This window comes from Lysobacter sp. GCM10012299 (assembly GCF_042649405.1).
Taxonomy (GTDB): domain Bacteria; phylum Pseudomonadota; class Gammaproteobacteria; order Xanthomonadales; family Xanthomonadaceae; genus Lysobacter_J.
Genome location: NZ_JBHRZC010000011.1, coordinates 1 through 45,376, shown reverse-complemented (window position 1 = coordinate 45,376; position 45,376 = coordinate 1). Strand labels below are relative to the sequence as shown.

The following is a 45,376-nucleotide window of genomic DNA, read 5'->3' as shown; positions in this document are numbered from 1 at the left end:
AGCAGCGGGACATGGATGTCCCGCGTCCCGCGTAAAGACAGGATGTCGTCCGCGGGACGGAGCACTCCCCGCCCCTGCGGACGACGCCGTGCCGAAGCAACGTCAACGTCAAAATGGGTCCCGGCGTTCGCCGGGATGACGGCGACGGGATCAGCGCGTGAGCGCGGCCAGTGCGATCGCCGCGACCATTTGCGCCGCGATCACCAACACCATCCCATTACGAAAGCTCCGCTTGGCCGTCTTGTGGCGGAACAGCCACATCGCCAGCAGGGCGCCCGGCGTGCCGCCGCACAGGGCCAGGCCGAGCAGGGTGCGCTCGGGAACGCGCCGGCGGCGGCCGCCGGCGATGGCCTTGTCGTAGCCGTAAACGAGCACCGTCACCGCGTTGAACGCCAGCAACCACGCTGCCCAGGCCGGCACCGCGCGACCTCAGTCGATCGCGGTGGCGTGCGCGTGTTCGCGCGTGGCCAGGAACTTAACGTCCGGCGCGCGCTCCTGCGCGAGCTGCAGGTTGACCCGCGTCGGTGCCAAATAGACCAGCTGCCCGGCGGCATCGATGGCAAGGTTCATCGCGTTCTTGTCGCGGAACTCTTCCAGCTTCTTGTCGTTGTCGCAGCGGATCCAGCGCGCCGTGGACACGGCGACCTGTTCGAAGCTGGCATCCACGCCGTACTCGTCCTTGAGGCGATAGGCGACCACGTCGAACTGCAGCACGCCGACCGCGCCGAGGATGAGGTCATTGCTCATCAACGGACGGAAGAACTGCGTGGCGCCTTCCTCCGACAACTGCGCCAGGCCCTTCTGCAGCTGCTTGAGCTTGAGCGGATCGCGCAGGCGCGCGCGACGGAACAGTTCCGGCGCGAAGTTGGGGATACCGGTGAAGTTCAGCGCCTCGCCTTCGGTGAAGCTGTCGCCGATCGAGATGGTGCCGTGGTTGTGGATGCCGATCACGTCGCCCGGGAAGGCGCTCTCGGCGATCTCGCGGTCGGAGGCCATGAAGGTCAGCGCGTTGGCGAGCTTGACCTCCTTGCCGGCGCGCACGTGGAAAGCCTTCATGCCGGCATGGAACGCGCCCGAGCAGATGCGCATGAACGCAACCCGGTCACGGTGCTGAGGGTCCATGTTGGCCTGGATCTTGAAGACGAAGCCGGTGAGCTTGGGTTCGTAGGCGCCGACCTCGCGGCCGGTGGTTTCGCGCGGCTTGGGCGAGGGCGCGTGCTCGACGAAGAAGTCCAGCAGCAGCTGCACGCCGAAGTTGTTGACCGCCGAACCGAAGAACACCGGGGTCTGCTCGCCCGACAGGTACTTGGCCGGGTCGAACGGATGCGAGGCACCTTCGACCAGCTCGAGCTCGTCGCGCAGCTCCTTGAGCATGTTCTCGCCGATGCGCGCGGCCAGCGCCGGGTCGTCGATCGAAGAGAAGATGGTGGAGTCCTGGCGGGTGAAGTTGCGTCCCTGTTCGTACAGGTGCACCTCACCGGTGACCAGATGGACCACGCCCTTCAGGCGCTGGCCCATGCCGATCGGCCAGGTGATCGGCGCGCACTGGATGCCCAGCACCGACTCGACTTCATCGAGCAGGTCGATCGGGTTCTTGCCCTCGCGGTCGAGCTTGTTGATGAAGGTCATGATCGGCGTGTCGCGCAGGCGGCACACTTCCATCAGCTTGATCGTGCGCTCTTCGACGCCCTTGGCGACGTCGATGACCATCAGTGCCGAGTCGACCGCGGTCAGCACGCGGTAGGTGTCCTCGCCGAAGTCGGCGTGGCCGGGGGTGTCGAGCAGGTTGACGATGCGGCCCTCGTAGGGGAACTGCATCACCGAGCTGGTCACCGAGATGCCGCGCTCCTTTTCCAGCGCCATCCAGTCCGAGGTGGCATGGCGCGCGGCCTTGCGGCCCTTGACCGAGCCGGCCATCTGGATGGCGCCGCCGAACAACAGCAGCTTTTCGGTCAGCGTGGTCTTGCCCGCGTCGGGATGCGAAATGATCGCGAACGTGCGGCGGCGGGCGGCTTCTAGGGAAACGTCGGACATGGCTTAAGCGGGCGGGTCGGGCGACCGGTCCGCGAGTCGGGAAGCGGGTGAGGGGGGCAATTATACGCGGCTGCGGCCTACAAGCCGGCGCGGCCCCCGGCGATCCTCAGCGGCCCGGCCGGGCCGCGCATCCTGAACGGAATCGACTCCAGCCGCATGCCGCGGTTCACCTGCACGGCGAAATGCAGGTGCGGGCCGGTGGTGAAGCCGGTATTGCCGGACAGGCCGATCTGCTGGCCGGCACGGACGCGCTGGCCGACCCGCACCAGCACGCCGTCGTCGGCCTTGAGGTGGCCGTACAGGGTCATGCTGCCGTCGTCGTGCAGGATGCGGACGAAGTTGGCGCGGCCGCCGTACCTTTCGCGGTTGAGGCCGGCCTTGTCGAAATCCGATTCGACCTGCATCACCACGCCGTCGCGCGCCGCCAGCACCGGTGTGCCGATGTCGGCGGCGAAGTCGACCGCGTAGCGGCTCTGCTCGTCGTTGTGGCTGAAGTGCCCGCCGTAGCCCTGGTCGATGCGGAACACGTCCTGCTGCAGCGGCAACACATAGTCGACGTTCTGCGGCCGGGCGCTGGGATCACCGGGCAGGCTTTCCATCTGCAGCTCGAAGCCGAAGCCGCGCTCCGGGTCGGCCGATTGCAGCACCGCCACCAGGGCGCTGCCGCGCGCGGCGACCGTGGCCCGCGCCGGCAGCAACGGCCGGCCGATCACGTTGTCGCTGCGACTGAAATCGAGTTGCACCTCGATCGGCCCGGACAGGCGGTTGTCGGCGAATGCCAGATAACGGTCGCCGTCGTTCTCGATGCGCAGGCGCGCGATCGCGCTGGGTTCTGTCTGCACGGGGATCGCGCGGACCTGCGCGGCGGGCGCATCGGGCACGTGGTCGCCGTAGTGGGTGATGCCGTCGCTGTCGGTCCAGCGGTAGACCTTGGCCGCGCCCGCGGCGAACGCGAGCAGCAGCGCGGTGCTGCCGATGATTGCTGCTGCCAGGTGGCGCCTGGTGGCCATGGCGCTAGCGGGTGCAATCCGCCGACAGGCCCAGCACGCGCACGACCTCGGACAAGTCGAACGCCGTCACCGACTTGTCGTCGTGCACGGCGAACAGTGCGCCATCGGGGAATGCGGCAGTGGAGGCGGCATGCAGGGCGACGCCGTCGGTGTGCGCGGTGACCTCGCCCTCGAAGCTGCCGACCGGTGCCAGCGTCGTCCGGTCGAACAGATGGAACACCGTGAGCGGTGCCAGCTGGTCGACGGCGATCCAGTAACCGCCGCCGTTGGCGCAGGTCCACAGGGCCACGCCTTCGGCTTCGGCGGCGAAGCTGTCCTGGGGCAGGCTGCGACCGGTGTACTTGCCGCTGAAGCTGTACTCGCGCAGCGTCGATTCGTGGCGACGGTCTTCATCGGCGACGAGGAGGCGGTCGTTGCCCGGGTCGCCGGCAATGGACTCGACCATGCGCAGGCCGGCGGCCTCGCTGGTGTCGCCGAACGAACCGCCATAGCTGCTGCGCAGGCGGCCGGCCTGGTCGAACTGCACGCGATAGCGGCGCACGCGCTGGTCGAGTTCGGCCAGCGGCGGCACTTCATCGAACTTCTTGCCGTACATGAAGCTGTCGGTGACATACACCTCGAGCTCGCCCGGCTCGGTTTCGGTCAACCAGATGCCGTAGGGGCTGCGCAGTTCCTTGTCACCGAAGCTGCCCAGCGGCTTGAAGTCGGGCAGGGTGAAGACCTGCACGCGGTGGTTGTCGCGCTCGACCACGAACAGGTAGTCGCCGTAGACAGCGATGCCGTTGGGGCGGTTGAACTCGCCCGTGGCCTGGCCTTCGCCGCCGACCTCGCGCAGGCGCTTGCCGGAGTCCGCATCGAACACCACCAGGCGATGGGTCGACTTGGCCGTGGCGATCAACAGCGTGCGGCCGTCCTCGCTGGTCCAGGTGGCGAGCGAGTCGAGTTCGTCCTGCGGGCTTTCCGCGGAGACGTAGCGCTCGAACACGGTCTTCACCGCGGGCGCCGCGGTCGGGGCGGCAACAGGCTCCTGCGGCGGCGCAATGGCCGGGCGGGTGGTGGAGCAGGCGGAGATCAGGCCCACCAGCATGACTGCGGTGGCGAGGGGGGGAAGAAGGCGTGGCGTCATGGACGAAGTGTATTCGCGTGGCCTTAACAATGTGGCGCCAAGACGTGACCGAAATAATAAATCGCTATATGCGGATGGAGCGATTGACACCCGTCGGTCGACGCTGGCAGACTGCGGCCATCCATCGAGACCGGCAGAGGGACAGGCCCTTTGAAGCCGGGGCAACCCAACCCACCAACCCGCCACAGGCAGGGGACGTGAGGTGAAGGTGCCAATTCCTGCGACAGGCGTCCGCGCCGGTCGGAAGATGGTTGTGAGTGCGCCCCGCCGAACGATGGCCGGGGCGCTTCGCGACTCGCAGGCTCGATGGCCCCGTCACTTCGGATGCCCGCCATGAGTCTCGCCAACGCCCCCACCACCACCCACGAACACGACACCGCGGCGACGCTGGATGCCATCGCCCATGCCGCTGCCTGGGTCAGAGGCGCGATTGCCCCATCCGTCCCGGCCGAGCGTGGCGAGTGCACGATCGAGCTGCCGTTGCTGCACGCCGGACGCCAGCGCGTGACGCTGCGTTACGAGATCCTCGGTGACCGCACGCTGCCGGCGGTGTTCGTCGCCGGTGGCATTTCCGCGCATCGCCATGTCACTGCCAGCCAAGACTTCCGCGAAGGCGGCTGGTGGCAGGCCCAGGTGGGCGAAGGGCGCACGATCGATCCGCGCGCGCATTGCGTGGTCGCCTTCGACTGGCTCGGTGCCGATGGCAGCCTCGATGCGCCGATCGACCCGGCCGACCAGGCCGACGCCATCGCCGCGCTGCTCGACGTGCTCGGCATCGATCGCCTGCAGGCATTCGTCGGCTGCTCGTATGGTGCGATGGTCGGCCTGCAGTTCGCCGCGCGCCATGGCGGTCGCCTGCAGCAGCTCGTCGCCATCAGCGGTGTCCATCGCGCGCATCCGTATGCCAGTGCCTGGCGCGCATTGCAGCGCCGCGCGGTCGCGCTCGGCGCGCTGCAGTGCGACGAAACCCATGGCCTCGCGCTGGCCCGCCAGCTGGCCATCCTCAGCTATCGCACCCCTGAAGAGTTTGCTGCCCGCTTCGAGGCCGCCCAGGTCACTGATGGCCGCGTTCGAGTCGGTGCCGAGGATTACCTCGACCATTGCGGCGCAACCTACGTCGAGCGCACGTCGCCGACGGCCTACCTGCGCCTGTCGGAGTCGATCGATCTGCAAGCCGTCGACCCGGGAGCGATCCGCCTGCCGGTGACGGTGATCGCGGTGGCCGAGGATCGCCTCGTGCCGCTGTCGGACGCCTACGACCTGGTCGAGCGCCTGCGCGGCGAAACCCGCCTGCGCGTGCTGCGCTCGCTGTACGGCCACGACGCCTTCCTCAAGGAAGAGGGCGAGGTGGCAGCGGTCCTGCGCGAGGCCCTCGAAGACTGTGTTGCCGATGCACGCGTGGAGGTGCTGGCATGAGCACCCGCAGCCGCTGTACCGCCGCCGTCCGCGCCGGCATCGATCGTGACCCGGCCTTCGGTGCGGTCACGCCCCCGATCGTGCTGTCGTCGAACTTCAGCTTCGCCGGCTTCAACGAGAAGCGTCAGTACGACTACACCCGCAGCGGCAACCCGACCCGTGACCTGCTGGCCGACGCGCTGAGCGAACTGGAAGGCGGCGCCGGCGGCGTCGTCACCGCCACCGGCATGGGCGCGATCACGCTGCTGCTGCACGCGCTGCTCAAGCCCGGCGACCGCCTGGTGGTGCCGCACGACGGCTACGGTGGCAGCTGGCGCCTGTTCAATGCGCTGGCGGCGAAGGGTGCGTTCGAACTGGTCACCGCCGACCTGACCGATCCGCGCTCGCTGACCGATGCGCTGGCCACCGATCCGACCGTGGTCTGGATCGAAACGCCGTCCAACCCGTTGCTACGCATCACCGACCTGCGCTTCGTCATCGAGGCCGCCAAGGCCAAGGGCGCGTTGACCGTGGTCGACAACACCTTCCTGTCGCCGGCGCTGCAGCAGCCGCTGCAGTACGGCGCCGATTTCGTCCTGCACTCCACCACCAAGTACATCAACGGCCACAGCGACGTGGTCGGCGGTGCGGTGGTCGCGCGCGACGCGGAGCAGCACCAGCAGCTGGTCTGGTGGGCGAACGCGCTGGGCCTGACCGGCTCGCCGTTCGACAGCTTCCTGACGCTGCGCGGCCTGCGCACGCTGGATGCGCGCCTGCGCGTGCACCAGGAGAACACCGAGGCCGTGGTGGCGCTGCTCGACGGGCACCCGGCGGTGCGCACCGTGCATTACCCGGGCCTGGAATCGCATCCGGGCCATGCGCTCGCAGCGCGCCAGCAGCTGGGCTTCGGCGCGATGCTCAGTGTCGAGCTGGAAGGGGGCGAAGAAGCCGTGCGCGCGTTCGTCGATGGCCTTGAGTGCTTCACCCTCGCCGAATCGCTTGGTGGCGTCGAAAGCCTGATCGCGCATCCTGCAACCATGACGCACGCGGCGATGTCGGCCGAGGCGCGCGCTGCCGCCGGCATCGGCGATGGCTTGTTGCGACTGTCGGTCGGCATCGAGCATGCCGATGACCTGGTGGCCGACCTCGAGGCTGCGCTCGGACGTGCCGAGCTCGCGGTGGCGACCGCCGAGCGTGCCAAACGATGAGTGCGGCCGCGCTGGACGTCGCCCATCCGGTCGTCGCCCGCGCCGTCGTCGCGCAGCCGCGCAGCGCCCAGGCACGCGTGGCGCTGCTCGGCACCGGCACCGTCGGCAGCGCGGTGCTGCAGCGACTGGCGGCGTGGCAGGGCAGCCATCTCGGCCAGCGCCTGCAACTCGTGCATGTCGCCAACTCGCGGCAGTCGGCCAGTGACCGCTCCGGACTTGCGCCGGCCGAGGCCGCGCATCGGCTTGCGCTGGCGCCGCAGCGCAGCTCGCTGGAGACGATCGAAGCGGCGCTCAAGGGCGACGGCGCGCGTATCGTCATCGATGCCACCGCCAGTGAAGTGGTCGCCGAACGGCACGCGCACTGGTTGCAGCAGGGCATCCACGTCGTCACTGCATGCAAGATTGGCCAGGGCACGTCGCTGTCGCGCTGGCGTTCGATCCGTACTGCCGCGGCGATCGGCAATGCCGGCTACGGCGACAGCGCCACGGTGGGCGCGGGCTTGCCACTGCTGCGCTCACTGCGCGAGTTGCAGGCCGGTGGCGATCGCATCCATTCGGTCGCTGGCGTGCTGTCCGGTTCGCTGGCATGGCTGTTCAACCATTACGACGGCATGCGGCCGTTCTCGGCGCTGGTGCGGCAGGCGCGCGATGCCGGCTATACCGAGCCCGATCCGCGCGACGACCTCTCCGGCGAGGACGTGCGCCGCAAGCTGCTGATCCTTGCGCGCAGTGCCGGCGTAGAACTGGACGCTGGCGATGTCGAGGTCACGTCACTGGTGCCGCCGGAGCTGGCACTCCTGTCGCGCGAGGCACTCGATGCCGCCTTGCCCGCGCTCGATGCGCCGCTGCGCGACCGTTACGCCAGCGCCTACAAGCGGCACGAGAAGCTGTGCTTCATCGCCCGCCTGCAGGACGGCGTCGCCCGCGTCGGCCTGGAGTCGCTGCCCGCTGACCATCCGCTCGCGGGCGGTGCCGGCACCGACAATCGCGTGGCGATCTGGTCGGACCGTTACTGCAACCAGCCGCTGGTGATCCAGGGGCCGGGCGCCGGTGCCGAAGTCACCGCGGCAGGTCTGCTGGACGACGCGTTGCGCCTGTCCCACCGCTGAGGAAAAGGCTCAAGTCCCGACCCGATCGCATCCGCTAGACTTGCCGCCGGGTCAACTCCGTGGGGACGGAGCGCCCGCAAAACGGAAGCCATCAGGGGGATAGGGATGAAGGCGATTCAGGCTTTGGCATTGGCGTGTGCGGTGCTGGCGGTTGGGGGTTGCGGGGGCAAGGGCGGGGGCAAGCCGAGAACGTCGGCACCTGCACCAGCGGCCGTCGTGTCGCTGTCCATCTCGACGCCGGCCATTTCGGGCGACGCCATTCTCGGCGATGCCTTCAACGCTTCGGTCGGCGGCAACTGGACCGGCAGCAATCTCGGCGCGGGCCAGGTCTACCTGCAGATCAGCGACAGCGCCGGTACGTTCACGACGCCCGCGGCCCAGGTCGCAGGCGGCACCGGTTTCACCTACTCGCTGCCGCTCTCCAGTGGCGTGACGCCCGGAACCCGCAGCGGCACCTTCACCGTCAGGGCGTGCAAGGACGCGCAGTGCGCGCAGCCGTACAGCAACGCCTCGGCGACGGTCGGCTACCAGGTGCAGGTTTTCGAGCCGTCGATCGGCGTGGCCATCACGTCTCCGGCCCTGGTCGAATCCGTGGACCTGGGCGACAACTTCCGCACCGCGGTCAGCGGCACCTGGACCGCGACACACCTGGGCACGAACAAGGTCTACCTGCAGGTCAGCGACAACGCCGGCACGTTCGTCACGCCGCAGCCGCAACTGGTGGCGGGTGGCAATACGTTCGATTTCCCGCTGGGCCTGGTAGCCGGACTGCCGACTGCGCCACGCAGTGGCCTGTTCACCGTTCGCGCCTGCCGCGACGCACTGTGCACACAGCCGTACAAGGACGCCATCGCGTCGGTCGGCTACCAGTTGCAGTTCATGCGCATCGACGAGTGGGAGACGCACCAGCGCAATGCCGCGCATGACGGCTATGTGCCGATCACCCTGGACCCGTCGAAGTTCGCCAAGGCCTGGGAGTGGAAGTACGTTCCGGCCTCGGGGTCGTTCAACAACATCAATGCGGTAGCCACCAGCAACGGTTCGGTCTATGTCAGCACCGGCGCCTATCACTCCGAAGGCAGGATGTTCGCGCTGGACGAAGCCACCGGACAGCTGCGCTGGAACCTGTCGTTCGGCGTGCAGCCGGGACTGAACCCGCCCGCCTACCATGACGGGCGCATCTACATCGCCACGACCGGGCACCAGGACACGTACCTGTGGTCGTTCGATGCGACCGACGGAACGTTCAAGTTCAAGTCGGCGTTCGACGGCCAATGGCCGGCCGTGCTGGCGCCGACCGCCTACGACGGGCAGGTCTACGTCAGCGGCGGCTACTACGGCGGATCCGTCTATGCCTACGACCGGATGGACGGCACCCCCCTGTGGACCGGCAACAACGGCGGCGACGACGACATGTCGACACCGGCCGTCGACGCAGAAAACCTGTACTACCACACGGGCGCGAAGCTGGTGATCTGGAACCGGATGACGGGCCAGACCGTCGCCAACATCGTCGATCCGTTCGCAACGCCCAGCGGCTACTCCTATCACGGCTCGCCGATGCTGGGCGGGCGCAACAACGTGATCGCATTCGCCGGCTCGGCGTTCAGTGGAACGGGCTTCGCGAGTGGAGAGCACTACGATCAACGGGTGCTGTCCAGCCTCAACATCGGCACCAAGGCATGGGAGTGGGCCACCCGGGATGCGTACCTGACCCACCCCGCCGTCGCCAAGGGCGTCATCTATGCCGCGCGCAACCGGCCCAACTATCTCGATGCGATTGACGAAGCCACCGGCCGGGTCCTGTGGAGCTGGTCGCCGATGCCCGACCAGGGCGACACCGAGTTCCACCGCAACATCATCGTGACCCGCAACCTGCTGTTCGTCAGCACCGATGCGGCGGTCTATGCGATCGACCTGGCCACGCACAAGCCGGTCTGGCGCTATCCGGTTCCGGGCATGCTGGCGATCTCGGCCAATCGCACGCTGTACGTCAACAGTGGCGCTACCCGGAGCGACGGCACGCTGATCGCGATCAAGCTCAAGTAATGCGCGTCCCCGGCCCCTCTCCCGCATCCGGGGGAGGGGGGAGAGGCTGCAGGGCGCTGCTTGTCAGGCAAGCAGCGCGCCAGGGCACTGGGCTGTCCCGGGTGCGCTTCGCTTACCCGGGCTACGGTGTGGCGGTCAGAAATCTGCTTGTTCACCGGTCTGCGCATCGACAATCCAGTAACGCCAGCGCTCGCCATAGGCGTACTCGTACTTCAGCGCGTAGTGGCGGCCTGGCTTGACCACGAAGTACCGCGTGTAGCGTTCGCTGCGGTAGGGCGGCATGGTCCGCACGCCGATCGAGTGCTGGCCCGGCGAAAGCGTGTAGGTTGAAATGATGCCGACGCCTCTCCACTCGCCGTCGATATGCTCGATCACGACGCCGCTGTGGGCGGGATCTTGATGCTCGAGCGTGGCGAGCTGGTCGGGTGCGAACTTCCCGGCATCCTTGCTGATGTAGGTTGCGGCACAGCCAGACAACAGCGTCGCGCAAATCAGGATCATCGACTTGCCAGTCGCAAGCTTCATGGATTCGGGCGCCCCCCGCGCCGCGTTGTTTCCGCCCATGTTACCGGGCGCGGGCACCCCCCTTTTTTGCCCGCGCGGTCGTATCGTATGCAGCACCCGCCACCCGGACGCCCGCCATGAACTCCCTGCTCAAGCTGTCCGTCGCCGGCTTCATCGCCGCCGTCGCCATTGCCGCACCGTCCTACGCCGCCCTCAAGGCCGGCGCCAAGGCCCCCGATTTCTCCGCGCCGGCGTATCTCGCTGGCGAGCCGTTCACCTTCAAGCTGGCCGATGCCCTGAAGAAGGGTCCGGTCGTCGTCTACTTCTTCCCGGCCGCGCACACGCCGGGCTGCAACCTCGAGGCGCACCTGTTCTCCGAGGCCGCCGGTGAGTTCAAGAAGCAGGGCGCGACCCTGATCGGCATCACCGCCGGCAACACCAGCGAGCTGGCCGCCTTCTCGAAGGAAACCGAGCATTGCGGTGGCAAGTTCCCGGTCGCCGCGGACGACGGCGCCAAGATCGCCAAGCAGTACGACGCGATCCTGGCGCAGAAGCCGGAGTGGTCCGATCGTACGTCGTACGTGATCTCGCAGCAGGGCACGATCGTGCATGCCTACTCCGAGCTCAAGCCGAACGAGCACGTCAAGGAAACCCTCGACGCGGTCAAGGCGCTGAAGAAGTAATCACACTTCACCGGCCCGGGGCAGGCAATCTGCCCCGGGCATTGCAAATCAGAACGCCTTGCGCAGCTCCAGTTCCCACGAGCGCGGCTCGCCAAGATAGGCCATGTCGTTGCTGATCGCGTAGGCGATGAAATCGCGGTCGCCGAGGTTGCGGCCGCGCACGGTCAGGCTGGTGCCTGCATCGAGCTGCCAGCGCAAATGCGCACCGAGCACGCCATATCCCGCCGCCTTGGTCGTGTTGGCCGTATCGGCGTAGCGCGACGAGAGCGCGCGCAGGTCGACACCGGCCGTCCATTGCGGCGCGACCACGTAGTCCAGCCACAGGTTGGCGATCCGCGACGGCGTATTGGTCGGACGGTTGCCGGCACGTGACACCGACACACCGCCGGCGCTCTCGTAGAAGTCATCGAGCGTCGCATCGACCCACGCCAGGTTGCCGTTGATCGACAAGCCCTGCAGCGGCTTCACGCCGAAGGCGAGTTCAATACCGCGTGACGATTGCTGGCCTACCGGCAACGTCTGCCCGGGGTTGGCCGGGTCGGTGATCGCCAGGTTCTCGCGGACGATGCGGTACGCGGCGACCGTCGCGTAGTTGCGCGCATCGGTGGACTGGAACTTGGCGCCGACCTCTTCCTGCCGGCCGGTGCTCAGGTCGAAGTCGCGCAAGGTCGCGAAGTTGGCCGTCGACAGGATCCCCGCGGGCGGGTCGGCGGACGTGGCGACCTGCACGTACGTGCTCACCGTCGGCGTCCATGCGTAGTCGAGCGCGAGCCGCCCGGTGGTCGGCGAGTAGTTGTGCTGGAAGCGCGCCGGGTTGGTCGCACTCACCGCGCGATGGTTGACGACATCCAGGTCGATCCGGTCGTGCCGCAGGCCGGTCAGCAGCGACAGTTGCGGGCTCAGGTGGGTCAGGTTCTCAACGAACAGCGCCTGCGTGTGCAGGCGGTTGGTGCGGTCCGGGCGATAGACCTGCTCGGCGCCGGGGACGTCGAAGAAACTGCCCGGCGTGACGGCATCGATCGGCACCGTGTCGACCACGCCCGGCAGCGACAGCGGGAAACGCGTCTGCCGGTTGTAGCTGACATCGACACCGGCGCTCCACTGCGTCGGCAGCGTCGCCAGCGTGCCGTCGTGCGACCACTCGACGCGGTCGCCGTACAGCTGCTGGTCGTGCCGCTGCATCAGCGCGCTCGAGCGGATCACGCCCTGGCGGTCCGGCGTCAGGCGGTACGACTCGACATTGCGGTAGTCGCGCAGCGCATCGTAGTAATAGAGCGTGTTGCGCAGCTGCGTGCGGTCCGACACCTGCCATTCCAGCAATGAGCGCGTCCACAGTACCTGCTGTCCGTAATGGCCGTCGGCGACGTTGTAGTTGCTGGTGCGGGTGGCATCGAGGACGCGCAGGTGGCCATCGTCGCGGAAAGCCGGCGTGCCCCAGTACGGCCGCTCGCTGTCCTCGTCCTGGTACTCCAGCGCGAGGGTATGGCTAAGGGAGTCGCTAATCTGGTCCAGCCACGAAAGCGCCAGCGTCGTCGCCTCGCGCCGGTTGCGGTCGGCCCAGCCATCGCTGTGCGACCACGCCGCGTCGGCGCGGAGGGCGTTGTGGGCGTCGTCGCCGCCGATGCGCTGGTTGATTCCGCCGGCGACCAGAGCGCTGCCGAACGAGCCGGCCGTCGCCAGCAACTGCGTGCTGTCGCGATCTAGGTGGGCGACCTTGCTGACGTAGTTGATCGAGCCGCCCACCGCGCCGGCGCCGTAGAGGAAGCTGGACGGGCCGCCGATCGCTTCGACGCGCTCGTAGATCCAGCCATCGACCGGGCGCGCCGCGATGGCGTCGTACTGCACGCCGATGCCGTTGAACAACTGCGTGATCTGCGCGCCGGAGAATCCGCGCCAGGTCACCGCGTTGCCGTTGCCCGGAGGCGACGCCACCGCCAGGCCGGGAATGCCAAACAGTGCTTCTTGGGTATTGCGGACGCCGCGCTCGTCCATCGTCGTGCGGTCGATGACGGTGATCGACGCGGGCGTTTCCTGCACGGTCATGTTGAGGCGCGTGCCGGTGGCGGCGGCTGCGTCGAGCGGATTGGCCATGGCCGCGACTTCGACGCGATCGAGCGTGGTGGCGTCGCCGCTGGCGTCATCGGCGCGGACGGTGAAGGGAAGTGCGCAGGCGAGCGCGGTCGAGATCGCCACGCACAGGCGCGACGAACGGAAAAGGGAAGGCATCGGAAACTCCAAAGCACAAGGCGCACGCGGCGTCGCCGCCGCATGCAGGGATCAGGAAGGCGTCTTGTGGTTCAGAGGGCGAGCGGCGGGCCGCGCGAGCCCAGTCCGCAGGGGTGCCAGCGTGCCCACGGCAGTGGTGTCCGTCGCGGTGGCGCCTGCCGTTGCCGCTCGATTGCGGCCAACGCAAACACCACGCACAGCACCAGCGCGACCAGCGAGTTGAGCACCGGGCAATAGGCGCAGTCCTGCATCGGCAGGTCGCCACCGGGCTTGGGCGTGATCGGATCGATCGGGTTGGCGTCTCCCGCCGACACCTTCACCAGCTTCAGGCCGGCCATGGTGCACATCTGCGTCCAGACACCGCCATCGCGGGCGCCCGACGCTCCGGCCAGCAATCGACCGACCGTCGGCATGAGCAGGAGCAGCAGCATGGCGGCCAGCGCCAGCAGGCTCATTCGACGGTGGAAGGGGGCGTGGCGCATGGGGTGCCGAATTATAGCGGACCACGCGACTCACCCGTTCGCCCTGAGCGTAGGGCCATTGGCCCGGAGTCGAAGGGCCTGCCGCGTCGGGGTCCTTCGACTTCGCTGCGCTACGCTCAGGACGAACGGATCACCGGAAAAAAAGGGCGCCGATCGCGGGGATCGGCGTCGAGGGGTCAAAACCCGAGGAGGGTTCTGGAGAGTCGTTTACTTCAGTCCGTTGCTGATGGTGTTGACCAGCGTGCCCTGGGCGTCGTCGCCGCTGAATTCCCAGAAGAACGCGCCGCCCAGGTTCTGTGCCTTCACGTAGCCCATCTTCTCCGTGACCATGGCCGGCGTGTCATAGCTCCAGAACGTGTTGCCGTCGTACTTCCAGGTCGCACGCGCATTGGCATCGGTGTAGATCGTGCCGGGGCGATTGTTGAGCACCTTGAAGTCCTCGTTGCCGGCTTCGTACGTGCCCGGCGCCGCGGTACCGCTCTGGTACAGGCCGTTGTTGACGTTCGGCACGCCGGTCCAGCCGCGACCGTAGAAGCCGATGCCGATGTTGAGCTTGGAGGCGGGTGCGCCACGGCTCAGGAACGCCTCGATCGCATCGTTGCTGTTGTAGAACTTCTGGTCGCCCGTGGACGGATCATTGGGCGAGTCGAACAGCGACGAGTGATGGTTGGTCTGCGGATCCCACGTGCCGTGGAAGTCGTAGGTCATCACGTTGATGTAATCGAGGTACTGCGAGTAGGCCGCCGGGTCGGTGACGCGGACCTTGTCGACGCCGGCGCCGGCCGCAATCGTCAGCAACAGGCCCGGCCGCACCGCATCGAGCTGGCGGCGGAACTCGGCCAGCAGCGCGGTGAAGTTGGCGTTGTCGGCGGGTGTGCCGCAGCTCAGTCCGCAGGCCACCGGGTACTCCCAGTCGATGTCGATGCCGTCGAACACGCCGGCTGCCGCGCCCGGACCACCGGCACTGTCGGTCACCGGCAGGTTGCCCTTGATGTAGGCATCGATGCAGGAGGCGACGAAGGCCTGGCGGTTGGCCGGGCTGGCAGCGCTGGAGAAGTTGCGCGAGTACGTCCAGCCGCCCAACGAGATCAGCACCTTCAGGTTCGGGTACTTGGCCTTGAGCTGCTTGAGCTGGTTCCAGCTGCCACGCAAGGGCTGGTTCCAGGTGTCGGCGGTGCCGTTGACGCTTTCGCCCGCGCCGAACGACTTGGTGTAATCGGCGAACGCATCGCCGCCGACGCCGGTGTTCTGGTCGGTGGGCTGGGTGATGCCGACTTCACATCGGTTGTTGCGAACGTTGCCGAAGGCGTAGTTGATGTGCGTCATCTTCGCCGCCGAACCGCTGGTGTCGATATTCTTCACGCGGTAGTTGCGGCCATAGATGCCCCACTGCACGAAGTAGCCGATCACCCGCTTGTTGCCGCCGCCACCGCCGTTGAGCGTGGTCGCGTTGACCGCGGCACTTTGCGCCGAGGCATTGGCGGGGCTGGCGTTGTCGCGGGCACGCACGGTGAACGAGTACGTCGTGTTCGCCGCCAGGCCGCTGCTGGTGTAGCTGGTGGCGGTCGGGGAGGCGATGAGGCTGCCATTCCTGTACACGTCGTAGCCGGCCACGCCGGTGCCGCCGCTGTTGTCGGTGGAGGCATTCCAGCTCAGGCCGATGCTGCTCGACGACAGCGCACTGGCTGCCAGTCCGGTCGGAACGCTGGGCGGCGTGGTATCGACGGGCGGCGTGCCGGTGATGGTGATCGTGCTGGTGGTCGATGTCGTGCTGGCGCCGTTGTTGTCGGTGGCCACGGCCTTGAACGCATGCGAGCCGGTGGTGGCATTGGCCCAGGTCACCGCATACGGCGCGCTGGTATCGACGCCCAGCGATGCCGTGCCTCGGAAGAACTCGACCCGGCTGACGGTGCCATCGCTATCGCTGGCATTGGCACTGACCGCGATGTTGCTGCCCGCGGTGAAGCTGGCGCCGTTGGTGGGCGCGGTGAGGGTGACGCTGGGCGGCTGGTTGGCGCCGCCTGTGCCGCACACGCCAAGGTCGGTGTACCAGCCACAGCTGGGACAGTGCGTCGGTGGCGCGTTCCAGATCTGGATGTTCGCCTGGTACAGATGGTTCTGGTAGACGAGCTTGTCGCCGGGGTTGTAGATCGTCGACGAGGTCCAGGCCGGTACTGCCGCGCAGGACGCGGACTGGGCCTGGGCCGTCGGCAAGACAACGAGTGCGAGCAGGCCGGACAGCAACAAACCGGCGGGTCGTGCAGCTTTCCCTGGTGCAGCCTTCACTGGTGCGTTTTTCACGAGCATCCCTCCCATGTTGACCACCACACATGCCTGCCCGGACTGGGCAGGCGCCTATTTCCCTGCAGGCGTGGACGGCCGCACTGGCCGCCGCGAGTGGTGACAACGTTGTCAGGCAAGGTCAGGGCGAAATGTGCTGGCGCGCACATTTTGGGCTGGCAATAGGGAGCGAGGCGACGAACGGCCGGAAAAATCACGCGCCGTCACGTAAGGATTTCGCGGACTTAACAATTGTCTTGCGGACAATCGCTAGCAAGTGCGGACATCGGGGAAACAACCTCTAGTTACTTGCGAAGCTCGGCCACCGTTGCCGCATCGACAGCGGTTGCCTGGCCGCCGTGGCGCTGGCGCAGCCAGGTCGCGAGCGCGGCCACTTGCCCATCGTCGAGGTCGTCGCCGAAGCCCGGCATGTCCTGCATGCGCGCGATGCCGGGGAAGTCGTGTTCCGGCAGGCCGTCGAGAATCGCCACGATCAGGTTGTGCGGGTTGCTGTCGTGCACGGCGGTGTTGCGCTGCAGGCTCACCGCGACATTGGGAACACCTTCGCCATCGCGGCCGTGGCAACCCGAGCAGAGATCGAGGTAATGCTTGTGCCCGGGGCCAGCGGCCGTGGCCGTCGTGGCGGCGACTTTCGCCGGCAGCGGTGCATCGCCCAGCAGGTACACCGCGATTGCGCGCACATCCTCGCGGCGCAGGCGGCTGGTCGACAGTGTCACCACGCGCAACATCTCATCCGATGCCACGGCCTGCGCGCTGACGCCGGTGGCCAGGTACTGCTGCAACGAGGCCGAATCCCAGCCGCGCGCCGCCAGTCCCTGCGGGGTGATGTCGGGCGCGGCGAAACGGCCGAGCTTGGCGCTGCCCGACAGCGGACGGTCGCGGTCGATCTGGCCGAGCGCTCCGCGCGGGCTGTGGCACTCGCCGCAGTGGCCAAGCGTTTCGACGAGATAGTGCCCGCGCTTCCAGTCGGCACTGCTGCCCTGCGACGCGGAGCGGACTTCGGGGTGCGCGAACAACAAGTTCCAGCCGTGCAACGCCGTGCGGATGTTGGCGGGGAAATGCACACCGTTCTTCCGGTTGGGCACGTTCACCGGCGGCTGGCTCATCACGAAGGCGTAGATCGCATCGCTGTCGGCGCGGGTGATCGTGCGGTACGACACGTACGGCATGGCGGGATACAACTGATGGCCGTCGCGCGCTTCGCCACGGGTGAGTGCGTGAAAGAAATCGTCGGCGGTATAGCGGCCGATGCCGTGCTCGCCATCGGGCGTGATGTTGGTGCCGTGGATCGTGCCGAACGGCGAATGCAGTGGGAATCCTCCCGCCAGCGGCGCGCCGTCATGCGCGGTATGGCAGCCGGCGCAGTCGGCCGCGTCGGCCAGGTAGTGACCGCGCTCGATCTGCGCCGGCGTCGCCTTGACCTTCTGCACCGGCCCGCGGTTCGACATCCAGCGCGAGATCCAGCCGATCAGCAGCACGACCAGGACGACCAGCGCCAGCCAGGCCAGGATGCGCTTCCAGCCGACGCGGGTCATGGCGCGCGCTCCTTGCCGTCGTGCGGCTCGCCACCGCGCACCAGCCCCGGCGTGGCCAGCACCAGTGACTTCACCGCCTGGTAGTAACGCACGTAGCCCGTGCAGCGGCACAGGTGCGGATTCAAGGCCTCGCTGATCGTGTCTTCGACCTGGTCGTGGGTGATTGGCGATTTGTGCAGGCGTTCGAGCAGCACCGTGGCGGCATTGACGAAGCCCGGCGTGCAATAGCCGCACTGGAAACTGAAGTGATCGAGGAAGGCCTGCTGCACCGGCGACAGCTCGATGATCTTGCCTCCGTCATCGCGTCTGGCATGCCCTTCGACCGTGCGGATGCGCTTGCCCTCGAAATAGTGCGCACCGGTGATGCAGCTGCGGACTTCGCGCGGGCCGCGCTCGTCGTCGACGATCACGGTGCAGGCGCGGCATTCGCCCTGGCCGCAGCCGAAGCGCGTACCGGTCAGGCCCAGGTATTCGTGCAGCACATCGACCAGCATCATGTCCTCGGGCACGTCGATCGGCCCGTGGGCGATACCGTTGACGTGCAGTGACAGCGGGCGCGGCTTGGCGGGCGTCGTGCTCATGCCGTCTGCTCCTGCACGCGCCCGGCGACCAGCGCGGCGCGGACTTTTTCGGCGGTGACCGGCAGCTCGCGGAATCGCAGTCCGGTGGCATGGGCAATGGCATTCACTATCGCCGGCACCACCGCGATCATCACCACCTCGGCCATGCCCTTGGGCGGGTCGCTGGCCGACAGCGCCGGCAGCACTTCGCCGGTCTGCTTCCACACCGCGACATCGGCCGCGCGTGGCAGCGTGTAGCGATTGAAGTTCCAGGTGCCGTTGCCGGGGCCGTCTTCGTAGAGTGGCAGGTATTCGTGGAGGGCGTGGCCGATGCCCATCGCAAGGCCGCCCTGCAATTGCCCGGAGACGAGCTCGGGAACGATCGGGTTACCGCACTCGAGTACCGAATGGTGGTTGATCAGCTCGACCTTGCCGGTAGCCGTGTCGACCACCACCTCGGCGATCGTGCCGATGGCGCTGTAGTAGACGACGCCCGCGTTGTTGCGCTGCGTCGGCGGGTAATACGCGCGGGTGCGTTCAATCATGCGGTAGCCATTGGCGGTTGCGGTGCCCTTGCCGGTGCTGCCGTCCGCGCCCCAGCGCAGGGCGACGGCATCCAGTGGCAGGCGTGCGTCTTCGCCGTCGAGCGGGAACTCGGCTTCGGCCCATTGCCAGCGGTTGAAGGTGTGGACGATCGCGCCGGTGGCCAGTCCCAGTTCGTAGGCCTTGCTGACGAGCCGCGGCAACGGCAGCCCGGCCAGGCCGCCGGCCGTGAGCTTGCCATCGACCCAGTGCGCGTCTTCGCGGCGAATCGCCAGCGGTGCCAGCTGGCCGCCACCGAAGCCCTCGCTCCATATCGCCTTCGCTGCCGGCCACAGGCCCTGCGTGAACAACAACCGCGCCGCTTCCCGCGTGGCATGGCTGAAGAAATACGCCGAATTGCTGGCGCTGCTCGGGCTGCAGACGTGCGGGGTCCAGCGCGGGTTGCCGACGTTGCGGTCCTGCTCGGCCTGCTGCATCAGCCACGGATCGCCGGTGGCGAACAATGGCAGCTCCGGCCATTGCGTCTCGCCGGTGCGAACCTCGTCGGCGGGTTTGCCCAGCCATGGGACGCACAGCGCGGACTGGCTGGTCGCCATGCCGGTGCCCATGTCGATGCCGATGTGGCGCAGCAGCAGGCGTCCGTCCGGTGCGAACGACACCTCGACGAATGCGGCCTCGGCGCCGGTGCCGAAATCCTTCTGCACGCAACCGAAGCCGATGCCATGACGCTTGCCCGGATGCGCGGCTTCGTACTCGCGCTTGCGCTTGTCGCGGTCGCGCCACAGCGGATGCGCGCGGCACTTTGCCAGCACTTCGTCGGCGCGCTGCGCGCCACCGGGGATCGCGCCCTGGGTGTTCTTCATGCCGGTGGTGAACACGTTGCGCTGGCGCAGCTCGATCGGATCGAGCTTGAGTTCGGCCGCGACTTCGTCGACCAGCATCTCGGTCGCGCCCATGCTCTGCAGCGTGCCGTAACCGCGTGCGGAGCCGGCATCGAGTGCCCGCGAGGAAATCACCGTGCTGGCCAGGTCGCTTTGCGGGAAGTAGTAAATCGACTGTGCAGCGGTCGCCGCCACCAGGCACACCGAGGGCGAGAAATTCTGCCGACCGCCGCCGTCGCCGACCATGTCGCCCTGGAAGATCCCGAACTTGCCGGTCTTGCGGTCGACGGCAATGCGATAGCGGATGCGGAAGCTGTGGCGCTTGAGGCTCGACTGGAACTGCTCGTAGCGATCATTGGCCAGCCGCACGGGCCGGCCGTCGCCGTACAGCCCGGCCATCAGCACGTAGAACGGCATCGGCGCGTGGTCCTTGGAGCCGTAGCCGACGGTGTAGCAGGGGTGCAGCACCAGGTTCTTCACGTTCAACCCGCTGGCGGCGAGCATGCGCGGGCCGTCTTCGGCGATTTCCTGCGGCGATTGTGTCGCCACCACGACGTGCAGCGTGGCGTTGGCGGCGTCGAACCAGGCGTTGCCGTTGTCGGGTTCCAGTGCGGCGGTGTCGATCGATTGCGAGAAGTACTCGCGCTGCAGCACCAGCTGGTCGGGGCCGGGCGCGTCCAAAGCCCTGGCTATCGCGGCGGCATGGTCGGCGCCCTGGGCATCGAGCCCGCCGTGCGGATTGGCCTGTGGCCACTGCGGCCGCTTCTTGCTGTAGCCGGTGGGGAAGAGCGGCGTGTCCTTCAGGCTTGAATAGACATCGTCATCGAAGGCCGTCGCACCGCCGACGCGCACGTAGCGGAACGCGGCCCACGGATCGCGTTCCAGCGGGCCGGTGACCGCGCCGTAGCGGACGATGTCATCGCGGAACTTGAGCGCGGTCTTGGCGGCACGGAAACGGGCGAAGTCGTGCCAGACCAGCAACGCCACGGCATGGCCGAGGTAGGCCGCCGTCTTGCCTTCCGGCAGCAGCATGTCCTCGCCGTAGAACTGCGGAAACTGCACGCCGTCGCGCTGCAGGTCGGCGGCGGTGACGACGCGGTCGGGCCGCAGCGCATCGCCCAGGATCGACAGGTCGAAACCGGCATAGGCGCGGTCGGCCTGGGTCGCGCGCAGCAGCATCGCGTGCGCCTGCTGCTCCGGCCACCCCGGCATGTCGCGACCGCGCATGTCGAAGCTGAAGACCTTCTCGCCGGTGACCTTGGCGGTCGCGTCGATGCGGTAGCGGATCTTGCCGGTGCCGGGATCCCACGGCAGTGGCCGTAGGCGCTGCTGCTCGAACAGCGCCGCCAGCGCAGCACTGCCCGGCGCAGCGATATACACGCTGATGCCCGCGACAACCGTGCATTTGAGGAAGTCGCGACGACTTACCCGGGCTGGCATGGGCAACGCTCCGGCTGGCCTGTGGTGGATGGTAACCACAGTGCGGGGCGGGGCGTGTTGGCGGTGTGTGATGAGTGGGGTGGGTCAGCACTCGATCACGTTGACGGCGAGGCCGCCGCGCGAGGTTTCCTTGTACTTGTCCTGCATGTCGCGGCCGGTGTCGCGCATGGTCTTGATGACCTTGTCGAGGCTCACCTTGTGCTTGCCGTCGCCACGCATCGCCATGCGGCTGGCATTGATCGCCTTGACCGCGCCCATCGCGTTGCGCTCGATGCACGGGATCTGGACGAGGCCACCGATCGGATCGCAGGTCAGGCCGAGGTTGTGTTCCATGCCGATCTCGGCGGCGTTCTCGATCTGGCTGGAGCTGCCGCCGATCGCGGCGGTGAGGCCGGCGGCGGCCATCGAGCAGGCCACGCCGACTTCGCCCTGGCAGCCGACTTCGGCGCCGGAGATGCTGGCGTTTTCCTTGTACAGGATGCCCACGGCTGCGGCGGTCAGCAGGAACGTGCGCACGCCCTGGATGTTCGCGCCCGGGCAGAAACGGTCGTAGTAGTGCAGCACCGACGGAATGATGCCGGCGGCGCCGTTGGTCGGCGCGGTGACGACGCGGCCACCGGCGGCGTTCTCTTCGTTGACGGCCAGTGCGTACAGGTTGACCCAGTCGAGCGTGGTCAGCGGGTCGCGCATCGCCGCTTCCGGGCGCGAGGTCAGCTCGGCGTGCAGGGTCGGCGCGCGGCGCGACACGTGCAGGCCGCCGGGCAGGGTGCCGTGGGCGCGGATGCCGCGACCGACGCAGGCCTGCATCGCTTCCCAGATCTCGTCGAGGCCAGCATCGATCTCTTCCGGCGTGCGCCAGACCTTCTCGTTGGCGTACATCATCTGGGCGATGCTCAGGCCGCTCTCGCGCGCCCGTGCCAGCAGTTCGTCGCCGGAACGGAACGGGTAGGGCTGCTCGGTATCGTCGGCAACGATGCGGTCCTCGGCCGCCTCGTCCTGGTTGACGACGAAGCCGCCGCCGACGGAGTAGTAATCGCGCGTGGCGATCACGTTGCCGTCGGCATCGAACGCAGTGAAGCGCATGCCGTTGGTGTGGAACGGCAGCTTCTGGCGCTTGTTCATGATGAGGTCGTGCTTCTCGTCGAAGCCGATCTCGTGCTGGCCGTGCAGGTTGATGCGCTTGCTGCCGCGGATCCGCTCCAGCGCCGGCGCGATGATGTCCGGGTCGATCTGGTTGGGCAGGTGGCCTTCCAGTCCCATCAGCACCGCCTTGTCGGTGCCGTGGCCGCGGCCGGTGAGGGCCAGCGAGCCGAAGACTTCGGCGCGGATGCGCGCGGTGCGCTGCAGGTCGTTGCCGTCGCCGTTGCCACCCTCGACCAGCCAGCGCTGGACGAAGCGCGCGGCCGCGCGCATCGGGCCGACCGTATGGGACGAACTCGGACCGATGCCGATCTTGAACAAGTCGAAACTGCTGACGGCCACGTGGTGCTACTCCGGAGAAGGCTGGCTGCGCGGGCGGGGGCGCGCTGGCGGGATGCGAACGGGTAATCCGGCTATTCTACGCGCCCTGGCAGGTGCGCCCTGCCATACCCTGCCGCATTGCCGATGCCCGGAACCGTGAGCGATTCGATGCCCCATTCCCTGCACGACTCAATACCTGCCGCCGCACCTGCGTTGACGCTGTTCCAGCGTGACGACTGCCACCTGTGCGACCTGGCGCTGGAAGTACTGGCAATCGCGCGCGTGCCCGAGTTCGAGAGCGTGTTCATCGATGCCGACGACGGTCTGGAGCTGCGCTATGGCGTGCGCGTGCCGGTGCTGCGCGACGAAGGTCGCGGCATCGAGCTGGACTGGCCGTTCGATGTCGAACGGCTGCGTGCATTCCTGGCCGAGCCGGCGTAAGGCGCGAATTACTTCGCGATGTCGAACACGACCTTGGTGCTCACCGCGACTTCGTTCGGGATCATCGCGGTATCGGCCCAGTCGCCGCCGCCGACGCCGAAGTCCATGCGCTTGATGGTGGCCTTGCCGGCGAGCACCGGCTTGGCGCCGGGTGTCCAGGTGAAGGTCAGCGTCACCGGCTTGCTGACGCCGCGCAGGCTCAGCGAACCATCGGCCGCGTACTGGTTGCCGCCGAGGCTGCGGAACTTCGTCGCGGTGTAGCGCGCCTGCGGGAACTTGCCCGAGGCGAAGAAGTCAGCGCCCCTCAATGCATCGTCGCGATCGCTGTTGGCCGTGGTCGCCGACGCCAGCGGAATGGACACGTCGAGCTTGGCCGTGGCCAGCTGCGCCGGGTCGAAGCTGAAGCGGGTGACGAAGCCGGGGAACTTGCCGGTGAACACTTCGCCTTCGTACTTGCTGGCGAAGGTCAGGCTTGAGCCTGCGGCCTGCACGTAGTTGGCGGCCAATGCAGGCGTGGCCGACAACAATGACGCGACCACGACCGCGGCCAGGGTTTTCTTGTTGAACATCACTGGATCTCCGAAGCGGGGGAGGGAGCGCGGCGCCGGCCCGGCAGCATGCGGGACAAGGTGGCGTCGTGCTGGAACAGGTGGTGGTACAGCGCTGCCGCCGCATGCACGGCCACCAGCGCGATCAGGATCCAGAACAGCCACTCGTGCCAGTCACGCACCAACGGCTGCAGTTCCTGGCTGGGCGCGGCGATCTTGGGCATCTTGAACAGGCCGAACCAGCGCATCGGCCGCAGGCCGCTGACCGAGTCGTACAGCCAGCCCGACAGCGGCACGGCGAACGTCAGCACGTACAGCAGGCCATGGGTGACCGTGGCGATGCGGTGCTGCCAGCCCGGCGTGCCCGGCACCGCCTGCGGCGCGCCGGCGATCATGCGCCAGACCAGGCGCAGCACCATCAGCGCGAGCACGGTGATGCCGAACGACTTGTGCAGGTCGTAGACCCAGAAGTAACGCGGTGATTTCGGCAGCTCGACCATGACCAGGCCGACCACGCCCAGCCCGAGGATCAGCAGCACGATCAGCCAATGCAGCAGCTGGCTGATGGGGCCCCAGCGGTCGGCGGTGTTCTTGAAGGTCATGGGGTGGTGTCCGTGGCGGGTTCCGTGGTCGGCTGGTCGGGCGTCGGCTCGGTGCTTGTCGGTTGCGTGCTCGTCGGCTCCGTGCCTGGCTCGGAGCTCGGCTGCGCCTCGTCGGCTGGCGGCGCGGCGTCATTGGCCGGTTCACCGGCGCCACGATCGCGCAGGGCCTCGGCCTCGATGCGCAAATCGACGCGATCACCGATGACGTTCTTCCAGGCGTTCATGCCGAAATCCGCGCGGCTGAGGCTGGCCGTGGCGGAAAACCCGGCAGTGCGCCGGAACGGCGGCAGCGGATGGCGTTTGACCGCATTGAGCGTCACGTCCATGCACAGCGGCTTGCTGACGCCGCGCAGGGTCAACTCGCCGCAGACCTTGGCATGGTCCGCATCCACCGGCTCGACCGTGGCGGAAACGAAGTGCGCCATCGGATAGCGATCGCCGTCGAGCAGGTTGGCCGCGAGCACGGCCTTGTTCCATTTGGCATCGCCCAGGTCGAGCCGTTGCAACGGTACCTGGACGTCGAGCCGCGCCGACTTCCAGTCATCGCGGTCGAACACCAGCGTGCCAGTGCTGCCCGATACGGTGCCCAGCGCGTGCGAGAAGCCGGCATGCTCCACCGCGAACAGCACGCGGGTGTGCACCGGGTCGAACGACCAGGTCTCCGGCGGCGCCGCCATGGCCAGCGCCGGTGCCATGGCCAGCAGGACGAACACGCGGGTGCAACGGGTTCGTGGCGTCGGTCTGGGGCTCATGGGCGATCCCGGGGCTTCAGGAGGACAAGATTCCAAGGCAGCGATTCTAGGCGCAGGCAGGTGAACGGGTCCGTGGATGGCCGCAACGGATCGTTGCAGGCGTCGGGCCACCGCCATGGGCTTGCGTCGCCTCGGCGCTTCGACCAGCCTAGCGGCGGGGACAGGAAGCCGGGTTGGGGAAATGCGGACACGAGTGATCGCCAGGTGGGTCGTTGTGGTGTGGCTCGCAGCCGCGGCGCTCTGGTCGGCCCACGCCGGCGTCCCGGAAACCCCGCGGCCGCGACAGATCACCGTCGCCGACGGCCTGCCGTCCAACCGCATCAACGGCATCACCGAAGACCACAACGGCTACCTGTGGATCGCGACCAGCGATGGACTGGCACGCTACGACGGCATCGGATTCCGCATCTGGCGCGCCGAACACGGCCTGCGCGACAACTTCGTCTGGGCCGTCCATGTCGACGCGCGCAATCGCGTCTGGATCGGCACCAGCCAGGCCGGACTGGCGATGCTCGACACCGACCGCAAGAAGTTCCGCTACTACAACCGCGCCAACACACCGCAGATCGGCAGCGACACCGTCTGGGCGGTGACCTCCACGCCCGACGGCGCGATCTGGTTCGGCACCTCGTTCGGTGGCCTGCATCGCCTCGATGGCGACGGCAAGGTGACCCGCTTCATGCCGCGCGCGGGCGATCCGCGCAGCCTGCCCGATGCCGAGGTCGGGCAGCTCGTGGTCGCGCCCGATGGCGACCTCTGGGCCGGCACCAAGGGCGGTGTGGCGCGCTGGACCGGCCGCGATTTCGAGCGCCTGCCGCCGACCGCGCTGAGTTCGCCGCTGGTAAACGGCATCACCGCCGAGGCCGACGGCACGCTCTGGTTCGCAACGCCGCGCGGCGTCGGCGTGCGACGCGTCGATGGCAGCGTGTCGGCGACGCCGTGGGCGGATGCGGGCATGAAGGACTCGATCCTGCACGTGCTGCTGCGCGACCGAAGCGGCATGTACTGGTTCGACATTCCACAAGGATTGGGTCGCGACGAGAACGGCAAGCTCAGCGTGGTCCCGCTTTACAGCGGCACCGCGCAGGGCCTCGTGCGTCCCGGCTGGGTGGGCGCCTACCAGGACCGCGAAGGCGGCCTGTGGTTCGCCAGCAGCAGCAACGGTCTGTGGTACCTGCCGGCGAACTGGCGCCAGTTCGCGGTGATGTCGCGCCGTATCGACGACGCCACCTCGCTGGCCAACGCGCACGTCCGCGGCATCGCGCCGTCGGCGGATGGTTCGATGTGGCTGGTGGGCAGCGGTGGCGTGCTCGACCGGCTCGACCCCGACAGCGGGGCCATCACCCATGTCGTGCGCGACGTCGGTGACGGTTACATCCTGTCGAGCGTGCTGGAGGATCGCACCGGCACGGTCTGGGTGAGCTACGTCGGCGGCCTTGCGCGCATCGAAGCGGGGTCGCACCACCTGCGTCGCTGGAGCGCGGACGACGCGAGCGATCCGGCGCCCGCTGGCGAGAGCAAGCTGGTCCAGACGCGTGACGGCCTGGTCTGGCTGATCACCGAAGACGGTGTGATGCAGGTGCGTTCGCCCGACGGTCGCATCCGCGAAACCATCGTGCCTGGGCAGGACATCGGCCTGGCCCATGACGTGTTCATCGAACAGGCCGGGCTCGGGCCGGACGGCGCACTTTGGCTGGCCGGCAGCGAAGGCATGTCGCGGTGGAACGCAGGCAAGCACCGCTTCGAACCGATCCCCGGTGCAGGCCAGGGCCGCGTGCATGGTTTCGCCAGCGATTCGCGCGGCCAGGTCTGGCTGGCGCGCCTGGGCGAACTGGAGGCCTACCGCTGGGCCGGTTCGACGCTGCAGCGCGAATGGCGCATGGGCACCGACGACGGCCTGCCGCTGGTCGCCGCGGGTGGTCTGAGCGTGGACGCGGCCGGCATCGTCTGGATGTCGAGCGTGCGCGGCCTGACGCGCGTGGATCCGCAGCGGCGCGCGGTGCGCGTGTACGGCGTGCGCGACGGATTGCCGAGCCAGGAGTTCGACATCGCGCCGGTGGCCAGTCCGCGCGACGGCAAGATCCTGGTCGGCAGTCCCGAGGGCCTGGTGCTGTTCGACCCGGCGACGGTGCGGCCGAACACGCAGGCACCGCACCTGGTGATCGAGAGTATCGATGCACGCCGCAGCGACCGGCGGATCTCGTTCTTCCCCACGCGACCGTTCGAGATCCACCACGACGACCGCGACCTGCGCATCGTCGCCCGTCTGCTGTCGTTCAACGATGCACGCAACCACGCATACCGGTTCCGCCTGGCGGGCTACGACAATGCCTGGGTCGAAGTCGGCTCGGTTGGCGAGCGCGTGTTCTCCCAGCTCAAGCCGGGCAACTATGAGCTGCAGGTGGCGGCGCGCACGGCGGACAACATCTGGTCACGGGCGCAGACGATCACCTTCGCCGTGGCCGCACCGTGGTGGCAGACCTGGGCGGCGATCGCCGGGTTTGTCGGCCTGGCGGCACTGCTCGGCTGGTGGATGGCCGACGCCTACCGGCGCCGCCTCAAGCGCAGGCACGACTGGCAGCTCGCGCAGCAGGAGCGGGAACTTGCCAAGCAGGCCTCGCTGGCCAAGACCCAGTTCCTCGCCACGCTCGGCCACGAAGTGCGCACGCCGATGACCGGCGTGCTGGGCATGAGCGAGCTGCTGATGGACACGCAGCTCGACCCGCGCCAGCGCGGCTACGTCGATGCGATCCGTCGCGCCGGGCGCCACCTGTTGCGCCTGGTGAACGATGCACTGGACCTGGCACGCATCGAATCGGGCAAGCTCGACCTGGCCGATGCGCCGTTTGCCTTGCGCGACGTGGTTGATGAAGCCGCTTCGCTGATGGCGCCGCTGGCGCGGCAGCGCGGCCTGGCCTTCAGCACCGACATCGACCCTGCGGCACCGTCGGGATTGCGCGGCGACGCCAACCGCGTCTGCCAGATCCTGCTCAACCTGCTCGGCAATGCCATCAAGTTCACCGAGAAGGGTTCGGTATCGGTGCGCGTGTCCGCGCTGTCGCCACAGGGCGTGCGCATCGAGGTCGCCGACACTGGCCCGGGCATCAGCGAAGAGCAGCTGGCACGCCTGTTCCGCCGCTTCGAGCAGGCCGAGGGCATGCGCACCGCGGCGCGCTACGGCGGTAGCGGCCTGGGCCTGGCGATCTGCCAGGAGCTGGCCGAGGCCATGGGCGGCAGCATCCATGTCGAGAGCACGCCGGGCGAGGGCGCGCGCTTCATCGTCGAGCTTCCGCTCGCCGAAGCTGCGGCACCGGCCGCGCACGACGCCGGCGATGCGCTGCTGGCATCGCGTGGTGGACCGCTGTCGTTGCTGCTGGTCGAAGACGACCCGACCGTCGCCGAAGTCATCACCGGCCTGTTGCGTGCGCAGGGACACCGGGTGACGCATGCCGCGCATGGCTTGTCGGCGCTGACCGAGGCCGCCACCGCATCGTTCGACGCGGCGCTGCTCGACCTGGACCTGCCGGGCATGGACGGCCTGGCGCTCGCCGAGCAACTGCGCGCGCAGGGCTTCAGCCGACCGTTGCTTGCGATCACCGCGCGTGCCGATGCCGATGCCGAACCGCAGGCCACCGCGGCCGGTTTCCATGGCTTCCTGCGCAAGCCGGTGACGGGCGCGATGCTGGCGGGCCTGCTCGAAGGTGTGCCGCGGCGGTAGCGCTTGCCCCCGGGTGCGCTGCGCTTACCCGGGCTACGCCGCCCGGAACGTAGCCCGGGTAAGCAAAGCGCACCCGGGTTCCCCGCCGCCGCTCACGCATAACGTAGCCCGGGTAAGCGAAGCGCACCCGGGTTCACCGCCGGCGCTCACGGAGATTTCACCGCGGTTGCCGCAGAAGGCGTTGATTCCACCGAGGAACTGACGCCATGAGATTGCTGACCGCTGCCGTGATGATCGTGCTGGCCACCGCATGCCAACGCCAGGCCGAGCCCACTCCGTCGGCAGAGGTCAGCCCGGCGAAGCCGGAGGCCGCCTCGCAGGCGACTGCCTCGGAACCGGCTGCCACGCCGCAGGCATCCGAGCCGGGCACGGTGCCGGTCAACGTCGACAACTTCGTTCGCGCCGAATCGGATCTCTACATCTCCAACGCGGTCAAGGAGGCCGGCGGAACCGGCAAGTTCTTCCATCGGCGCGAGCTGACGCCGCTCGACAAGCAGACCGTCATCCGCATGAACCGGGACACGCTTTACTCCGCCGCGGTGTTCGACCTGGATGCGGGACCGGTGACGGTCACGCTGCCCGATTCGGGCAAGCGATTCATGTCGATGCAGGTGATCAACGAAGACCAATACACACCGCTGGTGACCTACACCTCCGGCAAGCATGTGCTGAGCAAGGACAAGATTGGTACGCGATACATCCTGATAGGTGTGCGCACGCTCGCCGACCCGAACAACCCCGACGACATGAAGCAGGCCCATGCCCTGCAGGATGCGATCAAGGTCGAACAGGCCGCGCCTGGGACATTCGAGTCGCCGAAGTGGGATCCGGTAACGCAGAAGCAAGTGCGTGACGCACTCCTGGCGCTGGCATCCGGCCTGCCCGACACACGCAAGTCTTTCGGTACCAAGGCCGACGTCGACCCGGTGCGTCGCCTGGTGAATTCGGCTGCGGCCTGGGGCGGAAATCCCGACAAGGACGCGATGTACCTCAACGCGACGCCGAAGCAGAACGATGGCAAGACCGTCTACAAGCTGCACGTCGGCAATGTGCCGGTCGACGGCTTCTGGTCGATCAGCGTCTACAACGCCAAGGGCTATTACGAGGCCAATCCGCAGAACGCCTACACGATCAACAACATCACCGCGAAGCACAACGACGACGGCTCGGTCGATGTGCAGTTCGGCGGGTGCGACGGCAAGGTGCCGAACTGCCTGCCCACCACGGCCGGATGGAACTACCTCGTGCGGCTCTATCGCCCCCGTGCCGAAATCCTCAATGGCAAGTGGACCTTCCCGGAGGCCCAGCCGGTCAGCAAGTGATACCGCCCCGGAGCCTGCCGGGAAGGCGCCCGGGCTGCGGGCGCCCTTGCAGGGCCAAGTGCTAAAGTCGCCGGGTTCGAACGCTAAGGGAGATAGCGGGAGATGCCACACGTCCTGATCGTGGATGACGACCTGGCCAGCCGGAAGCTCGCGCGGACGGTGCTCGAGCACATGGGCTGGGAGGCGAAGGATTTCCCGGATGCGGCATCCGCCCTGGCATGCTTCAGGGAAGAGCGGATCGATGCCGCGCTGATCGGCGGGCTGCCGGGCTACGGCGGGCTTGATGTGTGCCGGACCATGCGTGAAGAGCAGAAGGGCCCGCTTCGGATCGTGGCCTACACTGCATCGGCACAAAGGGAACAGACGGAAGACTTGCTTGCGCGGGGGTTCGACGAGGTGCTGCACAAGCCCGTCAGCGTCAGCGAGATCGAAGCCGCATTCAACGCATGACGAGTGATTTCATGGAGGGAACAGGCATGACGATGCAATTGCGATGTAGCTGCGGAGCGGTGAAGGGCGAGATGGACACGCGCCGCGCCTACACGCGCGCGACGTGCTACTGCAAGGACTGCCGTGCCTATGCGCGCTTCCTCGGCAAGCCGGGCGTGCTGGATGCAAGCGGCGGCACCGACGTCGTCGCCACATCACCGGCACGCGTGCGCTTCACGGAGGGCTTCGAGAACATCGCCTGCATGTCGCTCAGCCCAAAGGGGCTGCTGCGCTGGTACGCGTCCTGCTGTCGCACACCGCTGGGCAATACTTCGCGCGATGCGAAGATGCCCTACGTGGGCCTCGTGACCGCCTGCTTCGATGCAGCGCCGGAGGCGGTGAGCCAGGCGTTCGGGCCGGCCGGTCGGGTAGTGATCAACACCAAGTCGGCAACCGCGCCAGTCAACGCCACACCGCTCGGGTTCATCACGGGCGGGTTGGGCATCCTGGGCGGCATGATCGGTGCCCGCCTGCGCGGCGATCGTGACACCCCCTTCTTTGATGCCAGCGGTCGTCCGTTGCGCGAGCCGGAGGTCATCAGTCGCGAGCAGCGCGCTGCGCTGGAGCAGGAACAGTAGGCAAATGATCGAACTTCCGATAAGGGACCCATGCGACTTCTGCGAAGGCATGGCAGGTCGCGAGGAACGATGGGCGATCATCGACGAAAGCGAACACACACTGACCGTGCTCAATCCATGGCAGTTCGAACTGGGCCAGTGTTGCGTCATCACGCGCAGGCACGTCGCGACGCTCCTCGATCTTTCCGATCAGGAATGCGAGACCATTCTGTTCGCGGCAAAGCGGGTCGCGGAAGCACTGGTCAAGACCTACCGGCCGCTCGGAATACTTACGTTCCAGAACAACGGGGTCTATAGCGGACAGGAAACGCCGCATTTCCACTTTCACGTCGTGCCCAGGCAGAAGGGCAGCGACTGGGGCATAGGCCCGCCCCAACTGGCGACGTTCGATGGCGCCGGACGGGAAAGGGGCACCTTGCACGATCCCAGCGGGGATCCACAGCGTCGCCAGCGGGTCCAGGTGTCTGCCAGGCAAATGACTGAAACCGCGGACCTGATTCGTTCGAACCTGCCGAAGTAGAGAACTGCCCCGGGCGTCCGAATCATGTACGCCGTTCCCGGGAGACGCGATAGGCGGCCAGGCGTGCACGCAGCACTGGATCATTGGAAGCCTCGATTCCGTCGACCAGTGCCATGGGGTTGAACATCACGTCCTGCGATGGATGGACGAACGCAGTGAGCCGAAGCCGGCCTACGTTCAACTGCGCGCGGTCCATCGGCCAAGTCACAGTCGGGTCGTCGAGCGCGTCACCGTCTTCGGCGATCTGCAACCACAGTTCGAACTCCACCGGACCCATCGAGAGCCGCGTGGCCAGCTCCTCGGCTAGGAAGTCGTCCGGCAGCGTCGACAACCCAGTCTCGTCCAGGCTTTTGCGTCCGGCCAAGGGCTCCATGTGCCAGCGTGCATGAACGGTCTGGTCGCCTTTGTCGATGAAGCGGAAAGCATGAATGGCGAAGTATGGGGAGGTGGCATAGCTGGCGGGCGGTGCGACTGACGCCAGGTGTTCAATGTGCGGCCGTGTGTCTGGATGGGATGCATTGAAAGCCGCGATGCGCTCGGGATCGACCAGGCCAGTGGCAGCGTCAGGGCGACGCGCCTCGAAGTAGTCGACGAAATGCGCAGGGTGTCTGATGAAGAATACCGGCGCCGACATCATCACCAGGTCGGTTGACCCCTCGCCAAAATCGAAGCGCAGCGCCAGTCCGCGCACGCTGCGTGCCTTGTCACTGGCCCTCGGATTTCCGCCGCCGACCGAGAAGCGGGCCAGCACGCGACTGCGCCTGGCAGTTTCAAGGTGGGGGGCGCGTGTGATCGCTGCGGCCCGGCCGTTGGCCTCGAAGTCGCCTTCCAGGAACAGGCCCTTGGCATGCGAGGCCCGGTTGCCGTTCTGTGGCCCGAAAACGGCATTGAGCGCGTCGACGAAGGCCGCGGGATCGAGGGAGGTGGCGGAGTGCATGTGTCGTCTTCCGGCGGAACGGCGATCGACCGGTGGCCTGGCTATTGCCGCTCGCCGAACGAGATGGGATAGGCGCGGTTACGCAACAGCAGCATCGGGTCGGCGGCCTCAATGCCCGGATGTGGCTGACCGGGCAGCACCGTATAGGCCTTGTTGGCGGCAGCGATATCGGCGGGGCGCCGATTGAGTGTGAAGGTGCCCAGCTTCACCAGCTTGCGACTTTCCGGCCAGGTCTTCGAAGGATCCTCGATGCGGTCGCCGGACTCGGCAATCTGCGCGTACCAGTCGAAGATCACCGGGCCTTTTGCCAGTCTCGTCACGAGCTCCTGTTGCAGATAGTCCGCTCCCTGCGCCTTGAGCTGATCGGGAGTGAGGTAATGCTCGCCGGCCCGCGGCACATACCGGTAGCGCACGAAATGGGACTTGCCTGCGGCGTTGGTCCACTTGAACGAATTGATGCCAAAGAAGGTGGCCGTGGCGTAAGAGGCGGGCGAAGTGAGGCTGTCCAGGAACGCCTTGGCCTCCGGGTGTGCAGCGAGGAACGTTTCGACCGGTGTCGGGTGGGGGGTATCGGGCCTGGTTTCGCCGACGGCTCGCAGGAACTGCGCAAACTCGCCACTGGTGGCGACGATGAAGCCGTTGTGCTGGTCGCTCGCGAAATCGTAGCTGCTTCCATCCCTTGCCTGGATCTTCAGCGCCAACCCGGTGGGCGGCGCCGCAGCGGCGGTGTCCGGGATGTCCGGAACGCCGGCGAACAACGAGAAGCGGGCGACGACGGGAAGTTCGCCACCGGCGAATATGGGGGCCATGGTGTAGGCCTGTGCTTCCTTCGATGGCGCGAAGGTTCCTTCGGCCATTACCCCCTTGGTGTGCACCGCGCGATCGTGATGCTGGCCGAAAGCCGCATGCAACGCGTCAACCAGGTCCTGGGGCGATGCCTTGTCAGCTGCGGTGGGTGGCTCCGACTGGGCCAGCCCGAGCTGGATCATGCCGACCACCAGCGCCGCGCCAACCCCGACCCGCCAGAGTCCGAATCGATTCTGGACAGAGCGTTTCATGATCAAGTCCCTGCACGAGTTGTGGGCCCTGACAATGCGCGCACAAGGACATCCTGGCTTGGATGTTTTCACTGTCGCCGGTAGAAAATCGCTGTCCTGCGAGGCGCCTTTTCATCACGTGACTGCAACGGGCCCCGGTGCTACGTTCCCGCCGTGCAGCCGCACATGCCGGACGAGGGCATGCAGATGCGCCTTCAAAGTGGCGGGGCTTATGGCCGGAACCTGGGCCGGGCATTCCGGCAACCAGAACCGCTGCGCCTGACAGCGACGACAGCCGCGCACGAGACGCTGGCTGTCACGGAAATCCGCTTCGACGAAGACGACTTCGGCATGACCCTGCCGATACCGCGGAGCGAGGCCTATCTGATCGGGTTGCAGTTGCGCCCGATGCGCCATCACGAATTCTGGCTCGACGGTCGTCCGATTCCGGCAGGCGGATTTGCCCAAGGTACGGTCGCTTTCAGGGAGCTTGAACGCGACCCGGTTTGCCACCTCGCAGAACCGTTCCATTCCCTGCAGTTCTACATCCCTCGAGCAGCGCTTGAAGAGGTGGCACTGGAACTGGGATGCGGTCGCATCCGCGGACTGGCCAGCGGAGACGGCTACCTCGATGATCCAGTGGTTCGGGCGCTTGGGATGAGCCTGCTACCTGCGCTGCGCGCGCAGCAGCAAACGAACCAACTCTTCGTCGATCATGTACTGCTCGCCTTGCGAAACCACCTGGTGGCCACTTACGGTGCGCCGGCACGCAGGCCAAAGCCCGCCGGTGGCCTGGCGCCGTGGCAGCAGCGACGCGCCACCGAACTGATGCGGTCCAACCTCAGCACCGGCATCGGGTTGGCCGAACTGGCTGCTGCGTGCGGCCTCTCGCCTTCGCGCTTCCTGCCTCTGTTCAAGCAGAGCATGGGAGTAACACCGCATCGATGGCTGCTGATGCGCCGGGTTGAACAGGCGATGGACCTGATGCGCGATGGGGACGACTCCCTGGCTGACATTGCACAAGCCTGCGGATTCGCCGACCAGAGCCACCTGGCTCGTACTTTCCGCCAAAGCACAGGGGTCAGTCCTGGTGTCTGGCGCTCCAGGGCCGGGGCCCATTAGAGGTCCATTAGAGGCCGGACCGGATGGGTGCTAACGTCCGCTTCCGAACGATATCGGTCCGGAGCTTCCAATGCGTCGTCGCGACTTCCTCACCGCTGTAGCCGCCACGGGCGCTGCGTCCATTCCGTTCGTTCTGTCCGGCCGGACGGCCCAGGCTGCACCCGCCGGCGCGCCCACCGGCGTGGCCGGGCTGACCTCCCTCACGACCGGCGCCAAACCCATCTCCGTCGAGGAGCGCCTGGCGCGGATAGCCAAGCTGCAACGGCTGCTGGTTGAGCAGAAGATTGGCGCGCTGATCCTGGAGTCCGGCTCCAGCCTGGACTACTTCACCGGCATCCAATGGCATCGCTCCGAGCGTACGACTGCCGCGGTCATTCCGGCCCGTGGCGAAGTCGTCGTCGTGACCCCGGCCTTCGAAGTGCCCTCGGTCCGCGAAACCCTGGCGGTGGGCGGCGACGTGCGGCCGTGGAATGAGCATGAGAGTCCCTTCGCGCTTCTGGTCGGTGCCCTTCGTGATCGCGGTGTTACCTCCGGCCCGATTGCGTTCGAAGCCACGACGCGTATGTTCATCGTCGATGGTGTGCGCGACGCGAGCGCCGGCGCCTACCGCATCGTGTCCGGCGACGCGCTGGTGAAAGCCGTGCGGCTGATCAAGTCACCGGCCGAACTCGCGCTGATGCAGGTCGCCAGCAATGTCACGCTGGCGGCGCTGCGCCACGTCCATGGCAACGTCCGTCCCGGCATGCGCCCCGACGAAATCGCCGCCATGACCGATGCCGCCACGGTGGCACTGGGTGGCGAACCAGGGTTCGCCCTCGTGTTGCTCAATGAGGCCAGCGCTTATCCGCACGGGTCCAAGCAACCGCAGACCGTGCGCGAAGGCTCGGTCGTGTTGATGGACGTTGGTTGCACGGTGCATGGCTACCAGTCGGACATCTCGCGCACCTGGGTCGTGGGCCAGCCGACCGCGAAACAGCGGAAGGTCTGGGACACGGTCAAGCGCGGACAGGAGATTGCGCTGGCCACCGCAAAGCTGGGCACGCCGGTGGGCGCCATCGACGACGCCGTGCGCGGGTATTACGAAAAAGAAGGCTGGGGTCCCGGATACCGGCTGCCCGGCCTGCCGCATCGCACCGGCCACGGCATCGGCCTGGACGGCCACGAGCCGCCTTATCTCGTGCATGGCGACACGACGCCTTTGGCGCCCGGCATGTGCTTCTCCGACGAACCTGGACTCTATATTCCCGGCGAGTTCGGCATCCGCCTGGAAGACTGCTGGTACATGACCGAGGCCGGACCGAAACTGTTCACGGAGCTGGCAAGGTCGCTGGAAGATCCGATCTGATCAAGCCAGCCAGCGTAGCCCGGGTAAGGCCGCAGGCCGCACCCGGGGTGGCGCGCGATCCCGGGTCAGGGCTTGATCACCAGATCAGGTCGTCGGGCACCTTGAACTGCGCGTAATACGCATCGTCTTCGGACGTTGCGACGGCAGGCTCAGTGCCAGCCTCCTGTCCATGGTCGAGCACGATCATTGCAGCGTCGCGCTCGCGCACCTTGTCGGCGGCGGCGCGCGGCAACAGCTCGAAGCGATCGTCGATGCGTGCGATCACGAGTGCGCCGGAAGACAGCTTCTTTCGCAGGTCGGCATCGATCAGCAGCGTGCGGATCGCGCCGTCGACGGTGAAGCGGTACTCGCTCTCGCCCGTGCGCGGCACCTTCCTGTCCTCGATGATCTGACGCGCCTGGGCGCGCAGCTCGGCGATGCGTGCCTGTGCCTTGCGCTCGGCCGCCAGTGCGCGGTCGCGCTCGGCCTTCTCGGCCCGTGCCCGTTCCGCTTCCAGCTGGATCTCACCCGGCCCGGATGGCGTCTTGGCGTGGCGGGCCTTGTTCTGCTCGCGCGCCACCTCGGCCACCTTGGACTTCTTGACCAGGCCCGCCTTGAGCAGTTGTTCCTGAAGCGGATTCGCCTTTGCCATGTCGCCGTCTCTTGCCTGAAGTCTGTCTTGCCGGGAATTTCCGGCCCATTATAGCTCCCGTGCCCGCTGCCCCCGCCCCGTGACCAGCCCGAAATGGACGATCTGAAGTACCTCGCCGGTTACCCGCCTCACGTGCAGGCGCGGGTGCGCGAGCTGATCGGACAGGATCGGCTGGGTGCCTTGCTCGCCGACAAGTACAGCCAGGCCCATGCCGTCCGCAGCGATGGCCAGCTTTACGAGTACGTGCAGGCGCTCAAGGACCGCCACCTGCGCAAATCGGTGCCGCTGGGCAAGGTGGTCTACGACAGCAAGCTGCAGGTGATGAAGCATGCGCTCGGCACCCATACCGCGATCTCGCGGGTGCACGGTGGCAAGCTCAAGGCCAGTCGCGAGATCCGCATTGCCACCGTGTTCCGCGATGCGCCCGCCGAGTTCCTGAAGATGATCGTGGTGCACGAGCTGGCGCACCTGAAGGAGGCCGAGCACAACAAGGCCTTCTACCAGCTGTGCACGCACATGGCGCCCGACTACCACCAGCTGGAGTTCGACCTGCGCCTGTTCCTCACCCACAGGGATGCGGCGGCGGGGGCCGGCAGGCAGTGACGGGGCAGTACTTCCGGCCCGGGTAGGGCGCGACCCTGCGGCTATAGTGGCGGCCACCATCCCAGCAAGGGGCGTTGCCGTGGTCAGGTCCAGCCTTCCGCTCGTCGCTTTGTTAGCGTTCGCCACCACCGCGTCGGCCGGCGCGGTGCACGGCATCCATCCCGAGGACATGAATCGCAACGGCGATGCATGCACCGATTTCTTCGACTACGCCAATGGCGCGTGGCGGCAACAGAACCCGATCCCCAACTACATGGATCGCTGGAGCCGGCGCTGGCAGTCGGGCGAGGTCAACAAGGAGCACGTGCGCGACATCCTCACCGAGCTGTCCGCGCGCACGGACTGGCCCCAGGGCAGTGCCGGCCAGCTCGCCGGCGACTACTACGCCGCGTGCATGGACGAGTCGCGCGTCAATGCGCTCGGCAGCAAACCGGTGCAGCCCTGGCTGGCCGAAGTCGGCGCGATCAAGGACACGGCCGGCCTGCAAGCCATGATCGGCAAGCTGCACGACGTCGGCGTCTCCGTACCCTTCATCGTCTATGCCGGTGAAGACCTGCACGAACCGTCCAGGACCGTCGCCCACATCTATGCCGGCGGCCTGGGCATGCCCGACCGCGACTATTACCTCAAGCCCGAGCAGCGTTTCGTCGATGCGCGCGCGCAGTACCTGGTCCACGTCGCGAAGATGTTCGAGCTGGCGGGCGTGCCGGCCGCACAGGCGAAGCAGAATGCCGACACCGTCTTCGCTTTCGAGAAGCGGCTGGCGCAGGCCTCGTTCGACAACGTGCAGCTGCGTGATCCCAAGTTGCTGGACAATCCCACCGCGTTCGCCGACCTGGGCAAACTCACCCCTGGCTTCGACTGGAACCGGTACTTCGATGCGGCGGGCATGCCACGCAATGCGGTCAACGTGACACAGCCGAAGTTCCTGCAGCAGGTGCAGGCGGAACTGGCGACGACGCCGCTGCCGCAGTGGAAGGCCTACCTGCAGTGGCACGTGCTCAACACCGCCGCGGACTCGCTGTCGCAGCCGTTCGTCGAGGAGAACTTCGCCTTCAACGGCAAGTTCCTGACCGGCGCCACCGAGATCAAGCCGCGCTGGAAGCGCTGCGCCGAATCCACCGACAACCAGCTCGGCGAAGCGCTCGGCCAGAAGTACGTGGAGAAGTACTTCCCGCCGGAAGCCAAGGCGCGCATGCAGGACATGGTGAAGAACATCCTGGCGGCGATGGACGACACCATCCGCGGCCTGGACTGGATGGACGAGGCGACCAAGAAGAAGGCACTGGAGAAGCGCGCCACGTTCTTCCCGAAGCTGGGCTATCCGGACAAGTTCAAGGACTACAAGGGCGTGGCCGTCTCGCGTGATTCGGCCTGGGACAACCTCGTCGCGGCCTCGCGATGGAACGTTGCCGACAACCGCAGCCAGGTCGGCAAGCCGACCGATCGCAGTCGCTGGGGCATGACGCCGCCAACCTCGAACGCGTACTACAACCCCTCGCAGAACGAGATCGTGTTTCCGGCCGGCATCCTGCAGCCGCCGGCGTTCGACGTGAATGCCACCGACGCCGTCAACTATGGCGCGATAGGCGTGGTCATCGGCCACGAAATCAGCCACGGCTTCGACGACCAGGGCGCACAGTTCGACGCGCAGGGCAGGTTGGCCAACTGGTGGACGCCCGCGGACAACAAGCAGTTCCAGGCGAAGGGCCAGTGCGTGGTCAACCAGTTCGAGGGCTACTTCATCGAGCCGGGTGTGCACCACAACGGCAAGCTGGTGCTGGGCGAATCCATCGGCGACCTGGCAGGCGCCAAGCTGGCCTACCGCGGCTACCTGAAGTCGCGCGAAGGCAAGGGCCCGGAACCGACCATCGACGGTTTCACGCCCGAGCAGCAGTTCTTCATCGCGTGGGGGCAGTGGCGCGGCGACGAGACGCGCATGGAGACCCAGCGCACGATGATCCAGGGCGACCCGCATCCGGTCGCCAAGTACCGCGTCAACGGGCCACTGTCGAACCTGCCGGAGTTCCGCCAGGCATTCCAGTGCAAGGCCGATGCGCCGATGGTCCGGCCGGAGGCGGATCGCTGCGAAGTGTGGTGATGCGCTGAACCGGATGCTTCGACTCGGCGAGGGCCCGCCCGGTGGCGGGTCCTCGCTCCCGCGATTGGCCTACAATCGCGGGATGGATTACCAGCTGGTCATAAAGTTCTGGCGCAAGTCGCTGGAAGACGAAGCCTTCCTCGCGACGATCGAGGCGGAGCTGAAGCAGGCATTGGGCGACAGCGCGCAGCTCGACGGCTATGACGTCAGCAAGAACGAGATCAACCTGTTCATGGTGACCGCTGATCCCAAACATTCGTTTCGGCGCGCCAAGGACGTCCTGGAGCGCCTGGGCCTGACGAAGGGCGTTTCCAGCGCGTACCGCCTGGTCGGCGGTGCGCGCTTCACGTCGGTCTGGCCGTTGCGCTCGACGCGCAAGTTCACCTTGCCCTAGCGCGCGCTCAGCTCGTGCACCGCCGCCACCAGCGCGGCGACGTGGTCGGGACTCATGTCCGGCGACATGCCGTGGCCGAGGTTGAAGACGTGGCCTTCGCGTGAACCGCCATTGCCGGCGGCGTAGTCATCCAGTGCGCGGCCGACTTCGCGGCGGATCGCATCGGGCTGCGCGTACAGCGTGACCGGGTCGAGGTTGCCCTGCAGCGCGACCTTGCCGCCGGTGCGGCGCGCGGCGTCGCCCAGTTCCACCGTCCAGTCGACGCCGACGGCTTCGGTGCCGCTCGCGGCCAGCTCTTCGAGGTAGGCGCCATTGCCCTTGCCGAACAGGATCAGAGGCGTCTTCTCCTCACCGCGCGGCAGCTCCTGGGCGATGCGCTTGAGGTAGCGCAGCGAGAACTCGCGGTACATCGACGGCGACAGCACGCCGCCCCAGGTGTCGAACACCTGCAGCGCCTGCGCGCCGGCCTGGCGCTGCGCGTCGAGGTAGGCGATCACCGAGTCTGTGACCACGTCGAGCAGCTTGTGCATCGCCGCCGGGTCGTTGAGCGCGAGCGACTTCACCTTCGAATAGTTGTCGCTGCCGCCGCCTTCGACCATGTAGCAGGCCAGCGTCCACGGGCTGCCGGAAAAGCCGATCAGCGGCACCGAGTTGTCGAGTTCGCGACGGATCGTGCGCACCGCGTCGGTGACGTAGCGCAGCTCGCGGTCCATGTCGGGCACGGCGAGTCGGGCAATGTCGTCGTGGCTGCGGATCGGGCGCTCGAACTTCGGGCCCTCGCCCTCGACGAAGTACAGGCCCAGGCCCATCGCGTCGGGCACGGTCAGGATGTCGGAGAACAGGATCGCCGCGTCCAGCGGGAATCGGCGCAGCGGCTGCAGGGTGACCTCGCAGGCCAGCTCCGGGTTCTTGGCCATCGCCAGGAAGCTGCCGGCGGCGGCGCGGGTGGCGCGGTACTCCGGCAGGTAGCGACCGGCCTGGCGCATCAGCCACACCGGGGTCGCGTCGACCGGCTCGCGGCGCAGGGCGCGCAGGAATCGGTCGTTCTTGGGGGGCGTGGCGGCAGCGGTCATCGTGGATCCTTCGGCGCGGGGGCGCATGGTTCGGGGACGCGTGGTCCGGTCGGGTCGGACAGGAACGCGGGGCGGCATTATCGCCGCTGGAGGCCCCCGGCTGGCGACCCCCTCGACGGTGCCTGCGCACCGGACTGTTGCGGCAAAGGGCTACTTCGGGGCGTCGGCGCCCTGTACGAACATCAGCTGGAAGCCGCGCTTGAGCTGCTGGTCGCGGGCCAGCTCCAGCGCTTCCAGGGCACTGGCCTGGTCGAGGAACTGCTCGCGCCGCAAGGTGCTCTTGCCGCCGATCTGCCCCGTTTCGCGCACCAGTGTCCAGCCGCCGAGGAGGTCGGGCTGCAGCATCAGTTGCACGAAGCGCGGCGCTTCGCGGCCATCGGGCCGTTGTTGCAGTAGCAGGCGCATGGGCGGGATTGTACGGGAGGCGGTCGCTTTCCCGGGTGCGCGTTGCTTACCCGGGCTACGGGCGGCGGAGGACGTCGAGGACGCGTTCGTCGGGGACGCCGCGGACCACGCTGGCCAGGCCGGCGTGGTCCCAGAGGATGAAGCGCAGGCCACCGGCTTCGGCCTTCTTGTCCAGGCGCATGCGTGACAGCAGTGCCTGCGGGTCGAGGCCGGGCGGGATCTCGGTCGGCAGGCCGAGACGCTGCAGCAGCGCCTGCAGGCGTTGCGCGTCGGCGGCCGGGGCGCGACCCAGCGCGGTCGACAGCCGTGCCGCCAGGACCATGCCGACGGCAACCGCCTCGCCATGGTTGAGCGAATCGGTTCCAGCGCCTGCATAGCCCTGTTCGGCCTCGATCGCATGGCCGAAGGTGTGGCCGAAGTTGAGCAGGGCGCGCTCGCCGTGCTCGTAGGGATCGCGCGATACCACTTCCGCCTTGTACAGGCAGCAGCGCGCGATCGCCTCGGTCAGCGCCACGTCGTCGCCGGCGAGCAATGCCGATGCGTGCGACTCGAGCCAGCCGAGGAAATCGGCACCGAAGACCGCGCCGTACTTCACCACTTCGGCCAGGCCGGCGCTGAGTTCGCGGGGCGGCAGTGTGCGCAGCACCGCGGTGTCGGCGATGACCGCACGCGGCGCATGGAACGCGCCGGCCAGGTTCTTGCCTGCGGGCAGGTCGACGCCGGTCTTGCCGCCGACCGACGAATCCACCATCGACAGCAGCGTCGTCGGCATCTGTATGACGTCGATGCCGCGCATCCAGCAGGCAGCGGCGAATCCGGCGAGGTCGCCGATCACGCCACCGCCGAGGGCGACCACCGCGGCGTCGCGCGTGGCGCCGAGCCGGGCCAGTGCGTCCAGGCACTCGCAGAAGCGCGCCAGTGTCTTCTCCTGCTCACCGGCCGGCATCACGAATCGCGCCACTTCGATGCCGGGTCGCGCGCTGCGCACGGTCTGTTCGACGCGATCGGCGTACAGCGGTGCGACGTTGGCGTCGCTGACGATCAGCGCATGCCGCCCCCGCAGCACATGGCTGATGCGAATGGGGTCGCCCAGCAGGCCGGGGCCGATGCTGATGTCGTACAGCGATTCGCCTTCGACCCGGACGGTGCGCATCGTGCTCATGACGGTTCCTTGCTGTGCGCGCGCTGCAAGCCGGTGTCGACGCGTGCAGGAGCCTGCGGCTGCCAATCGGATTGCAGCAGTTCCTGCGCGAGTCGCGAGGCGACTTCGGTGGCGGTGTAGTGGTTGGTGTCGAAGCGCAGGTCGGCGACCTGCGCGTACAACGGTTCGCGTTCGGCGGCCAGGGCGTGCAGCACCTGCTCGCGATCGCCGCGTGCCAGCAGCGGCCTGCTGCGGTCGCTGGCGAGGCGTTCGATCTGCCGCTCGACGCTGACGTGCAGGTGGACGACGAAACCACGCTCGCGCAACTGGCGGCGATTGTCCGGATCGATTACTGCGCCGCCACCGGTGGAGAGCACGATGCCGTCGTCGGCAAGCAGCTCGGCAAGCATGCTGCGCTCACGCGCGCGGAAGCCGGCCTCGCCCTCGCATTCGAAGATGGTGCTGATGGTGGCGCCGGTGCGCAGCTCGATCTCGTGGTCGACGTCGACCAGCCGCAGGCTGAAGCGCTCGGCGAGGGCGCGGCCGATGCATGACTTGCCGGCGCCCATGGGGCCGACGAGGACGAGATTGCTGGCGGAGTTCATCGGCCGATTGTAGCCAGCCGCGGCGGCGGCCGTGCTCGCGTGATCTTGACGGGATGCGGCGTAACGTCCGGCGTACCTGGAATGTCGATCAGCGCGGGCCGGATACGGTCAGCGGCTGGCGGCGTGCATCCAGCGAAATCGTCCATTCGGCGATATCGGGCAGCCGCAGCAGCGCCTGTCGGCTGACCCGCTCGAACAACTGCACGAAACGTTGCACCGCGGCTGCGTCCATTGCGCGACCCGCGCCCGGTCGGTGCGCGCGCGCCCGCAGTGCCGTCTGTTCCTGCTGCCAGCGCCACTGCGGCACCGTTTCGAAGCCCGGCGGCTGCAGGAACAGCATGCGGTCCAGCCGCGACCACAGAGCCGGGTAGTCCTGGGCCAATGCCTGGTTGCAGTGGCGGCGCCAGCGACCGTCGGGGTCTTCGTCGCGCTCGACGGTGTTGATCGGCTCACGCAGCTCCGCCGCGGTCTGTGCCGGCGTCTTCAGGAACCAGCCGTCGAACAGGGTCAATTCGATTTCGCGCGCCCATGGCCAACGCGACGGTGGCAAGCGCGTGTCGGCGAGCTTGTCGAAGTGCGGCAGCCGCACCGGGCGGCCTTCATGCAAGGCATCCAGCGTCGAGCAGGCGAGGGCGACGTCGTGGGTGCCGGGCGGCCCGCGCGTGGCCAGCAACGGGTGCACCTGGCGGCCGAGTTGCAGGCGTTGGCGCCGGCCGAAATAAAAGTCGTCGATCGACAGCACGGCCACGCGCAGGCCGCGCACGCGCGCCAGGGCGGCGACCTGGGCCGCCAGCGTCGACTTGCCCGAGCCCTGAAGGCCGGCGATCGCATGGATGCGGCTGCCGTGTGCGAGGGCGTCGTCGAGCACCTGTTCGACCAGCCCGGCGGCGAAGCCGGGAGGCGCCACTGCGGGCGGATTCGCGGAGGGATGCAGCCGTGGCGACATCGGCCCACAATAGCGCAATGGATACCCCCTTCCTGCTCGACGAAGCCCTCGACACCTTCGCCCAACTGTTCGCCGAGGCCGGCGTCGCCGGCGAACCCGACCCGACCGCGATGTACCTGGCCACCGCCGGCCTGGATGCGCGACCGTCCGTGCGCACCGTGCTGCTGAAGGCGCACGACGCGCGCGGCTTCGTCTTCTACACGCACCTGGACGGACGCAAGGGCCGCGAGTTGCAGGCCAACCCGCACGCGGCGTTGCTGTTCCACTGGCCGCGCGTGCGCGAAGGCGTGCAGGTGCGCATCGAAGGGCCGGTCGAGATCGTCAACGACGACGAGGCCGACGCCTATTTCGCCCTGCGGCCACGCGGCAGCCAGCTCGGCGCCTGGGCGTCGAAGCAGTCGGAGACGCTGGATGCGCGCGAGACGTTCGAACAGCGCCTGGCCGAGGCCGACAAACGTTTCGAAGGCCGTGAAGTGCCGCGCCCGCCGCGCTGGACCGGGCTGCGCGTGCGGCCTTCACTGATCGAGTTCTGGTACGGCGCGAACTTCCGCCTGCACGAGCGGCAGAGTTACGAACTCGACCGTGCCGGCGAGTGGCACAAGCGGATGCTCTATCCGTGACGTCGGCGGGCAAGGCCGTGGGGCCGCAGCGCATCGTCTGCCTCACCGAGGAGCCGACCGAGACGCTGTACGCGCTGGGTGAGCAGGACCGCATCGTCGGCATCAGCGGTTTCACCGTGCGCCCGGCGATCGCGCGCCGGGAGAAGCCCAAGGTCAGCGCATTCACCAGCGCCAAGATCGGCGAGATCCTCAAGCTTAAGCCGGACTTCGTCATCGGCTTCTCCGACATCCAGGCCGAGATCGCCGGAGAGCTGATACGCCATGGCGTCGAGGTCTGGATCAGCAACCACCGCAGCATCGAAGGCATCATCGACTACGTCCGCCGGCTCGGTGCACTGGTGGGCGCGACTGATCGTGCCAACGCCTATGCCGACGAACTGCAGCGCGGGATCGACGCAATCGCCGCCGAGGCCGCAACGTTGCCGCGCCGGCCGAGGGTCTACTTCGAGGAGTGGGACGAGCCACCGATCACCGGCATCCGCTGGGTTGCGGAGCTGGTGCGCATTGCCGGTGGCGACGACATCTTTCCCGAACGCGCGGTGGAGTCGTTGGCGAAGCAGCGCATCCTGGAGGATGCGGGCGAGGTGGTGCGTCGTGCGCCGGACATCATCCTCGGCTCGTGGTGTGGCAAGAAGTTCCGTCCGGAGAAGGTCGCGGCGAGGCCCGGCTGGGATGCGATCCCTGCGGTGCGCGATGGCGAGCTGCACGAGATCAAGTCGCCGATCATCCTGCAGCCCGGGCCGGCGGCGCTGACCGATGGCGTGCGCGAAATTGCCGCGATCATCCGGGCGTGGTCGTCACGCCGTCATCCCGGCGAACGCCGGGACCCATTTTGACTTTGCCTTTGTTCTTGCGAGGCAACGTCAACAGCTTCCGCCACTAAAGCGGCGGGTCACTTT

At 67.4% G+C, this 45,376-nt stretch carries 41 protein-coding genes and 1 riboswitch; of the genes, 18 read left to right on the top strand and 23 right to left on the bottom strand.

Annotated features, from left to right (window positions below; translation table 11 throughout):
• Positions 1 to 150: 150 nt before the first annotated feature.
• The 4 genes from ACFOPO_RS18385 to ACFOPO_RS18370 form a co-directional block, all read right to left on the bottom strand.
• The gene (locus ACFOPO_RS18385; RefSeq protein ID WP_386705128.1) at positions 151 to 420 is read right to left on the bottom strand and encodes a DUF1294 domain-containing protein; all 270 of its coding nucleotides are present in this window, start codon (positions 418 to 420) and stop codon (positions 151 to 153) included.
• Between the two features lie 9 nt (positions 421 to 429).
• On the bottom strand, positions 430 to 2,034 hold the full coding sequence (locus ACFOPO_RS18380; protein ID WP_386705127.1) for a peptide chain release factor 3: 1,605 nt from the start codon (positions 2,032 to 2,034) through the stop codon (positions 430 to 432).
• A gap of 77 nt (positions 2,035 to 2,111) precedes the next feature.
• A complete protein-coding gene (locus ACFOPO_RS18375; protein WP_386705126.1) occupies positions 2,112 to 3,044 on the bottom strand; it encodes a peptidoglycan DD-metalloendopeptidase family protein in 933 nt (310 codons plus the stop codon).
• Positions 3,045 to 3,048: 4 nt separating this feature from the next.
• Positions 3,049 to 4,131 carry a phytase gene (locus tag ACFOPO_RS18370; protein WP_386705130.1) on the bottom strand — a complete coding sequence of 361 codons (1,083 nt, stop codon included), beginning with the start codon at positions 4,129 to 4,131 and terminating at the stop codon, positions 3,049 to 3,051.
• 157 nt (positions 4,132 to 4,288) lie between these two features.
• Positions 4,289 to 4,424: riboswitch (SAM riboswitch) on the top strand.
• Between the two features lie 79 nt (positions 4,425 to 4,503).
• Here ACFOPO_RS18370 and ACFOPO_RS18365 point away from each other — a divergent pair.
• From ACFOPO_RS18365 to ACFOPO_RS18350, 4 genes are all read left to right on the top strand, one after another.
• Complete coding sequence (locus tag ACFOPO_RS18365) at positions 4,504 to 5,586, top strand: homoserine O-succinyltransferase (protein ID WP_386705125.1); 1,083 nt, start codon at positions 4,504 to 4,506, stop codon at positions 5,584 to 5,586.
• Complete coding sequence (locus tag ACFOPO_RS18360) at positions 5,583 to 6,773, top strand: O-succinylhomoserine (thiol)-lyase (RefSeq protein ID WP_386705124.1); 1,191 nt, start codon at positions 5,583 to 5,585, stop codon at positions 6,771 to 6,773. The genes ACFOPO_RS18365 and ACFOPO_RS18360 overlap by 4 nt, the downstream gene beginning before the upstream one ends.
• On the top strand, positions 6,770 to 7,882 hold the full coding sequence (locus tag ACFOPO_RS18355) for a homoserine dehydrogenase (protein WP_386705123.1): 1,113 nt from the start codon (positions 6,770 to 6,772) through the stop codon (positions 7,880 to 7,882). Before ACFOPO_RS18360 ends, ACFOPO_RS18355 begins: the two co-directional genes overlap by 4 nt.
• 216 nt (positions 7,883 to 8,098) lie before the next feature.
• The gene (locus ACFOPO_RS18350; protein ID WP_386705122.1) at positions 8,099 to 9,931 is read left to right on the top strand and encodes a PQQ-binding-like beta-propeller repeat protein; all 1,833 of its coding nucleotides are present in this window, start codon (positions 8,099 to 8,101) and stop codon (positions 9,929 to 9,931) included.
• Positions 9,932 to 10,066: 135 nt separating this feature from the next.
• On the opposite strand, the gene ACFOPO_RS18345 is transcribed toward ACFOPO_RS18350, so the two are convergent.
• A complete protein-coding gene (locus ACFOPO_RS18345) occupies positions 10,067 to 10,495 on the bottom strand; it encodes a hypothetical protein (RefSeq protein WP_386705121.1) in 429 nt (142 codons plus the stop codon).
• Between the two features lie 77 nt (positions 10,496 to 10,572).
• On the opposite strand from ACFOPO_RS18345, the gene ACFOPO_RS18340 reads away from it, so the two are divergent.
• Positions 10,573 to 11,118, top strand: a complete 546-nt coding sequence (locus ACFOPO_RS18340) for a peroxiredoxin (RefSeq protein WP_386705120.1) — start codon at positions 10,573 to 10,575, stop codon at positions 11,116 to 11,118.
• Positions 11,119 to 11,166: 48 nt separating this feature from the next.
• On the opposite strand, the gene ACFOPO_RS18335 is transcribed toward ACFOPO_RS18340, so the two are convergent.
• From ACFOPO_RS18335 to ACFOPO_RS18305, 7 genes are all read right to left on the bottom strand, one after another.
• Positions 11,167 to 13,344: a TonB-dependent receptor gene (locus ACFOPO_RS18335; protein ID WP_386705119.1), complete on the bottom strand. Its 2,178-nt coding sequence runs from the start codon at positions 13,342 to 13,344 to the stop codon at positions 11,167 to 11,169.
• A 71-nt stretch (positions 13,345 to 13,415) separates the two neighbouring features.
• Entirely contained in the window at positions 13,416 to 13,826 is a 411-nt protein-coding gene (locus ACFOPO_RS18330) for a DUF2946 family protein (RefSeq protein ID WP_386705118.1), read from the bottom strand.
• 207 nt (positions 13,827 to 14,033) lie between these two features.
• Positions 14,034 to 16,133 (bottom strand): glycosyl hydrolase family 18 protein, encoded by a 2,100-nt coding sequence (locus ACFOPO_RS18325; RefSeq protein WP_386705117.1) that lies wholly within the window; start codon positions 16,131 to 16,133, stop codon positions 14,034 to 14,036.
• A 278-nt stretch (positions 16,134 to 16,411) separates the two neighbouring features.
• Positions 16,412 to 17,662: a c-type cytochrome gene (locus ACFOPO_RS18320; protein ID WP_386705116.1), complete on the bottom strand. Its 1,251-nt coding sequence runs from the start codon at positions 17,660 to 17,662 to the stop codon at positions 16,412 to 16,414.
• Positions 17,659 to 18,243 (bottom strand): (2Fe-2S)-binding protein, encoded by a 585-nt coding sequence (locus ACFOPO_RS18315; protein ID WP_386705115.1) that lies wholly within the window; start codon positions 18,241 to 18,243, stop codon positions 17,659 to 17,661. Before ACFOPO_RS18315 ends, ACFOPO_RS18320 begins: the two co-directional genes overlap by 4 nt.
• A complete protein-coding gene (locus ACFOPO_RS18310; protein ID WP_386705114.1) occupies positions 18,240 to 21,086 on the bottom strand; it encodes a xanthine dehydrogenase family protein molybdopterin-binding subunit in 2,847 nt (948 codons plus the stop codon). Before ACFOPO_RS18310 ends, ACFOPO_RS18315 begins: the two co-directional genes overlap by 4 nt.
• A gap of 84 nt (positions 21,087 to 21,170) precedes the next feature.
• Positions 21,171 to 22,568 carry an L-serine ammonia-lyase gene (locus ACFOPO_RS18305; RefSeq protein ID WP_386705113.1) on the bottom strand — a complete coding sequence of 466 codons (1,398 nt, stop codon included), beginning with the start codon at positions 22,566 to 22,568 and terminating at the stop codon, positions 21,171 to 21,173.
• A 147-nt stretch (positions 22,569 to 22,715) separates the two neighbouring features.
• Between ACFOPO_RS18305 and ACFOPO_RS18300 the strand changes: the two genes are divergently transcribed.
• The gene (locus tag ACFOPO_RS18300; protein ID WP_386705112.1) at positions 22,716 to 22,988 is read left to right on the top strand and encodes a glutaredoxin family protein; all 273 of its coding nucleotides are present in this window, start codon (positions 22,716 to 22,718) and stop codon (positions 22,986 to 22,988) included.
• Positions 22,989 to 22,996: 8 nt separating this feature from the next.
• Here the strand turns inward: ACFOPO_RS18300 and ACFOPO_RS18295 are convergent, their stop codons facing one another.
• From ACFOPO_RS18295 to ACFOPO_RS18285, 3 genes are read right to left on the bottom strand one after another with little or no spacing between them, the layout of a single operon-like run.
• The gene (locus tag ACFOPO_RS18295; protein WP_386705111.1) at positions 22,997 to 23,557 is read right to left on the bottom strand and encodes a YceI family protein; all 561 of its coding nucleotides are present in this window, start codon (positions 23,555 to 23,557) and stop codon (positions 22,997 to 22,999) included.
• The gene (locus ACFOPO_RS18290; protein WP_386705110.1) at positions 23,557 to 24,138 is read right to left on the bottom strand and encodes a cytochrome b; all 582 of its coding nucleotides are present in this window, start codon (positions 24,136 to 24,138) and stop codon (positions 23,557 to 23,559) included. The genes ACFOPO_RS18295 and ACFOPO_RS18290 overlap by 1 nt, the downstream gene beginning before the upstream one ends.
• Positions 24,135 to 24,890 carry a YceI family protein gene (locus tag ACFOPO_RS18285; RefSeq protein ID WP_386705109.1) on the bottom strand — a complete coding sequence of 252 codons (756 nt, stop codon included), beginning with the start codon at positions 24,888 to 24,890 and terminating at the stop codon, positions 24,135 to 24,137. The genes ACFOPO_RS18290 and ACFOPO_RS18285 overlap by 4 nt, the downstream gene beginning before the upstream one ends.
• A gap of 181 nt (positions 24,891 to 25,071) precedes the next feature.
• Between ACFOPO_RS18285 and ACFOPO_RS18280 the strand changes: the two genes are divergently transcribed.
• The 5 genes from ACFOPO_RS18280 to ACFOPO_RS18260 all read left to right on the top strand — a co-directional run bounded on the left by ACFOPO_RS18280 (position 25,072) and on the right by ACFOPO_RS18260 (position 31,517).
• Positions 25,072 to 28,608 (top strand): ATP-binding protein, encoded by a 3,537-nt coding sequence (locus ACFOPO_RS18280; protein WP_386705108.1) that lies wholly within the window; start codon positions 25,072 to 25,074, stop codon positions 28,606 to 28,608.
• A gap of 206 nt (positions 28,609 to 28,814) precedes the next feature.
• Positions 28,815 to 29,930 (top strand): DUF1254 domain-containing protein, encoded by a 1,116-nt coding sequence (locus ACFOPO_RS18275; protein ID WP_386705107.1) that lies wholly within the window; start codon positions 28,815 to 28,817, stop codon positions 29,928 to 29,930.
• Positions 29,931 to 30,032: 102 nt separating this feature from the next.
• Positions 30,033 to 30,380 (top strand): response regulator, encoded by a 348-nt coding sequence (locus tag ACFOPO_RS18270; protein ID WP_386705106.1) that lies wholly within the window; start codon positions 30,033 to 30,035, stop codon positions 30,378 to 30,380.
• Entirely contained in the window at positions 30,377 to 30,997 is a 621-nt protein-coding gene (locus tag ACFOPO_RS18265; protein WP_386705105.1) for a DUF6151 family protein, read from the top strand. The genes ACFOPO_RS18270 and ACFOPO_RS18265 overlap by 4 nt, the downstream gene beginning before the upstream one ends.
• 4 nt (positions 30,998 to 31,001) lie before the next feature.
• A complete protein-coding gene (locus ACFOPO_RS18260; protein ID WP_386705104.1) occupies positions 31,002 to 31,517 on the top strand; it encodes an HIT family protein in 516 nt (171 codons plus the stop codon).
• 22 nt (positions 31,518 to 31,539) lie between these two features.
• Here the strand turns inward: ACFOPO_RS18260 and ACFOPO_RS18255 are convergent, their stop codons facing one another.
• Both ACFOPO_RS18255 and ACFOPO_RS18250 read right to left on the bottom strand, forming a co-directional pair.
• Positions 31,540 to 32,454, bottom strand: coding sequence for a catalase family peroxidase (locus ACFOPO_RS18255; protein ID WP_386705103.1), 915 nt, complete (start codon positions 32,452 to 32,454; stop codon positions 31,540 to 31,542).
• 41 nt (positions 32,455 to 32,495) lie between these two features.
• Positions 32,496 to 33,512: a catalase family peroxidase gene (locus ACFOPO_RS18250; RefSeq protein ID WP_386705102.1), complete on the bottom strand. Its 1,017-nt coding sequence runs from the start codon at positions 33,510 to 33,512 to the stop codon at positions 32,496 to 32,498.
• Between the two features lie 180 nt (positions 33,513 to 33,692).
• Here ACFOPO_RS18250 and ACFOPO_RS18245 point away from each other — a divergent pair, with 180 nt between their 5' ends.
• Both ACFOPO_RS18245 and ACFOPO_RS18240 read left to right on the top strand, forming a co-directional pair.
• A complete protein-coding gene (locus tag ACFOPO_RS18245; protein ID WP_386705101.1) occupies positions 33,693 to 34,613 on the top strand; it encodes a helix-turn-helix transcriptional regulator in 921 nt (306 codons plus the stop codon).
• 70 nt (positions 34,614 to 34,683) lie between these two features.
• On the top strand, positions 34,684 to 35,958 hold the full coding sequence (locus ACFOPO_RS18240) for a M24 family metallopeptidase (protein ID WP_386705100.1): 1,275 nt from the start codon (positions 34,684 to 34,686) through the stop codon (positions 35,956 to 35,958).
• Between the two features lie 76 nt (positions 35,959 to 36,034).
• Here ACFOPO_RS18240 and ACFOPO_RS18235 read toward each other — a convergent pair whose 3' ends face one another.
• Entirely contained in the window at positions 36,035 to 36,589 is a 555-nt protein-coding gene (locus ACFOPO_RS18235; protein WP_386705099.1) for a DUF2058 domain-containing protein, read from the bottom strand.
• A gap of 93 nt (positions 36,590 to 36,682) precedes the next feature.
• On the opposite strand from ACFOPO_RS18235, the gene ACFOPO_RS18230 reads away from it, so the two are divergent.
• The 3 genes from ACFOPO_RS18230 to ACFOPO_RS18220 all read left to right on the top strand — a co-directional run bounded on the left by ACFOPO_RS18230 (position 36,683) and on the right by ACFOPO_RS18220 (position 39,687).
• Positions 36,683 to 37,192, top strand: a complete 510-nt coding sequence (locus tag ACFOPO_RS18230; protein ID WP_386705098.1) for a M48 family metallopeptidase — start codon at positions 36,683 to 36,685, stop codon at positions 37,190 to 37,192.
• Between the two features lie 79 nt (positions 37,193 to 37,271).
• Entirely contained in the window at positions 37,272 to 39,293 is a 2,022-nt protein-coding gene (locus tag ACFOPO_RS18225) for a M13 family metallopeptidase (protein ID WP_386705097.1), read from the top strand.
• An 82-nt stretch (positions 39,294 to 39,375) separates the two neighbouring features.
• A complete protein-coding gene (locus ACFOPO_RS18220) occupies positions 39,376 to 39,687 on the top strand; it encodes a hypothetical protein (protein WP_386705096.1) in 312 nt (103 codons plus the stop codon).
• Here ACFOPO_RS18220 and hemE read toward each other — a convergent pair.
• The 5 genes from hemE to ACFOPO_RS18195 form a co-directional block, all read right to left on the bottom strand.
• Complete coding sequence (hemE, locus tag ACFOPO_RS18215; RefSeq protein WP_386705095.1) at positions 39,684 to 40,760, bottom strand: uroporphyrinogen decarboxylase; 1,077 nt, start codon at positions 40,758 to 40,760, stop codon at positions 39,684 to 39,686. The two genes, ACFOPO_RS18220 and hemE, sit on opposite strands and share 4 nt — an antisense overlap.
• A gap of 150 nt (positions 40,761 to 40,910) precedes the next feature.
• Positions 40,911 to 41,165, bottom strand: a complete 255-nt coding sequence (locus ACFOPO_RS18210; protein WP_386705094.1) for a hypothetical protein — start codon at positions 41,163 to 41,165, stop codon at positions 40,911 to 40,913.
• A 55-nt stretch (positions 41,166 to 41,220) separates the two neighbouring features.
• Positions 41,221 to 42,327 (bottom strand): 3-dehydroquinate synthase, encoded by a 1,107-nt coding sequence (aroB, locus tag ACFOPO_RS18205; RefSeq protein ID WP_386705093.1) that lies wholly within the window; start codon positions 42,325 to 42,327, stop codon positions 41,221 to 41,223.
• Positions 42,324 to 42,911, bottom strand: a complete 588-nt coding sequence (locus ACFOPO_RS18200) for a shikimate kinase (RefSeq protein ID WP_386705092.1) — start codon at positions 42,909 to 42,911, stop codon at positions 42,324 to 42,326. Before ACFOPO_RS18200 ends, aroB begins: the two co-directional genes overlap by 4 nt.
• 88 nt (positions 42,912 to 42,999) lie before the next feature.
• On the bottom strand, positions 43,000 to 43,857 hold the full coding sequence (locus tag ACFOPO_RS18195; RefSeq protein WP_386705091.1) for a kinase: 858 nt from the start codon (positions 43,855 to 43,857) through the stop codon (positions 43,000 to 43,002).
• Positions 43,858 to 43,874: 17 nt separating this feature from the next.
• On the opposite strand from ACFOPO_RS18195, the gene pdxH reads away from it, so the two are divergent.
• The gene (gene pdxH, locus ACFOPO_RS18190) at positions 43,875 to 44,477 is read left to right on the top strand and encodes a pyridoxamine 5'-phosphate oxidase (RefSeq protein ID WP_386705090.1); all 603 of its coding nucleotides are present in this window, start codon (positions 43,875 to 43,877) and stop codon (positions 44,475 to 44,477) included.
• Between the two features lie 17 nt (positions 44,478 to 44,494).
• Positions 44,495 to 45,313 carry a cobalamin-binding protein gene (locus ACFOPO_RS18185; RefSeq protein ID WP_386705129.1) on the top strand — a complete coding sequence of 273 codons (819 nt, stop codon included), beginning with the start codon at positions 44,495 to 44,497 and terminating at the stop codon, positions 45,311 to 45,313.
• Positions 45,314 to 45,376 lie beyond the last annotated feature (63 nt).

Excerpts from the sequence above, each read along its gene's own strand:
- ACFOPO_RS18380 (WP_386705127.1), bottom strand. The coding sequence starts at position 2,034 with ATGTCCGACGTTTCCCTAGAAGCCGCCCGCCGCCGCACGTTCGCGATC.
- ACFOPO_RS18375 (WP_386705126.1), bottom strand. The coding sequence starts at position 3,044 with ATGGCCACCAGGCGCCACCTGGCAGCAGCAATCATCGGCAGCACCGCG.
- ACFOPO_RS18370 (WP_386705130.1), bottom strand. The coding sequence starts at position 4,131 with ATGCTGGTGGGCCTGATCTCCGCCTGCTCCACCACCCGCCCGGCCATT.
- ACFOPO_RS18365 (WP_386705125.1), top strand. The coding sequence starts at position 4,504 with ATGAGTCTCGCCAACGCCCCCACCACCACCCACGAACACGACACCGCG.
- ACFOPO_RS18360 (WP_386705124.1), top strand. The coding sequence starts at position 5,583 with ATGAGCACCCGCAGCCGCTGTACCGCCGCCGTCCGCGCCGGCATCGAT.
- ACFOPO_RS18355 (WP_386705123.1), top strand. The coding sequence starts at position 6,770 with ATGAGTGCGGCCGCGCTGGACGTCGCCCATCCGGTCGTCGCCCGCGCC.
- ACFOPO_RS18345 (WP_386705121.1), bottom strand. The coding sequence starts at position 10,495 with ATGGGCGGAAACAACGCGGCGCGGGGGGCGCCCGAATCCATGAAGCTT.
- ACFOPO_RS18340 (WP_386705120.1), top strand. The coding sequence starts at position 10,573 with ATGAACTCCCTGCTCAAGCTGTCCGTCGCCGGCTTCATCGCCGCCGTC.
- ACFOPO_RS18335 (WP_386705119.1), bottom strand. The coding sequence starts at position 13,344 with ATGCCTTCCCTTTTCCGTTCGTCGCGCCTGTGCGTGGCGATCTCGACC.
- ACFOPO_RS18330 (WP_386705118.1), bottom strand. The coding sequence starts at position 13,826 with ATGCGCCACGCCCCCTTCCACCGTCGAATGAGCCTGCTGGCGCTGGCC.
- ACFOPO_RS18325 (WP_386705117.1), bottom strand. The coding sequence starts at position 16,133 with ATGCTCGTGAAAAACGCACCAGTGAAGGCTGCACCAGGGAAAGCTGCA.
- ACFOPO_RS18320 (WP_386705116.1), bottom strand. The coding sequence starts at position 17,662 with ATGACCCGCGTCGGCTGGAAGCGCATCCTGGCCTGGCTGGCGCTGGTC.
- ACFOPO_RS18315 (WP_386705115.1), bottom strand. The coding sequence starts at position 18,243 with ATGAGCACGACGCCCGCCAAGCCGCGCCCGCTGTCACTGCACGTCAAC.
- ACFOPO_RS18310 (WP_386705114.1), bottom strand. The coding sequence starts at position 21,086 with ATGCCAGCCCGGGTAAGTCGTCGCGACTTCCTCAAATGCACGGTTGTC.
- ACFOPO_RS18300 (WP_386705112.1), top strand. The coding sequence starts at position 22,716 with ATGCCCCATTCCCTGCACGACTCAATACCTGCCGCCGCACCTGCGTTG.
- ACFOPO_RS18295 (WP_386705111.1), bottom strand. The coding sequence starts at position 23,557 with ATGTTCAACAAGAAAACCCTGGCCGCGGTCGTGGTCGCGTCATTGTTG.
- ACFOPO_RS18290 (WP_386705110.1), bottom strand. The coding sequence starts at position 24,138 with ATGACCTTCAAGAACACCGCCGACCGCTGGGGCCCCATCAGCCAGCTG.
- ACFOPO_RS18285 (WP_386705109.1), bottom strand. The coding sequence starts at position 24,890 with ATGAGCCCCAGACCGACGCCACGAACCCGTTGCACCCGCGTGTTCGTC.
- ACFOPO_RS18280 (WP_386705108.1), top strand. The coding sequence starts at position 25,072 with ATGCGGACACGAGTGATCGCCAGGTGGGTCGTTGTGGTGTGGCTCGCA.
- ACFOPO_RS18275 (WP_386705107.1), top strand. The coding sequence starts at position 28,815 with ATGAGATTGCTGACCGCTGCCGTGATGATCGTGCTGGCCACCGCATGC.
- ACFOPO_RS18270 (WP_386705106.1), top strand. The coding sequence starts at position 30,033 with ATGCCACACGTCCTGATCGTGGATGACGACCTGGCCAGCCGGAAGCTC.
- ACFOPO_RS18265 (WP_386705105.1), top strand. The coding sequence starts at position 30,377 with ATGACGAGTGATTTCATGGAGGGAACAGGCATGACGATGCAATTGCGA.
- ACFOPO_RS18260 (WP_386705104.1), top strand. The coding sequence starts at position 31,002 with ATGATCGAACTTCCGATAAGGGACCCATGCGACTTCTGCGAAGGCATG.
- ACFOPO_RS18255 (WP_386705103.1), bottom strand. The coding sequence starts at position 32,454 with ATGCACTCCGCCACCTCCCTCGATCCCGCGGCCTTCGTCGACGCGCTC.
- ACFOPO_RS18250 (WP_386705102.1), bottom strand. The coding sequence starts at position 33,512 with ATGAAACGCTCTGTCCAGAATCGATTCGGACTCTGGCGGGTCGGGGTT.
- ACFOPO_RS18245 (WP_386705101.1), top strand. The coding sequence starts at position 33,693 with ATGCAGATGCGCCTTCAAAGTGGCGGGGCTTATGGCCGGAACCTGGGC.
- ACFOPO_RS18240 (WP_386705100.1), top strand. The coding sequence starts at position 34,684 with ATGCGTCGTCGCGACTTCCTCACCGCTGTAGCCGCCACGGGCGCTGCG.
- ACFOPO_RS18235 (WP_386705099.1), bottom strand. The coding sequence starts at position 36,589 with ATGGCAAAGGCGAATCCGCTTCAGGAACAACTGCTCAAGGCGGGCCTG.
- ACFOPO_RS18230 (WP_386705098.1), top strand. The coding sequence starts at position 36,683 with ATGGACGATCTGAAGTACCTCGCCGGTTACCCGCCTCACGTGCAGGCG.
- ACFOPO_RS18220 (WP_386705096.1), top strand. The coding sequence starts at position 39,376 with ATGGATTACCAGCTGGTCATAAAGTTCTGGCGCAAGTCGCTGGAAGAC.
- hemE (WP_386705095.1), bottom strand. The coding sequence starts at position 40,760 with ATGACCGCTGCCGCCACGCCCCCCAAGAACGACCGATTCCTGCGCGCC.
- ACFOPO_RS18210 (WP_386705094.1), bottom strand. The coding sequence starts at position 41,165 with ATGCGCCTGCTACTGCAACAACGGCCCGATGGCCGCGAAGCGCCGCGC.
- aroB (WP_386705093.1), bottom strand. The coding sequence starts at position 42,327 with ATGAGCACGATGCGCACCGTCCGGGTCGAAGGCGAATCGCTGTACGAC.
- ACFOPO_RS18200 (WP_386705092.1), bottom strand. The coding sequence starts at position 42,911 with ATGAACTCCGCCAGCAATCTCGTCCTCGTCGGCCCCATGGGCGCCGGC.
- ACFOPO_RS18195 (WP_386705091.1), bottom strand. The coding sequence starts at position 43,857 with ATGTCGCCACGGCTGCATCCCTCCGCGAATCCGCCCGCAGTGGCGCCT.
- pdxH (WP_386705090.1), top strand. The coding sequence starts at position 43,875 with ATGGATACCCCCTTCCTGCTCGACGAAGCCCTCGACACCTTCGCCCAA.